The sequence below is a fragment of the Streptococcus gwangjuense genome, from assembly GCF_003627155.1.
GTDB lineage: Bacteria > Bacillota > Bacilli > Lactobacillales > Streptococcaceae > Streptococcus > Streptococcus gwangjuensis.
Genome location: NZ_CP032621.1, coordinates 1,036,424 through 1,094,094, shown reverse-complemented (window position 1 = coordinate 1,094,094; position 57,671 = coordinate 1,036,424). Strand labels below are relative to the sequence as shown.

Here is a 57,671-nt window from a genome sequence, read left to right as displayed (position 1 = left end):
TCAGGAGATGTTGGCTCAGAATTTTAATATCGATACGCCCCTATCGACTGTCTACACAGCGACTTTGGCGACTATCGACTATATGAATGACTTGGGTCTTGAAAAGACCGTCTATGTCATCGGAGAAGCAGGGCTCAAGGAAGCCATCAAGGCGGCTGGTTATGTGGAAGACAAGGAAAATCCTGCCTATGTAGTAGTAGGTCTGGACTGGCAAGTTGACTATGAAAAATTTGCGACAGCAACTCTTGCTATCCAAAAGGGAGCTCACTTTATCGGAACCAATCCTGACCTAAACATCCCGACTGAACGCGGTCTTTTGCCAGGTGCTGGTTCACTGATTACCCTTCTTGAAGTGGCAACACGAGTAAAACCTGTTTATATTGGAAAACCAAATGCCATCATTATGGACAAGGCGGTTGAGCACTTAGGTTTGGAACGTGAAGAATTAATCATGGTTGGAGATAACTATTTGACGGATATTCGAGCAGGGATTGACAATGGCATTCCAACGCTCTTGGTGACAACAGGTTTTACCAAGGCAGAAGAAGTGGCAGACTTGCCAATCGCACCGACTCATGTGGTTTCTAGTCTTGCGGAGTGGGATTTTGATGAAAACTAAACTGACCTTTTGGAGCTCTATGCTCTTTCTCCTCTCCCTCTCAATCCTTTTGACCATTTATTTGGCTTGGATTTTTTATCCTCTGGAAATTCAGTGGCTTAACTTAACAGATAGGGTCTATTTAAAACCAGAAACTATTCAGTACAACTTTCATATCTTGATGAATTACCTGACCAATCCTTTTAGTCAGGACTTGCAGATGCCTGATTTTCGTTCGTCAGCATCTGGGCTACATCACTTTGCGGTGGTGAAGAATCTCTTTCACTTGGTGCAGCTAGTTGCTCTAGTGACACTACCAAGTTTCTATTTCTTTGTCAAAGGGATTGTGAAAAAGGACTTCTTGTCTCTATTTAGTAAAGGGCTTTTGGCTCTAGTGGTTTTGCCTTTACTGATTGGGCTTGGGGGAGTGTTGATTGGTTTCGACCAATTCTTTACCCTTTTCCATCAAATTCTCTTTGTGGGAGATGATACTTGGCTTTTTGACCCAGCCAAGGATCCAGTTATTTTAATTTTACCAGAGACCTTCTTCCTTTATGCCTTCCTTCTCTTTTTCGCCCTTTATGAAAGCTTCTTTGGTTTTCTGTACCTGAAAAGTCGTAGGAAGTGAAAGAAAGATGTTTTTAATTTGTATATATAATTGTATATAATTTAAAATCATCGTTAAGAATGAATTAACTAAATCCAAAATCTATCAATCGTTCGCAAACAGTCTATTTTTATTGAAAAAATAGGCTTTTTTTTCTAAAAATCTCTAGTCAAGCGCTTTATTTTTTTGTATAATAGAATTAGCAAAGTATAGATAAGAAGAGAAAAGCATGATTACACTATTTCTATCACCGAGCTGTACTTCATGTCGTAAGGCGAAGGCCTGGTTAGAAAAACATAAGGTGCCCTTTGAGGAACACAATATTATGACCAGTCCTTTAACAAGAAAAGAATTGCAACATATCCTTTCCTTGACCGAAAATGGTACTGATGACATCATTTCAACTCGTTCAAAAATTTTTCAAAAATTAGATATCGATGTAGAGAGCATCTCGGTATCGGAATTGCTTCATTTGATTGAGCAGCATCCTAGTCTTTTGCGTCGTCCAATTATTATCGATGCCAAACGCATGCAAATCGGTTTTAATGAAGATGAGATTCGTGCTTTTCTCCCTCGTAGTTACCGTAAGCAAGAACTAAAAGAAGCAAGAATGAGAGCTGGTATTAGTTAATGAACAAACAGTATAGTTACCCACTAGATTTGTCGTGGAGCACTGAAGAACTTGCTTCAGTGCTTTCTTTTTTTAATGATGTTGAAGCTGCCTATGAAAGCAAGGTAGAGGCTAAAAAGTTACTGGACTCCTACAAGGGATTCAAGGCGGTCGTGCCAAGTAAGAGCGAAGAAAAACGTTTGGGACGAGAATTTGAAACAGTTAGTGGCTATTCGCTTTACCGAGCAGTTCAGGCTGCCAAGGAAAAAGTGGAAGGAAAGATTTCTCTTGGAAAGTAAATTTGAATTTGCCAAGGAGCTTGTCAAGAAGGCGGGGCAGTACATTCTTGACCATATGAAGGAAGACTTGTATGTTGAGACTAAGTCCTCTCCAACGGATTTGGTGACCAGACTGGATAAGGAAGTTCAAGAACTTTTGGTTGGTGAAATTCTATCCCGTTATCCTAAGGATAAGATTTGTGCTGAAGAAGGTTGTCTACGAGCCTCGGTTCAAGAGGGCAAGGTTTGGGTTATTGATCCCATTGATGGTACCAATAATTTTGTGGCCCAGCAGGAAGATTTTGCTGTTATGATGGCTTATTTTGAAAATGGTCATGGCCAGTTTGGTCTGATTTATGATGTGGTCAAAGGGGATTGTTATCACGGTGGTGGTAAGTTTCCAGTTTGCCGAAATAATCAGCTCCTAGCTCCCTTTAAAGCAAAACCCCTTGGAGATTTTCTCATTGCAGGAAATAGTGGCATGCTAGAAACAAATGAATGGGGCTTGGCTGATTTGAGTCGAGCGGTTCTTGGTGTTCGTGTCTATGGGAGTGCGGCCATTAGTTTTGCCAAGATTTTATCAGGGCGTTTGTTGACCTATGTCACCTATCTGCAACCATGGGATTATGCTGCAGCTAGTATTTTAGGAGGAAGTCTGGGCTATCGGGTTGTGACCCTATCTGGTGAAGCTCCTGATTTTCAAACCAGACAGCCGGTCATGATGCTACCTCTTGAGATGCAGGACGAAATTCAGTCCTATATTTACGAAAGGAAAAAAACTTAAATGCAATTTCCAGAAGGATTTGTTGAAAAATATGAAGAGATACTAGGAGATGAGGCAAGGGATTTTCTTGCCTCTTTTGAGGAGGAAACGGTTTCGGCCTTTCGGGTCAATCCTTTAAAAGAAGCGCCAGTTTCCTTTCCTGATGCTATCCCTCAAACCCCTTGGGGCCACTATGGAAAGGTTTCAGGGAAATCGCCTGAGCATGCTACAGGTCTAGTTTATTCGCAAGAACCCGCTGCCCAGATGGTAGCGCAGGTAGCCCAGCCCAGTCCTGGAATGAAGGTCTTGGATCTTGCAGCAGCACCGGGTGGCAAATCAACTCAACTAGCAGCCTATTTAGCAGGAGAAGGTCTCCTGGTTTCCAATGAAATTTCAAGCAAACGGGCTAAGGTTTTAGTAGAAAACATGGAGCGCTTTGGAGCGACAAATGTCGTGGTGACCAATGAATCTGCTGATCGCTTGGCCAAGGTCTTTAAAGGCTATTTTGACTTGATTGTCCTTGATGCTCCTTGCTCTGGTGAAGGGATGTTTCGTAAGCAACCAGATGCTATGGACTATTGGAGCGTAGATTATCCGAGTCAATGTGCTAGTTTGCAAAGAGAAATTCTGGAAGATGCAGTGACCATGCTAGCAGAGGGAGGTCGTCTGGTTTATTCAACCTGTACCTGGGCACCTGAGGAAAACGAAGATATTGTCAACTGGCTGCTGGAAGAGTATGATTTTGATTTGCTACCAGTTGATTATATCAATGGAATGGTAGCTGGTATTGACTTGCCAGAAACGGCTCGGATGTATCCTCATCATTTTAAGGGAGAGGGTCAGTTTGTAGCTCATCTACAGTTTAAGGGTGAAAATCCAGCACCGAAATATAAGGCAAGTAAGAGTAATCTCAGCCGTGAACAAATTACCTTGTGGCAGGAATTTGCCCAAAAACACTTGAAGGTTAATCTACCGGGTATCTTGCAGACTTTTGGGGATCAACTCTATCTTTTGCCAGAACTCTTGCCAGATTTAGGGAAACTCAAGATTGCTCGCAATGGACTGCATCTGGGGACCTTTAAGAAGAAACGCTTTGAGCCTAGTTTTGCTCTTGGTCTAGCCTTGAAACCGATTCAGGTCAAGCAGTCGGTTGAAATTGACCAAGAAGCGTTTGTAAAGTATGTGGCTGGAGAAACCGTTCAGCTGGCGAAAAGTATGCCAAATGGTTGGTACCAAGTTTTGGTTCAAGGCAATGGGTTGGGCTTTGCTAAGGTGACGGGAAATGTTTTGAAAAATTATTTTCCAAAAGGCCTAAGATTCAAGTGAAAATGCTAGTCAAAGTAGCTTGTCTATGTTATAGTGGAAGTATGGATTTTTTCAAATTGTCTTTCATTTTAAGTCAAAATTGGTGGAGATGGTAACTAAGCAAATTTCTAGTTAAACCAAGCTAATACTCTTCGAAAATCAAATTCAAACCGCGTCAACGTCGCCTTGCCGTACTCAAGTACAGCCTGCGGCTAGTTTCCTAGTTTGCTCTTTGATTTTCATTGAGTATAAGAACTTTAGTTGGCTCCCAATTTTAAAAAAGAAAAACATAAATAAATAGTTGAAAAAATTCACAGCATTCACCATTATTTTCAAGGAGAAAAACAGTGAAAAAAAGGAAAAAACTCGCTCTATCCCTTGCAGCTCTCTTGCTAGCAGGTTCTTTGGCGGGATGTGCTAGCTGGATTGATCGTGGAGAATCCATGACAGCTGTTGGCTCAACGGCTCTTCAGCCCTTGGTCGAAGCAGCAGCAGATGAATTTGGCTCTCTGCACGTTGGGAAAACAGTCAACGTCCAAGGTGGAGGATCTGGTACAGGTCTGTCTCAGGTTCAGTCTGGAGCCGTTGATGTAGGAAATTCAGACGTATTTGCCGAGGAAAAAGACGGTATCAACGCATCCGCTCTTGTGGATCACAAGGTTGCAGTAGCGGGCTTAGCAGTGATTGTAAATAAGGAAGTTGACGTTGAAAATCTGACAACAGAACAACTCCGTAGCATCTTCACAGGTCAAGTGACCAACTGGAAAGAAGTCGGTGGGAAAGACCTAGCCATTTCCATTATCAACCGTGCGGCAAGTTCAGGTTCACGTGCAACCTTTGATAGTGTTGTCATGGATGGTCAATCTGCCGTGCAGAGTCAAGAACAGGATTCAAATGGGATGGTCAAAAACATTGTTTCCCAGACACCAGGAGCCATTTCTTACCTAGCCTTTGCCTATGTGGATGACTCGGTGAAACGCATGAAGTTGAATGGCTATGAGCCGATTGCAGAAAATGTTACAAGCAATAACTGGCCTTTGTGGTCTTATGAACACATGTACACCCTAGGTCAACCAAATGAATTGGTGGCAGAATTTCTCAACTTTGTCCTCTCAGATGAAGCGCAAAGTGGAATCGTTAAGGGGATGGGCTATATTTCTGTCAAGGAAATGAAGGTTGAAAAAGATGCCGTAGGAACGGTGACAGCACTAGAAGGGAGTCAATAATGAATCAAGAAGAATTAGCTAAAAAATTACTTTCTCCCTCAAAGAACTCTCGTCTAGAGAAACTAGGAAAAGGCTTGACCTTTGCCTGTCTGTCTTTGATTGTCATTATTGTGGCTATGATTTTGATTTTTGTAGCCCAAAAAGGCTTGTCGACCTTCTTTGTCAATGGGGTCAACATCTTTGATTTCCTTTTTGGCCAAACTTGGAATCCTTCAGGTAAGCAATTTGGTGCCCTTCCTATGATCTTGGGTTCCTTTATTGTCACAATCCTATCAGCCCTGATCGCAACTCCTTTTGCCATTGGTGCAGCAGTCTTTATGACGGAGGTTTCACCAAAAGGTGCTAGAATCTTGCAACCAGCCATTGAATTGCTGGTCGGGATTCCTTCAGTTGTGTATGGATTTATCGGTTTGCAGGTCGTAGTTCCTTTTGTCCGTAGTGTCTTTGGTGGAACTGGTTTTGGGATCTTGTCAGGGATTTTTGTTCTCTTTGTCATGATTTTACCAACGGTAACCTTTATGACAACGGATAGCTTGCGTGCGGTGCCTCGTCACTACCGCGAAGCTAGTTTGGCTATGGGAGCTACTCGTTGGCAAACCATCTGGCGTGTGACTTTGAAGGCAGCGCGTTCAGGTATTTTTACAGCAGTGGTCTTTGGGATGGCGCGTGCCTTTGGTGAGGCTCTGGCTATTCAGATGGTGGTCGGAAACTCAGCAGTTGTCCCAACTTCACTAACAACACCTGCTGCGACCTTGACCTCTGTGTTGACCATGGGTATTGGAAATACTGTTATGGGAACAGTTGATAATAACGTTCTCTGGTCACTGGCCTTAGTCTTGCTCTTGATGAGTTTGGCCTTCAACAGTGTGATTAAATTGATTACGAAAGAAAGAGGAAAGAAAAACTATGCACGCTAAGAAATTAGATAAAATTGCAACAGCTGTCCTCTACTCAATTGCAGGAATTATCGTTGCCATCTTGGCATCCTTGATTCTTTATATCTTGGTTCGTGGTTTGCCCCACATCTCTTGGTCTTTCTTGACTGGCAAATCCTCTTCTTACCAAGCAGGTGGAGGGATTGGAATTCAGCTTTATAATTCCTTCTTCCTTTTGGTCATTACCTTGATTATCTCTGTGCCTTTGTCTATGGGAGCTGGGATTTTCCTAGCTGAATACGCCAAAAAAGGTCCTGTGACCAACTTTGTCAGAACCTGTATTGAAATCTTGTCTTCACTGCCATCTGTGGTTGTAGGTCTCTTTGGTTACTTGATCTTTGTAGTTCAGTTTGAGTATGGATTTTCAATCATTTCAGGTGCCTTGGCCTTGACAGTCTTTAACTTGCCTCAGATGACTCGTAATGTTGAGGACAGTTTGAAACATGTTCACCATACGCAGCGTGAGGCTGGTCTGGCCCTTGGGATTTCTCGTTGGGAGACTGTGGTCCATGTGGTCATTCCAGAAGCCCTTCCAGGTATTGTGACTGGGGTCGTCTTAGCTTCTGGTCGTATTTTTGGTGAGGCTGCTGCCCTTATCTATACAGCAGGACAATCCGCTCCAGCCCTTGATTGGTCTAACTGGAATATTCTCAGTGTTACTAGCCCAATCTCTATCTTCCGTCAAGCAGAAACCTTGGCTGTCCACATTTGGAAAGTCAACAGTGAAGGTACTATTCCTGATGGGACCATTGTATCAGCAGGTTCTGCAGCTGTGCTCCTCATCTTTATCCTCATCTTTAACTTTGGAGCCCGTAAACTCGGAAGCTACCTACATAAGAAATTAACCGCTGCCTAAAGGAGAAGCCATGTCAAAATATAATTGGGATGAAAAGCATATCATCACCTTTCCTGAAGAGAAAGTGGCCCTCTCTACTAAGGATTTACATGTTTACTACGGTAAAAAAGAATCCATCAAGGGCATCGATATGCAATTTGAAAAAAATAAAATTACAGCCTTAATTGGCCCATCTGGATCTGGGAAATCAACCTACCTCCGCAGTCTCAACCGTATGAATGATACCATTGATATTGCCAAGGTCACAGGTCAAATCCTCTACCAAGGGATTGATGTAAACCGTCCAGAAATTAACGTCTATGAGATGCGTAAGCACATCGGAATGGTCTTCCAACGACCAAATCCTTTTGCCAAGTCTATCTACCGCAATATCACTTTTGCCCATGAACGTGCAGGGGTTAAGGACAAGCAAGTCTTGGATGAAATTGTGGAAACCTCTCTTCGTCAAGCTGCCCTTTGGGACCAGGTAAAAGATGACCTTCATAAGTCAGCCTTGACCCTATCAGGTGGTCAGCAGCAACGTCTCTGTATCGCTCGTGCCATCTCTGTTAAACCAGATATCCTCTTGATGGATGAACCGGCGTCTGCATTGGATCCGATTGCGACAGCCCAACTGGAAGAAACCATGTTAGAATTGAAGAAGGACTTTACCATCATCATCGTGACCCACAGTATGCAGCAGGCTGCGCGTGCTAGTGACTACACAGGATTTTTCTACTTGGGTGACTTGATCGAGTACGATAAGACCTCTAATATTTTCCAAAATGCCAAACTACAGTCAACCAATGACTACGTAACAGGACACTTTGGATAGAAAGGAAACAGTATGACAGAAGCGATTTTACAGGTGTCAGACCTGTCTGTTTACTACAATCAAAAAAAGGCCTTGAATAGTGTTTCCTTATCTTTCCAACCTAAGGAAATTACAGCCTTGATTGGTCCATCTGGATCAGGGAAATCAACTCTCCTCAAGGCTATCAACCGCATGGGGGATCTCAATCCAGAGGTGACCACAACAGGTTCGGTGGTTTACAACGGTCACAATATTTACAGCCCACGTACAGATACAGTTGAATTGCGGAAGGAAATTGGTATGGTTTTCCAACAACCAAACCCCTTCCCTATGTCTATCTACGAAAATGTTGTTTATGGGCTTCGTATCAATGGAGTTAAGGACAAGCAGGTTCTGGATGAAGCAGTGGAAAAAGCCTTGCAACGAGCTTCCATCTGGGATGAGGTCAAGGATCGCCTGCATGATTCAGCTATCGGGCTTTCAGGTGGACAACAGCAACGTGTCTGTGTTGCCCGTGTCTTGGCAACCAGTCCTAAAATCATTCTCTTGGATGAACCGACTTCAGCCTTGGACCCTATCTCGGCCGGTAAGATTGAGGAAACCTTGTATGGTCTAAAAGATAAATACACCATGCTCTTGGTTACGCGTTCCATGCAACAAGCCTCTCGTATCTCTGACAAGACAGGATTTTTCCTAGATGGAGATTTGATTGAGTTTAACGATACTAAGAAGATGTTCCTCAACCCACAACACAAGGAAACAGAAGATTATATTTCAGGAAAATTTGGATAAGGAGATAAATGATGTTACGTTCTCAATTTGAGGAAGATTTAGAGAAATTGCACAACCAGTTCTATGCTATGGGACAAGAAGTGCTATCCCAAATCAATCGTACAGTGCGTGCCTTTGTTACGCATGACCGTGATTTGGCCAAAGAAGTCATCGAAGACGATGCAGAAGTAAACGAATACGAAGTGAAATTGGAGAAGAAATCATTTGAAATGATTGCCCTCCAACAACCGGTTTCTCAGGACTTGCGTACCGTTTTAACAGTCTTAAAAGCCGTATCTGACTTGGAACGTATGGGGGACCATGCCGTTTCCATTGCAAGAGCAGCCATTCGTATGAAGGGAGAGCAACGCATCCCAGCTGTTGAAGAAGAAATTAAGAGAATGGGGCGTGATGTCAAGAACTTCGTTGAAGCAGCCCTTGAACTCTATCTCAATGGTTCAGTGGATCAGGCCTATGAAGTAGCAGCAATGGACGAAAAAATCAACCATTACTTTGATAGCATTCGTGACTTGGCTACAGAAGAAATCAAGAAAAATCCAGATGCCATCGTTACAGGTCGTGATTATTTCCAAGTGATTGCCTTCTTGGAACGTATTGGAGACTATGCCAAAAATATCTGTGAATGGGTTGTTTACTTTGAAACAGGTAAGATTGTCGAACTATAAAATAGTTTCATTCTGTATAAAAAGGAGCTTGAAATCAATTGATAGCTCCTTTTATTGAATTAAAAAAATGTTTTTAAGATAAAAATTCAAAAAACACTTGACAAGCAACTTGGATAGCGTTATAATTATACAAAATTAACAGAGAGGTTGTTTATTTATGAAATCAAAAAAATGGATATTTGTTTTATGTAGTTTTCTTGCAAGTTTCTTCTTAGTAGCTTGCCAGTCAGGTTCTAATGGTTCTCAGTCAGCTGTTGAGGCCATTAAGCAAAAGGGGAAATTAGTTGTGGCGACTAGTCCTGACTATGCACCTTTTGAATTCCAATCCTTAGTTGACGGAAAAAACCAGGTAGTCGGTGCGGATATTGATATGGCCCAAGCTATCGCTGATGAACTTGGGGTGAAGTTGGAAATTTCAAGCATGAGTTTTGATAATGTCTTAACCAGTCTTCAAACTGGTAAGGCTGATCTAGCGGTTGCGGGAATTAGCGCTACTGACGAGAGAAAAGAAGTCTTTGATTTTTCAATCCCTTACTATGAAAACAAGATTAGTTTCTTGGTTCGTAAGGCTGATGAAGAAAAATACAAGGATTTAACTAGCCTAGAAAGTGCTAATATTGCGGCCCAAAAAGGGACTGTTCCAGAATCTATGGTCAAGGAACAATTGCCAAAAGCTCAATTGACTTCCCTAGCTAATATGGGTGAAGCTGTTAATGAATTACAGGCTGGAAAAGTAGATGCTGTTCACATGGATGAGCCTGTTGCCCTTAGCTATGCTGCTAAAAATGCAGACTTAGCTGTCGCAACTGTCAGCTTGAAGATGAAGGACGGCGAAGCTAATGCAGTTGCCCTTAGAAAAAATAGTGCTGATTTGAAAGAAGTGGTGGACAAGGTCATCCAAAAACTCAAGGATGACGGCACCTACCAAAAATATCTTGAAAAAGCGGCAACCTTAACAGAAGTTGAAGAATAATACTCAATGAAAATCAAAGAGCAAACTAGGAAGCTAGCCGCAAGCTGTACTTGAGTACGGTAAGGCGACGCTGACGTGGTTTGAATTTGATTTTCGAAGAGTATAAGAAAAAAGCAGAGTTGGAAGTCAATCCAATTCTGCTTTTAAATAGTTTAAAACCTTTTCCAGATTTTCTAAGGATACCTTGGCAAATTGATAAGGGCAGGCATCCAAGTAAGCCTCCTCAAAGAAGTCCAATTTCAGCTGACTGTGTTTTAGGCTGGCGATTTTAGGATACTGTCTGAGATCGAGCAATAAACCATCGTGTAGGGGATAATGAGGAAGGGGACAAGGTGTTTTAGTTAAGATTTCCTCGATTTGTTTTTGGTAAGTTTCCTGATTGGACAAGCGAGCCAGACGATTTTTCTCAAATAATTGACTGTCAATATAGAGTGATAAGGCCTTTTGCATGATGAGGTTGCTGTCGTAGTCTAGGATATTTTTGTAGGCCACAAAGGCTTCTTTGATAGCATTTGGCAGAATGAGTGCCGTAATCCGCAGGGCTGGAAAGAGGCTGGTTGAGAAGGACTTGATATAAATGACGCGCTCCTCTGTATCTAGATAGTGGAAGGTCTGGCCCTTCTTGGAGTCCAAATCCCCCAAATAGTCGTCCTCTACGATATAGACACCATACTTGGCAGCTAAGTCAAGAATAGCTCGTTTGTCCTGCTCAGAATAGGAATGCCCCAGAGGATAGTGGAAGCGAGGAATGGTATAGAAAAACTTAATTTTTCCTGTTTTGAAGTGGCCTTCCAGTTCCTCCAAGTCAATCCCATCAATGCCTCGTTCAATCGTTTGATAGTCCAGACCTTGAGCAATCAAGAGACGATTCATCCGATGGTAGGTCGGCTGTTCCACCAAGATTGCCTTGGCTTGGCTAGGAAAAGATATTTGAGAAAGGATAAACAAGGCTTGCTGGGTTCCAGAAGTCAGTACAAGTTGATCAGCCTTGCAGTAGAGGGCTTGGTCAAAGAGCAGTTTATGAATGGATTGTCTTAAGTCTTCTAAACCTTCTTGGTTGTCATAGTAGTTGAAGAGGTAGTTTTCTCGGCCAATTAAGGTTTCATTGACACAGAGTCGGAAATCGTCATAGGCGCTGGCATGTTCGTCCGTAACCTCGATTTCTAGATCTTGATGTTGCCCTTGTTCTAGGACATAATAGCCACTCTGGGGCTTGGCATAGAGGTATTGTTCGTGTCGTAATTCCAGTAGGGCTCGTTGAATGGTATCCTTGCTACAGTGAAAGTCAAGGCTCAGTTGACGGATAGAAGGCAGGCGACTTCCCGTTGGAAAGCGCCCAGACTCGATACTATTTTTCAGATAGGAAACGACCTCTTGGTACTTGCTTTGTTTCTTCATTCCAGACCTCCCTTGATTTTGTTACATTGTACCTTTTTTTTTCCTTCTTGGCAATGTCTAGAGTGTTTCTATCGTTCACATCTAGGGGCAAATGTGGTATACTTAGGAGTAACATTTATAGAATAACAGACAAGAAAGTGAATGGATAAGAACGTGCAGGAACCAGTGAAATTATTTCAATACAATACCCTTGGAGCTTTGATGGCAGGCCTTTATGGTGGTACCATGACAGTAGGAGAATTGCTGGAGCATGGTGACCTTGGTTTGGGAACCTTGGATTCTATTGATGGGGAATTGATTGTCTTGGATGGCAAGGCTTATCAGGCCAAAGGATCAGGAGATCAGCCAGAAATTGTGGAAGTATCACCAGATGCCCTTATTCCTTATGCAGCAGTAGTACCACATCAGGCAGAAGTTATTTTCCGCCAGCGCTTTGAGATGACAGACAAGGAATTGGAAGAACGAATTGAGTCTTATTATGACGGGGAAAATCTTTTCCGTTCTATCAAGATTCGTGGGGAATTTTCGCATATGCATGTGCGTATGATTCCCAAGTCGACACCAGATACCAAGTTTGCTGAGGTCGCAACCCATCAACCTGAATATCGTCGAGACAATGTAGCAGGAACCATCGTTGGTTTCTGGACGCCAGAGATTTTCCATGGAGTCAGTGTGGCAGGCTATCATCTACACTTCATCTCAGATGATTTGACCTTCGGTGGGCATGTCATGGACTTTGTCATAAAAGAAGGAATCATCGAAGTGGGGGCAGTTGACCAATTAGACCAACGTTTCCCAGTTCAAGACCGTCAATACTTGTTTGCTAAGTTCAATGTTGACGAGATGAAAAAAGATATTGAAAAGGCGGAATAGGAGAAGAAAATGACCATTCATATCATTATTACCATGTTGCTGTTGCTGGCTTTCTTGATAGGAAGCATTTGGTATGCCAAAAAGAAACACCAGATTAATCTAGCTGTCTTGGGCTTGGGGGCTGTTGCCTTCTTTGTCTCTTCACAGATTTTAGAAAAACTGGTGCATATCTTGGTTTTACATCCTCAAAAAGACGGTAGTATTGCCCTCTTGCAAGACCATCCGCTTGTCTATATCATCTATGGCCTAGCCATGGCAGCATTTTTTGAGGAAACTGCTCGTCTTATTTTCTTCAAATGGTTGGAGAAAAAGAGAAGTTTGGAAAAGGCAGATGCCTTGGCTTATGGATTGGGGCATGGTGGCTTGGAGTTGGTTTTCCTAGGTCTTACTAGTTTGATTAATCTCTACATCGTTCTCTCAGCAGTTCAAACTCAGAATCCACAGGTCATGCAATTGCTGTCTGAAAATATGTTGAAAACTATTCAGTCGCTATCAGTCTGGCAGATTTATTTGCTTGGTTTTGAGAGAATCTTGGCCCTAGGTTTCCAATTACTCTTGACTGTTTGGGTTTACCAAGCTGTTCGCCAGAAGAAATGGATTTATCTCCTAGCAGCCTATGGACTACATGCCTTCTTTGACCTAGCTCCATCTCTAGCCCAAGTTGGTTGGTTAACCAATCCAGTCTTGGTGGAAGTTGTCCTAGCACTAGAGCTCGTTCTGGTTGCCTATGGAACCAAGGCAATCTTTTGCAAAAAATCATAAGAAAAGGGGGAAACCTCTTTTTTTGTTAAAAATAAGCCCAAGATTTTTTTAGGGTCGTCAAATGGTCTTAAAAATGGTATAATGGAATGAATTTTGTAAAAGGAAGAGTGTCATGTCAGTAAAAGAAAAAATGCTTGAAATCTTAGAAGGGATTGATGTCCGTTTCAAGGAACCCTTGCATAGCTATAGTTATACAAAAGTAGGTGGAGAGGCTGACTATCTGGTCTTTCCACGAAATCGTTTTGAGTTGGCTCGCGTTGTTAAATTTGCCAATCAAGAAAATATCCCTTGGATGGTTCTTGGGAATGCCAGCAACATCATCGTTCGTGATGGTGGGATTCGTGGATTTGTTATCTTGTGTGACAAGCTTAATAATGTTTCCGTTGATGGCTATACCATTGAAGCAGAAGCCGGTGCCAACTTGATTGAAACGACACGCATTGCCCTTCGTCATAGTTTGACTGGTTTTGAGTTTGCTTGTGGCATTCCAGGGAGCGTCGGCGGTGCTGTCTTTATGAATGCGGGTGCCTATGGTGGCGAAATTGCTCACATCTTGCAGTCTTGTAAGGTCTTGACCAAGGATGGAGAAATCGAGACCCTGTCTGTCAAGGACTTGGCTTTTGGTTACCGCCACTCAGCCATTCAAGAGTCTGGTGCAGTTGTCTTGTCAGCTAAATTTGCCCTTGCTCCAGGAAGCCATCAGATCATCAAGCAAGAAATGGACCGCTTGACGCATCTACGTGAACTCAAGCAACCTTTAGAATACCCATCTTGTGGTTCGGTCTTTAAGCGTCCAGTAGGGCATTTTGCAGGTCAATTAATTTCAGAAGCCGGCTTGAAAGGCTATCGTATTGGTGGAGTAGAAGTCTCAGAAAAGCACGCAGGATTTATGATCAATGTTGCAGACGGAACGGCCAAAGACTACGAGGACTTGATTGAGTCTGTGATCGAAAAAGTCAAGGAACACTCTGGCGTCACTCTTGAGAGAGAAGTCCGTATCTTGGGTGAAAGCAAGTAGGAAGCTTTAGCTAAAAAGCTGCTGCTATGTCATGGAAAGGGGGTGAAAGCCTATCGTCAGTGCAGAAGAATGTAGGCAGTTCAATCTCCTACACGAGGTAGTAGCGGCCTGACAGAGCCCGGATCTGTTAATCTATGAAAAAGAAGGAATAAATGACAATTGAAAAAACCAATTATTGAATTCAAAAACGTCTCTAAAGTTTTTGAAGACAGCAACACCAAGGTTCTCAAAGACATCAACTTTGAGTTGGAAGAAGGGAAATTCTACACCCTTTTAGGCGCATCTGGTTCAGGGAAATCAACTATCCTTAACATCATTGCAGGTTTATTGGATGCGACGACAGGAGATATTTTACTGGATGGTGTCCGTATCAATGATATCCCAACCAACAAGCGAGACGTCCATACGGTCTTCCAATCCTATGCCTTGTTTCCACATATGAATGTGTTTGAAAATGTTGCCTTTCCGCTCCGCTTGCGCAAGATTGACAAGAAAGAAATCGAGAAACGCGTAGCGGAAGTTCTCAAGATGGTTCAGTTGGAAGGTTATGAAAAACGTTCCATTCGTAAACTCTCAGGAGGACAACGCCAGCGTGTGGCTATTGCCCGTGCCATCATCAACCAACCCCGTGTGGTTTTGTTGGACGAGCCTTTATCAGCGCTAGACTTGAAATTAAGAACAGATATGCAGTATGAACTACGTGAACTGCAACAACGATTGGGTATTACCTTTGTCTTTGTCACTCACGATCAGGAAGAAGCCCTGGCCATGAGTGACTGGATTTTTGTCATGAATGATGGCGAGATTGTCCAGTCTGGAACACCAGTAGATATCTATGATGAGCCAATCAACCATTTTGTTGCGACCTTTATCGGTGAGTCAAATATCTTGCCAGGAACCATGATTGAGGACTACTTAGTTGAGTTTAACGGCAAACGCTTCGAAGCGGTTGATGGGGGGATGAAGCCCAATGAACCTGTTGAGGTCGTGATTCGTCCAGAGGACTTGCGTATTACTCTTCCTGAAGAAGGCAAGCTCCAAGTTAAGGTGGATACCCAGCTCTTCCGTGGGGTGCACTATGAAATTATCGCCTATGACGAACTTGGAAATGAATGGATGATCCACTCAACCCGTAAGGCCATCGTGGGTGAGGAAATTGGTCTGGACTTTGAACCAGAAGATATCCACATTATGCGTCTCAACGAAACCGAGGAAGAGTTCGATGCCCGTATCGAAGAATACGTAGAAATCGAAGAGCAAGAAGCAGGTCTGATCAATGCAATCGAGGAGGAAAGAGATGAAGAAAACAAGCTCTAAACTCTTTGTAGTGCCCTACATGCTTTGGATTGCCCTCTTTGTCCTGGCACCCTTGGTCTTGATTTTCGGTCAATCCTTTTTCAATATCGAAGGCCAGTTCAGTTTAGAAAATTATAAGTCCTACTTTGCGTCACAAAACTTGACCTACCTTAAAATGAGTTTCAACTCTGTACTCTATGCAGGAATTGTGACCTTTGTAACCCTGCTTATCAGCTATCCAACAGCCCTCTTTTTGACCCGTCTCAAACACCGTCAACTCTGGCTTATGCTGATTATCCTGCCGACTTGGATCAATTTGCTCCTTAAAGCCTATGCCTTTATCGGAATTTTTGGTCAAAATGGCTCTATTAACCAATTCTTGGAATTTATCGGAATCGGTTCACAACAGTTGCTCTTTACCGATTTCTCCTTTATTTTTGTCGCAAGCTACATCGAGCTTCCCTTTATGATATTGCCGATTTTCAATGTCTTGGACGATATGGATAACAACCTCATCAATGCCAGTTATGACCTCGGTGCGACCAAGTGGGAGACTTTCCGTCATGTCATCTTCCCTCTGTCTATGAACGGCGTGCGAAGTGGAGTTCAGTCGGTCTTTATTCCAAGCTTGAGTCTCTTCATGCTGACCCGTTTGATTGGTGGGAACCGTGTTATTACGCTGGGAACGGCTATTGAACAGAATTTCCTAACCAATGACAACTACGGTATGGGTTCAACCATCGGTGTGATTCTCATCCTGACCATGTTCATCACCATGTGGGTGACCAAGGAAAGGAGAGAACGATGAAAAAATTTGCCAACCTTTATCTGGGACTGGTCTTTCTTGTCCTCTACCTGCCGATTTTTTACTTGATTGGCTACGCCTTTAACGCAGGTAACGACATGAATAGCTTTACAGGCTTTAGTTTGAGCCATTTTAAAACCATGTTTGGCGATGGTCGTCTCATGTTGATTGTGACTCAGACCTTTTTCTTGGCTTTCCTGTCAGCCTTGATTGCGACCATTATCGGGACTTTTGGTGCCATTTATATTTACCAATCTCGTAAGAAATACCAAGAAGCCTTTCTTTCACTCAATAATATCCTCATGGTTGCGCCTGATGTTATGATTGGTGCCAGCTTCTTGATTCTTTTTACCCAACTCAAGTTTTCACTTGGCTTTTTGACCGTTCTATCTAGTCACGTGGCCTTCTCCATTCCTATCGTGGTCTTGATGGTCTTGCCTCGACTCAAGGAAATGAACGGTGACATGATTCATGCGGCCTATGACCTTGGTGCCAGTCAATTTCAGATGTTCAAGGAAATTATGCTTCCTTACCTGACTCCGTCTATCATTGCAGGTTACTTCATGGCCTTCACCTATTCGCTAGATGACTTTGCCGTGACCTTCTTCGTAACGGGAAATGGCTTTTCAACCCTATCAGTCGAGATCTACTCTCGAGCTCGTAAGGGGATTTCCTTAGAAATCAATGCCCTGTCTGCCCTCGTCTTTCTCTTTAGTATTATCCTGGTTGTTGGATATTACTTTATCTCACGTGAGAAGGAGGAGCAAGCATGAAAAAACTCTATTCATTTTTAGCAGGAATTGTAGCGATTATCCTGGTCTTGTGGGGAATTGCGACGCATTTAGATAGTAAAATCAATAGCCGAGATAGTCAAAAACTGGTTATCTACAACTGGGGTGACTATATCGATCCAGAACTCTTGGAGAAATTCACAGAAGAAACAGGAATCCAAGTACAGTACGAGACCTTTGACTCCAACGAAGCCATGTATACCAAGATCAAGCAGGGTGGAACGACTTATGATATTGCTATCCCAAGTGAATATATGATCAACAAGATGAAGGACGAAAACCTCTTGGTACCGCTTGACTATTCAAAACTTGAAGGTCTTGAAAATATCGGACCAGAGTTCCTCAACCAGTCCTTTGACCCAGGCAATAAATTCTCCATTCCTTACTTCTGGGGAACCTTAGGAATTGTCTACAATGAAACCATGGTAGATGAGGCGCCTGAGCATTGGGATGACCTCTGGAAACCAGAGTATAAGAACTCTATCATGCTCTTTGATGGGGCGCGTGAGGTACTGGGACTAGGACTCAATTCGCTAGGCTACAGCCTTAACTCCAAGGATTCCCAGCAGTTGGAAGAGACAGTGGATAAGCTCTATAAACTGACTCCAAATATCAAGGCTATTGTGGCGGACGAGATGAAGGGATACATGATTCAGAATAATGCTGCTATCGGCGTGACCTTCTCTGGGGAAGCCAGTCAAATGCTAGAAAAAAATGAAAATTTACGCTATGTGGTACCGACAGAAGCCAGCAACCTTTGGTTTGACAATATGGTTATTCCCAAAACAGTCAAAAACCAAGATGCAGCCTATGCCTTTATCAATTTTATGTTGAAACCTGAAAATGCTCTTAAAAATGCAGAGTATGTCGGATATTCAACACCAAACCTACCAGCTAAGGAATTACTCCCAGAGGAGAAAAAAGAAGACAAGGCCTTCTATCCAGATGCTGAAACCATGAAACATCTAGAAGTTTATGAGAAATTTGACCATAAATGGACAGGTAAATATAGCGACCTCTTCCTACAGTTTAAAATGTATCGGAAGTAGGAGTTAGAAGTCACAAAACGAATCAGTCAAGCTGGTTCGTTTTTTAAAAAATAAAAGGCAATCTTCGTAACGGTATCTTTTTCTATGATAGTTGCTTATTTTCTTTCCCAGTAGTATACTAAGTTTAACCTTACAGAAAGCGGTAACAAATAATGAAAATATCTACTTTTTTCAAAAAATTTTATTGGCCAACCTTTTTGATTGTTGACGAAACAATTATACTATTCCATTTAAAGGATGGTTTGGATCGACAATACCTAACAACTGATTCCATACATTTGGTGATAGGGTTCTTTATATTTGCAAATATTTTCGTAGCTATCTTTAACAATTCAAAACTTTGGGATAAAAGTTGGGATAAAAAGAGTGATAGCAGTAAGAAAAAATATATTCTGAAAAAGTAATCTGAGATGTAGGTAATGGGTTATTTAAATAGGAATCATTTCCAGTTGACGCAAGCTTAAAAAAACGTTATAATAAGAAAGTTGAGAATTGATTTTCAATCATCTTAGTCCAGAGAAATGGCGGTGCTGCGAGCCATCTAAGCTAGAAAGTCATGCTACTCAATCATACAATTGCATAAGAACAAGAGAATGACAAGTTCATTGAATGAAGGTGGTACCGCGGTTTTTCGCCCTTCGTGAAATGGCTTGTCTTTTGATTTTTGGAGGTGTTGATGAAAACATTTCTTGTCAAACAAAAGTTTCGTCTTGGAGGCGAACGCTTCGCTATCAAGGATGATAGGGGAGAAATCGCCTATCAGGTAGAGGGATCATTTTTTAAGATTCCCAAAACTTTTACCATCTATGATGTTAATGGTGAACAAGTCAGTCAGATCAGTAAAGAAATCTTGACCTTGCTTCCTCGTTTTGAGATTCAGCTTCGGGATGGCTCGAGTTTTGTCATTCGTAAGAAGTTGACCTTCTGGCGAGATAAGTATGAGTTTGATAATCTAGGGCTTCGTATCGAGGGTAATATATGGGATTTGAATTTCAAATTGCTGGATGATCGTGATCAGTTGATTGCGGAAATCAGGAAAGAACTCTTCCATCTGACCTCTACTTATAACGTAACAGTTCTTGAGGACGCTTATGCAGACCTAGTCATTTCCCTTTGTGTCGCGATTGACTATGTGGAAATGCTGGAAAGCCAATCACATTAAACAAGTAAATAAGGAGATAATATGAAACAACTATCTAGTGCACAAGTACGCCAAATGTGGCTTGACTTCTGGGCGACCAAAGGTCACTCTGTAGAACCATCAGTGAGCTTGGTTCCTGTAAATGACCCAACTCTTTTGTGGATCAACTCTGGGGTAGCAACCCTTAAGAAATACTTTGACGGAACTATTATCCCTGAAAATCCACGTATTACCAATGCCCAAAAGGCCATCCGTACCAACGACATCGAAAACGTAGGGAAGACTGCACGTCACCATACCATGTTTGAAATGTTGGGGAACTTCTCTATCGGGGATTACTTCCGTGACGAAGCCATCACTTGGGCTTATGAGCTTTTGACAAGCCCTGAGTGGTTTGATTTCCCTGCTGAAAAACTTTACATGACCTACTATCCAGATGATAAAGATTCTTACAACCGCTGGATTGAAGTGGGAGTGGATCCAAGTCACTTGATTCCTATTGAGGACAACTTCTGGGAAATCGGTGCGGGACCTTCTGGACCAGATACAGAGATTTTCTTTGACCGTGGAGAGGCTTTTGACCCAGAAAATATCGGTCTTCGCCTGCTTGCAGAAGATATTGAAAACGACCGTTATATTGAAATCTGGAACATCGTTTTGTCACAATTTAACGCAGACCCTGCTGTTCCTCGTAGCGAATATAAGGAATTGCCACACAAGAACATTGATACGGGCGCTGGTTTGGAGCGTTTGGTAGCCGTTATCCAAGGGGCTAAGACAAACTTTGAAACGGACCTCTTCATGCCGATTATTCGTGAAGTGGAGAAATTGTCTGGTAAGGTTTATGACCAAGATGGTGACAACATGAGCTTCAAGGTTATCGCTGACCACATCCGTTCACTTTCATTTGCAATCGGTGATGGTGCCCTTCCTGGAAATGAAGGTCGTGGTTACGTCCTTCGTCGTCTTCTCCGTCGTGCTTCTATGCATGGTCAAAAATTGGGAATCAACGAGCCTTTCCTTTACAAACTCGTTCCAACCGTTGGAAAAATCATGGAAAGCTACTACCCAGAAGTTCTTGAAAAACGTGACTTTATCGAAAAAATCGTTAAGAGCGAAGAAGAATCATTTGCTCGTACTCTTCACTCAGGTCAACACTTTGCCCAAGGCATCGTAGCAGACTTGAAAGAAAAAGGACAATCTGTCATTGCTGGTCAAGATGTATTCAAACTTTATGACACTTATGGATTCCCAGTTGAATTAACTGAAGAAATCGCCGAAGAAGCTGGTATGACTGTAGACCGTGAAGGTTTTGAAGCAGCCATGAAAGAACAGCAAGAACGCGCGCGTGCCTCAGCTGTCAAGGGTGGTTCAATGGGTATGCAGAATGAAACCCTCCAAAACATCACTGTAGAAAGTGTCTTCAACTACAATGCTAGCCAATTGTCTTCTAAATTGGTAGCTATCGTGGCTGATAATGCAGAAGTAGAAGCTGTGTCAGAAGGAACTGCCTCACTTATCTTTGCGGAAACGCCATTCTATGCTGAAATGGGTGGACAGGTCGCTGACCACGGACAAATCTTGGATGAGTCAGGTAAGGTCGTGGCTACTGTGACAAATGTTCAAAAAGCACCAAACGGACAAGCACTTCATACAGTTGAAGTCCTTGTACCGCTTGCCTTGAACCAAGAATATACTTTGGCAATTGATACAAATCGTCGTCACCGTGTTATGAAAAACCATACTGCGACTCACTTGCTTCACGCTGCCCTTCACAATATCCTTGGAAACCACGCAACACAAGCAGGATCTCTTAATGAAGTCGAATTCCTTCGCTTTGACTTTACCCACTTCCAAGCAGTGACTGCTGAAGAATTGCGTGCCATTGAACAGCAAGTCAACGAGAAAATCTGGGAAGCTCTTGAAGTGAAGACAGTTGAAACGGATATTGACACTGCTAAAGAAATGGGAGCTATGGCTCTCTTTGGTGAGAAATACGGCAAAGAAGTCCGTGTTGTTACTATCGGTGACTACTCTATCGAGCTTTGTGGTGGTACCCACGTTGGCAATACTTCTGAGATTGGACTCTTCAAGATTGTCAAAGAAGAAGGGATTGGATCAGGAACTCGCCGTATCTTGGCAGTGACTGGTAAGGAAGCCTTTGAAGCTTACCGTGAACAAGAGGATGCTCTTAAAGCTGTCGCAGCAACTCTTAAAGCACCTCAACTTAAAGAAGTACCTCACAAGGTAGAAGGACTTCAAGAACAACTTCGTCAACTTCAAAAAGAAAATGCTGAGTTGAAAGAAAAAGCCGCAGCTGCAGCCGCAGGCGATATCTTCAAGGATGTTAAGGAAGTCAACGGTCACCGTTACATTGCTAGCCAAGTTTCTGTATCAGATGCTGGTGCCCTTCGTACCTTTGCAGATAACTGGAAACAAAAAGACTACTCTGATCTTCTTGTCCTAGTTGCTGCTATCGGTGACAAAGTCAATGTTCTTGTAGCAAGCAAGACAAAAGACCTTCATGCAGGAAACCTTGTCAAAGAATTAGCACCAATCGTCGATGGACGTGGTGGTGGTAAACCAGACATGGCCATGGCAGGAGGAAGCAATCAAGCTAAAATCCAAGAATTGTTGGATGAAGTAGCAGGTAAATTGTAATCAAGTAAAGATCTATCCATTTGGGTAGGTCTTTTTGTGAATGCAAAAAAGCCAAATCCGATTGGACCTGGCTTGAATATTATGAACTATTAAATAGTATTGGCTGCCCAGACACTTACCGAAGCAGCTGAGACTGGGAATTGTCCATAACCTTCCTCATCAATTGTAATTTGACCTTGGTGGTTTTCAAGTAAATCTACAAAGGTTTGGTTAGCCCATTCTTGGCCGACAAACATTGATTTTCTGTTTTCTTGGTCATTTGAAATCAAGACTGCGATTGGGGATTGATTTTCAGCACCTGAACGTACCCAACCGATACAGTTAGCATCATCAAAGTAGTCATTTTGTTCTCCATAGGCCAAGTATTTTCTTATGGCTAGGAGGCGGTCAAGGACTTCTTTGAAATCTTGTTGAGCATACTGCCCTGAAATCCCATAGTAGTCTCCGTAAAAGACACATGGAAGGCCGTCTTGGCGTAATAGAATGAGGGCATGGGCTGCAGGTTTGAACCATTCTTCAACAGTAGACTCAAGAGCCTGACCACGTTGGGTATCGTGGTTGTCGACAAAGGTTACAGCCTTGTATGGTTTGAGTTCAACCAAGCTATCTGTGAAAATACCACGAAGGTCATAGTTTGCGCCAGCTTGACTGGCTTCAAAGAGATTCTGGTGTAGACGAACATCGACAAGGTCAAAGCGTTCTTCCGTTTTTTCAAGATAGTCCAGATTGGCTTCCTTGTCAGGATTCCAGAATTCACCAAAAACATAGAAATCGTCACCGTATCTTTCCTTCATATCTCGGATGAAATTGCGCATGAAGAAAGAGTCAATGTGCTTAACGGCATCCAAGCGGAAACCAGCTACACCAGTTGTCTCCATGAACCATTCAGCCCAGTCATAGATATTTTGAATGACTTCAGGATGTTTAAAGTCTAGGTCGGCATACATGAGGTAGTCATAGTTTCCGTTTTCGTTATCGACCAATTCCTCATTTGCCCAGCCTTTATTGTCACCTTGGATCAGATAAATCCCAGACTTACGGCGTTTGGCATCATAGTCTGTACCTGTGAAGTGGTACCAGTGCCAGTGGAAGTCATTGTAGGTATCTTGGCGACCATCGAAGGTAAAGCTAGTCCAGCCATTGATGGTGAAGGGTTCTCCAAGTTCAACCGTACGGTCTACAGGGTCTACTTCGATAACCTGAAAGGCTTCCATGTGATCGGCTGCAGCCTTGTGGTTGAGTACCACATCGGCCATAGGCTGGATTCCCTGTGCTTTTAGGGCTTGAATAGCTTGAAGATAGTCTTCTTTGAAACCATACTTGGTACGGACTGTCCCTTTTTGGTTGAACTCTCCAAGGTCAAATAGGTCATAGACACCATAGCCGACATCTTTTTCATTGGTTGCCTTAAAAGCTGGTGGCATCCAGACATGACTAATACCGAGATTAGCAAGGTGTTGAGCATCTTCAGCCAGACGCGTCCAGTGCTGGCCGTCATGGGGCAGATACCATTCAAAGTATTGCATGAGTGTTTGATTTTGCATGATTTTTCCTCTTACTTGTCAATCTTGTTCTTTATTCTATCATAAAGTATCGGTTAGCTCAAACGTTTGCGTAAAATAGAAGACATGTATTTCAACTATTCAAGATAAAGTGTTGATTTTTAAAATGAAAGCGCTATAATGATAGTGAATTACATAGATAAAGAGAGGAGATTTCTCATGATTGAATTTCAAAATGTTAGTAAGTTGTATGGTGATAAAGAGGCCTTGAGCAATCTCAATTTGCAGATTGAAAATGGAGAGATTATGGGCTTGATTGGCCATAATGGAGCTGGAAAATCGACCACCATAAAATCCTTAGTCAGTATTATTTCACCCAGCAGTGGTCGTATTTTGGTAGACGGTCAGGAGTTATCTGAAAATCGCTTGGCTATTAAACGAAAGATTGGCTACGTAGCAGACTCGCCTGACTTATTTTTACGCTTAACGGCCAATGAATTTTGGGAATTGATTGCCTCATCCTATGAGCTAACTAGCTCTGACTTGGAGGCTAGTCTAGCTAGGCTATTGAACGTTTTTGATTTTGCTGAAAACCGCTATCAGGTTATTGAAACCCTTTCTCACGGAATGCGTCAGAAAGTCTTTGTTATCGGAGCACTCTTGTCTGATCCTGATATTTGGGTCTTGGATGAACCCTTGACAGGTTTGGATCCCCAGGCTGCCTTTGATTTGAAGCAAATGATGAAGGAACATGCGCAAAAAGGTAAGACTGTCTTGTTTTCAACCCATGTCCTAGAGGTAGCCGAGCAAGTCTGTGATCGGATTGCTATTTTGAAAAAAGGGCATTTGATTTATTGTGGTAGCGTAGAGGACTTGAGAAAAGACCACCCAGACCAGTCTTTGGAAAGTATCTACCTTAGTCTTGCTGGTAGAAAAGAGGAGGTTGCGGATGCGTCTAAAGGTCATTAAAAAATTAGTTGATATCAATATCCTCTATTCATCTCAAGAAGCTAATCTGGCTAATCTACGAAAGAAGCAGGCTAAGAATCCTGGGAAAAAAGTAAATGTTTCCGCTAGAGTCCTAAGTTCTTACATTTTTTCTAGTCTCTTGATGCTTTTCATGTTTATAAATATAGCCTTTCGTTTTCCTTTTGAGGAAATGCCTGTTTATTTTAGCTTCATGGTTGCTATTTTACTAGTGATTGCCTTTTCAACTTCTTTAACAGCTTTTTACAATGTCTTTTATGAGAGTAAGGACCTAGTCTCCTATAGGCCCTATGCCTTTAAAGAATCAGAGATTATAATCGCTAAAGGACTGTCTGTCCTCTTGCCAGCTCTGCCTGGAATTGTACCAATCCTAGCTTATTTTCTAGTCCTCTATATTAGGCTAGCACCTTCTCTTTGGCTAGGCTTGCCTTTGATGCTACTGTCCTTGACCTTATTATTTGTCTCTGTTACTTTAGTGATGGTAGTGGCAGTACATTTCTTGGCTCAGACTAGGGTCTTCAGAAAGTATCAGTCTATTTTTTCGAATGTGATGATTGGGATAGGGGTTCTCATACCTTTAATATTTGTCTTCTTTCTACAGTCGACTTCTGGAGTTATAGTTGACAGAGTTAGAGACATTCCACCTCTTCTTTATCCTATTCATCTCTTTTACAAAATAGCAGTGGAGCCTTTTTCGAAAGAAGCCATCCTGGGTCTGCTCGCTTGGATAGGACTAACACTCTTCCTGCTTTACTTGAGCAAAAAGAAGGTTTTTCCTCGTTTTTATGACGTGATTCTGCTTAACAGTGAGGAGAAGGTCAAGAAAGAACGTCACAGTAAGGAGAGAATTTCAACTACTAAAAAGGGCTTTTTCCGTATGGTTTTACGCTACCACCTCACCCTCTTGGGACAGGGAACTGGCGTGATTACAGTGCTTTTTACAAGTGCTTTTCTTCCTTATCTCATGATGATCGGTCTGATTTCCAAAATTCGAGATTCTCAGATAGTTCCAGACATTCATCCTCCATACTGGTTACCCTTGTTTTTTATAGGATTGTTTATAGCAGTTGTCAATAACAATATCACCAGCCTGCCTTCAATTGCCTTGTCTTTAGAGAGGGAAAATGTTGATTTTCTGAAGAGTTTACCCTTTGACTTTGCTCGTTATGTGAAAGTGAAATTTTGGATTATCTTTGCTGTCCAGTCCTTTTTACCAATTCTGACTTTACTTGGTCTTTCTCTATATTTAGGTTTGCCCATCCTTTCGATGATTTACCTTCTTGTGGCATGGTTCCTTGCCAGTGTCATCCTTTCTTGCCACCATTACTTTAAGGACGTTAAAAATCTGTCAACCAATTGGAGTAACATTACGGACCTGGTGAATCGTTCAAATCGTATAGTAGCAATGGTTTTATTGTTTATTTATATTGCAATCCTAATGGCCCTTGTAATAGGGAGCTTATTCTTGGTTCAGTCTCTCTCTACTATCCTTGCCATTAGCTTGGGAGTAGGAGTTCTTATCCTTCTGCTTGCTCTTGCTATTTTTGTCTATCATTACTACCTGTCACGCATATTGGCAGAAATAGAAAAAAGATGAGATAGTTGGTCGCTTGATTGATAAATTTTATAAAAAGAAATGCTCCTCCAAGACGGAAGAGCATTTTTTATTGTGATTTTGATTCAGTTTCTGCAGACTCGGGGTGGAGTTCTTGGTAACTTGGAGCTTTGAAAAGGTCAGTACTGGTTTTACCTTGTCGTTGGCTAAAGAGGCTAGTTGACTGACTTCCCTTTTCCTGCTCAATCTTTTGCAGAATTGGTAAAGAATTGAGGTAAGAAATACTTTCTGTATCAACTTTTCCAAGATGATCTGCTTGGTAGAAACGTATCAAATCACCAGTTTGAATCTGGTCGCTGATTTTTAGCTGTTGACTAGCTGCTTGACGAACAATTTCTAGTTCAGTCTGAGCTTGTTCATCAAGATTGCTGATTTCAAGACCGCTCTCAGTGTAGTAGGTTCGTCCGTCATAACTGGTGTATTTTGGTGTGACGAAGGAATTGGCAGTTCGAAAGGCAATGATTTCTTGATGATCTGGAGACAGAAGGTCTTGGCCGACTTGAAGGAAGGAATTGGACTCAATACCAAGGAGGTGTTCGAGAGTCGGTAAGATATCGATTTGTCCACCGAAGGTATTGATGATTTGTCCCTTTTCATAGCCAGGCATGACCACCATAAAAGGCACTCGTTGCAACATGGCATTGTCGTAATTCGACCAGTTCTCAGAAGTCTTGCCAATCAAGGGAGCCAGGTCAGGATTGCGGGAATTGGAAATGCCATAATGGTCTCCGTAGATGACGATGATGGATTTTTCATAGAGGCCACTTTCTTTGAGATAGTCAAAGAAGGCCTTGATAGCACTATCCAGATAGTTAGCTGTTTGGAAGTAGCCGTTGATGGTTTCATCTTTGGTTTTAGCCAAGGGGAAACCAAGCTCATCGCCTGTCAGATTGCTAGCATAGGGATAGTGATTGGATACCGTGATATACTTAGCATAAAAAGGCTGCTGCAAGTGCTCTAGATATTGGATAGAATCTTTCATCATGATTTTATCATTTAAACCATATTGGAAAGAATTGCTACTGTCTTGCTTGGTAAAATAGGAAGCATCAAAGAAGTATTGGTAGCCCCATTGTTTGTAGGTTGTATTTCGGTTCCAGAAGGTCCCAATATTACCGTGAAAGACGGCACTAGATTGATAGCCGTTTTTTGATAGGATAAAAGGAGCTGCTTGCTGGGTATTGGTACCACCGTAATTGACCATAAAGGAACCTTGGTCAAGTCCAAACAAACCAGTCTCCAGCATGGTTTCCGCATCTGAGGTCTTACCAGCCTTGACTTGGTTAAAGATATTAGAAAAGGCTAGGGTTGATTGCGAATGGTAGAGGGAATTAAGGAAGGGAGTGACTTCATGCTCAGTTCCATCTATGTTGAGTTTATAGTCCAGTAGGAATTGCTGGAAACTTTCCAAGTGGAGATAAATCACATTTTTCCCTTTGGCCAAGCCAAAATAGTCTGGATTGGGCTTAGCAGAATGTTCTTGAATATAGTCTGTGATAGGTTGAAGGTCGGTCTCAGAGGCCTTGGCACGTTCTTTGTTGGCGCTATAGGACTGGTTGGCACTATAGCCTAAAAATGCTGGCAAACTAAGGGCACGAACAATATAATAATTAGAAAATCCTCGTGACAGGAGATCGGGACGCTCAATTTCAGCCAAGAAAAGGTTAGCTGAAAAGAGCAGGGCCGAGAGAGCAGTGATGGCAACACTGGATCGGAATTTGAAAGGTCTCCTATCCAACTGGATGAATTTTTTATAGAAAAGGAAAGCCAGCAGTGGGAAATCCATAAAATAGATGAAATCCCAAAAGCGCAGTAACTCTAGTTCCGCAGTACCAACAGATACCTTGCTGACCACTTTCATGGTATTGGCCGTGATAAAGTCGCTAAATTCTCGATAGTAAAAGACATTGGAATAGAGCCAAATGAATAAAAGGCTATAAATAGCTATACTCAGGCCATAAAAGATCTTGGTTGACCGAGCATAGAAGGCTAGAGCCAGCAGGAGGAGTCCCAAAGGAAGGGGATTGAAAAAAGCGATAAAGGCAAGGTAATTCCCTTGCAACTTGCCCAATTGAATATCTAAATTAAAGTCAACGGTATAGGCTAATAAGGTTTTGAGCCAATAGAGGATTGAAAGGGTTAGGACAAAACCCAGTCTGGTACCCATGGCTTTTTGGATTTTGCTAAAATTGATTCTCACACAATTACTTCCTAAGTTTTTATTAGTATTAGTATACCATTTTTTAAAACTAGAGTAAAAAAGCAAGGGTAGTTTCTTTTTTGAGAATTGTCACAAAATTTGCTATAATAGGGACTATGAATAGAATAAGAGTCAACAAACGGGTTGAAAAAAAGCTTTCCAAGGGGCTTGTTTTACTAGAAGCCAGCGATCTTGAGAATATCAGTCTCAAGGATCAGGAAGTAGAAGTTCATAGTCAAGATGGAAACTTTCTTGGTACTGCCTACCTTTCTCAGCAAAACAAGGGCTTGGGCTGGTTTGTGAGCACAGACAAGGTGACCTTCAATCAAGCTTTCTTTGAAGCACTGTTTAGACAAGCTAAAGAAAAGAGAAGTGCCTACTATCAAGATGATTTGACTACTGCCTTTCGTCTCTTTAACCAAGAGGGAGATGGCTTTGGCGGTCTGACAGTGGAGCTTTATGGCGACTATGCTGCTTTTTCTTGGTATAACTCTTATGTTTATCAGATTCGCAAGGTTATCTCAGAAGCTTTTAGACAGGTTTTTCCTGAGGTTTTAGGAGCATATGAGAAGATCCGTTTTAAGGGTTTGGACTATGAATCTGCCCATGTTTATGGTCAAGAAGCACCTGACTTCTTCACTGTTTTGGAAAATGGTGTTCTGTATCAAGTCTTTATGAACGATGGCTTGATGACAGGGATTTTCCTAGACCAGCATGAAGTTCGCGGTAGTTTAGTGGATGGGTTGGCTATGGGTAAATCCTTGCTCAACATGTTTTCCTACACAGCAGCCTTTTCAGTGGCTGCGGCCATGGGAGGAGCAAGCCAGACTACTTCGGTTGACCTAGCTAAACGTTCACGAGAATTGTCTCAAGCGCATTTTCAGGCTAATGGAATCAGCACAGACGACCATCGTTTTATAGTTATGGATGTTTTTGAGTATTTCAAGTATGCCAAGCGAAAAGGCTTGACCTATGATGTGATTGTCCTAGATCCGCCTAGCTTTGCTCGGAACAAAAAACAAACATTTTCTGTGGCCAAGGATTATCACAAGTTGATTTCCCAGAGTCTTGAGATTTTAAATCCGGGAGGGATTATCATTGCTAGTACCAATGCTGCCAATGTTTCCCGTCAGAAATTTACAGAACAAATTGATAAAGGCTTTGCAGGAAGAAGTTACCAGATTTTAAACAAATACGGTCTTCCAGCAGATTTTGCCTATAATAAAAAAGATGAAAGTAGTAATTACCTCAAGGTGATTAGTATGAAGGTTAGTAAATGAAATTAATCGTTTCAGTAATGCCAAGAAGTTTAGAGGAGGCTCAGGCTCTGGATGCCACGAAGTACCTAGATGCCGACATCATTGAATGGCGTGCCGACTATCTGCCTAAGGAAGCGATTTTGCAGGTAGCTCCAGCTATTTTTGAAAAATTCGCTGGCCGTGAGTTGGTTTTCACGCTGAGAACTCGCTATGAAGGGGGAGAAATCGACCTTTCTCCAGAAGAATATATCCATCTAATCAAGGAAGTGGCGCAACTCTATCAACCAGACTATATTGATTTTGAGTATTACAGCTACAAGGACGTTTTTGAGGAAATGTTGGACTTCCCAAATCTCGTTTTGAGTTACCATAATTTCCAAGAAACACCTGAAAATATGATGGAAATCTTGTCAGAGTTGACGAGCTTAAATCCAAAACTTGTTAAGGTTGCGGTGATGGCTCACACGGAGCAGGATGTTCTAGACTTGATGAACTATACACGAGGTTTTAAAACCCTCAATCCTGAGCAGGAATATGTGACCATTTCTATGGGCAAGGTGGGTAAGGTCTCTCGAATCACTGCAGATGTGACTGGTTCTAGTTGGTCTTTTGCTAGTCTAGATGAGGCCAGTGCACCAGGTCAGATTTCTCTAGCTAACATGAAAAAAATCAGGGAGATTTTGGATGAAGCTTGATGGCTATACACGTTTAGCTGCCGTTGTTGCCAATCCTATAAAACATTCTATTTCCCCCTTTATTCACAATAGGGCCTTTGAGGCGACAGCTACCAACGGTGCTTACGTGGCTTGGGAGATTGAAGAGCCTGACTTGGCAGAAACAGTAGCCAATATTCGTCGCTACCAGATGTTTGGTATCAACCTTTCCATGCCCTATAAGGAGCGGGTGATTCCTTATTTGGATGAGCTGAGCGATGAAGCGCGTTTGATCGGTGCGGTTAATACGGTTGTCAATGAGAATGGCAATTTAATTGGATATAATACAGATGGCAAGGGATTTTTTAAGAGCTTGCCTTCTTTTACAATTACAGGTAAAAAGATGACTCTGCTGGGTGCTGGTGGTGCGGCCAAGTCCATTCTGGCACAAGCTATTTTGGATGGCGTCAGCCAGATTTCGGTTTTTGTTCGTTCGGTTTCGATGGAAAAAACAAGACCTTACCTAGACAAGTTACAGGAGCAGACAGGCTTTAAGGTGGACTTGTATGCTTTAGAAGATGTTTCTGAACTGCAAGTAAGGATTGCTGAGTCGGACTTACTAGTCAATGCGACAAGTGTAGGGATGGATGGTCAATCATCTCCAGTTCCTGAAAACATTGTCCTATCAGAAACTCTTTTAGTAGCAGATATCATTTACCAACCCTTTGAAACACCATTTTTGAAATGGGCTAGAAGTCAGGGCAATCCAGCGTTCAATGGTCTGGGAATGTTGCTCTATCAAGCTGCAGAAGCTTTTCAACTGTGGACAGGAAAGGAGATGCCGACGGAAGAGATTTGGCAGTCCTTAACAGAAAAATACCAATAAAGAAAAGGAGATTCTCCTATGAAAATCAGAATCGATATTCCTCATCATCCTTATGATATTCAAATTGAAAAAGGCTGTCTGGCTCAGGCTGGTCAATGGTTGCGAGAACTCTGGCAACCACAAAAGGTAGTCATTGTGACAGATAACCATGTAGCCTCTCTTTATGCGGAGAAGGTCAAACTCAGCCTAGAAGATGCTGGTTTTCAGGTAGCCGTTTTTGACTTTTTAGAAGGTGAAGAACGGAAAAATTTGACAACTGTTCAGAAAGTCTATGAATTTTTAGTCAAGCAAGGTCTGACTCGTAGCGATGGAATCGTGGCTCTCGGAGGGGGTGTCGTTGGGGACTTGGCTGGTTTTGTAGCCTCCACCTATATGAGGGGAATCCACTTTGTTCAGATTCCGACTAGTTTGACAGCCCAGGTGGATTCGTCTATCGGCGGAAAGACAGGTGTCAACACTCCATTTGCTAAAAATATGGTGGGAACCTTTGCCCAACCAGATGGGGTTCTGATTGACCCGCTTGTCCTTGAAACGCTCGGTAAAAGAGAGTTGATTGAAGGGATGGGTGAGGTTATCAAGTATGGCTTGATTGAGGATCCAGAACTGTGGGCTCTCTTGACAGAGCTGGATGGTTCTGTAGAGAGTATTCTGGAACATGCTGAGACCTTGATTGAACATTCTTGCCAGGTCAAGCGTAAGATGGTAGTTGAGGATGAGTTGGACAATGGTGTTCGCCTTTACCTCAATTTTGGCCACACTATTGGCCATGCTATTGAAGCGACTGCCGGGTATGGAAAGGTCATGCATGGCGAGGCTGTGGCCATGGGAATGGTACAGATTGCCAAGGTTGCTGAGGAAAAAGGCCTCATGCCAGCTGGAATAACCCAGTCCATCACAGCTATGTGTCAGAAATTTGGCTTGCCTGTTGACTATGAAAACTGGAATGTTGACAAGCTTTATCAGGCTTTGACTCATGACAAGAAAGCGCGTGGCAATACCTTGAAATTGGTCTTAGTGCCAGAGCTTGGTTCAGCGACCATTCATCCAGTTTCTCTGGAAGAGATGAAAGACTACTTGGTAAAATAAGGAGAGTGTATGAGATATTTAACTGCAGGAGAATCACACGGACCCCGTCTGACGGCTATCATTGAAGGAATTCCAGCTGGACTTCCTTTGACAGCTGAGGACATCAATGAGGATTTGAAACGTCGTCAGGGTGGCTACGGCCGCGGTGGTCGTATGAAGATTGAGAGTGACCAAGTTATCTTTACTTCAGGTGTTCGCCATGGGAAGACGACAGGGGCTCCCATTACCATGGATGTCATCAATAAAGACCATCAAAAATGGCTGGATATCATGTCTGCAGAGGACATTGAAGACCGCCTTAAAAGCAAACGAAAAATCACTCATCCTCGTCCAGGTCACGCCGACTTGGTCGGGGGCATCAAGTATCGTTTTGATGATTTGCGTAATTCCTTGGAGCGTTCATCAGCTCGTGAAACCACCATGCGGGTGGCAGTTGGGGCAGTAGCCAAACGCCTCTTGGCTGAGCTGGATATGGAGATTGCCAACCATGTCGTAGTCTTTGGTGGTAAGGAAATTGATGTTCCTGAAAATCTGACAGTCGCTGAGATTAAGTCACGAGCTGCCCAGTCTGAAGTTTCTATTGTCAACCAAGAACGGGAACAGGAAATCAAGGATTATATTGACCAAATCAAACGTGACGGTGATACCATCGGTGGAGTTGTCGAGACAGTCGTTGGAGGTGTTCCAGTAGGACTTGGTTCCTATGTCCAATGGGACAGAAAATTGGATGCACGATTGGCCCAAGCTGTCGTCTCTATCAATGCCTTTAAAGGGGTGGAATTTGGTCTTGGATTTGAAGCTGGTTACCGCAAAGGTAGCCAAGTTATGGATGAAATTCTCTGGTCTAAAGAAGACGGTTATACCCGCCGTACCAATAATCTAGGTGGCTTTGAAGGTGGTATGACCAATGGGCAACCCATCGTTGTTCGTGGAGTTATGAAGCCTATTCCTACTCTTTATAAGCCTCTTATGAGTGTGGATATCGAAACCCATGAACCCTACAAGGCAACTGTGGAGAGAAGTGATCCGACTGCTCTTCCAGCAGCAGGTGTAGTTATGGAAGCCGTTGTGGCAACGGTTCTGGCACAAGAAATCCTCGAAAAATTCTCATCAGACAATCTAGAGGAATTAAGAGAAGCGGTAGCCAAACACCGAGACTATACAAAGAACTATTAAGGAGTTCCTATGGCAAAAACAGTCTATATCGCAGGTCTTGGATTGATTGGAGCCTCCATGGCCCTAGGTATCAAACGCGATCATCCAGATTATGAAATTTTAGGTTATAATCGCAGTCAAGCTTCGAGAGATATCGCCTTGAAAGAAGGCATGATTGACCGTGCAACGGATGATTTTGCTAGTTTTGCTCCTTTGGCGGATATTATTATTCTTAGCTTGCCAATCAAACAAACCATTGCTTTCATTAAGGAATTGGCCAACTTGGACTTGAAAGAAGGCGTGATTATCTCAGATGCTGGTTCGACCAAGTCAGCCATTGTGGATGCAGCGGAGCAGTATTTGACTGGCAAATCTGTTCGCTTTGTCGGGGCCCATCCCATGGCTGGTAGTCACAAGACAGGGGCTGCTTCTGCGGATGTCAATCTCTTTGAAAATGCCTATTATATCTTTACACCTTCGAGTCTGACAGGTCAGGACACGCTTGAGGAAATGAAGGATCTGCTTTCAGGTCTTCATGCTCGTTTTATCGAGATTGATGCCAAGGAGCATGATCGTGTCACTTCTCAGATTAGCCATTTTCCTCATATTCTGGCTTCTAGTCTCATGGAACAGACCGCGGTCTATGCTCAAGAACATGAGATGGCAAGGCGTTTTGCGGCCGGTGGTTTTCGAGATATGACCCGAATTGCGGAAAGCGAGCCAGGTATGTGGACCTCCATTCTCTTGTCCAATCGTGAGACTATTCTAGACCGTATTGAGGATTTCAAGGAACGTTTAGATGAGGTTGGACAAGCTATCAGTAAGGGAGATGAAGAGCGAATCTGGAATTTTTTCAATCAAGCGCGTGAGCAACGTCAGGCTATGGAAATCCATAAGCGTGGTGGTGTGGATAGCTCTTATGACCTCTATGTTGACGTTCCCGATGAAGAAAACGTCATCTTGAGGATTTTGGAACTACTACGTGGAACTTCCTTGGTTAATATTCACATCAATGAGGAAAACCGTGAAGATATTCACGGGATCCTACAAATTTCATTTAAAAACGCTCAAGACTTAGAAAGAGCTGAGCATCTCATAACAGAAAATACCGACTACACAGTCGTCATCAAGTAAGGAGAAAATTATGCCTAAAATAGAGCCTAGATTCATATTTGGTATTATCTTTATTTCTTTTATCTTACTTAGAGCTTACGCTGTTAAAAAAGATGTGAAAACTACTTCAGAAGCAAGTGTTGAGACAAAAAATGAACCATCCAAGAAAGAAATAAGTTAAGAGAAAAATAATTCAAAGTATGTAGACGATAGAATTATTAATGATTTTATTAATAGCTATAATCAAAATTCTAATAGCCCATTAGAAAATATTAAAAAAGGAAATATAAAAATAAAATATTTCGCATCAAGCTACGGATATTATTTGGAGCTTTTACATGCAAATGATACTGATAAAATCAATGTAACAATTAATCAGACAAATGAAAATAGTGAATCTGGTGTTACAGGAATGAAAGAAGTATTTCATGATATTGTTAAATCGATTGAATCATCCTTATCTGATGATGAGATAAATAACTATTTTGATAATCTTATGTCAAATGAAACTATAACAGATTCTAATTTAGGCTCTTTGAAGATAGAGTATATACCAGATAAGGAATTAAGCAATGGACATTCAAGAGGTCATATAAAAGTGATTGCACAATAATAAAGACCACAGAGTGACTAGTAATTTTAAAAGAAATGAAAAAGGAGAAAATCATGTCAAATATTTACGATAGTGCAAACGAACTTAGTCGCGGTCTTCGCGAATTACCAGAATACAAGGCTGTCAAAGCAGCTAAAGATGCGATTTCAGCAGATGCTGAGGCGAGCAAAATTTTTACAGAATATCTTGCCTTCCAAGAGGAAATTCAAAGATTCGCCCAGACAGGTCAAATGCCAGACGCTTCCTTCCAAGCGAAGATGGAAGGTTTTGGCAAGCAGATTCAGGGGAACAGCCTCTTGTCAGAATTCTTTACCAAGCAACAACAATTGGCAATTTACCTTTCTGACATTGAAAAAATTGTTTTTGAACCAGTTTCAGAATTGCTAAAATAAGAAAATAACTATCATAAAGTCAGAAATTTTTAAGGAATTTCTGGCTTTTTATGATAAAATAAGTAAAAGTATTGCAAGTATGAGGTCCAGTATGAAACTAAAAACAAACATTAGCCACTTACACGGCAGTATCCGAGTTCCAGGTGACAAGTCTATTAGCCATCGTTCCATTATCTTTGGAAGTTTGGCTGAGGGTGAGACCAAGGTTTATGATATATTACGTGGCGAAGACGTCCTTTCGACCATGCAAGTCTTTCGTGACCTTGGTGTTGAGATTGAGGATAAAGACGATGTGATTACTATTCAAGGTGTAGGTATGGAAGGATTAAAAGTGCCCCAAAATGCTTTGGATATGGGAAATTCTGGAACCTCGATTCGCCTGATTTCAGGCGTTCTTGCTGGTGCAGACTTTGAAGTAGAAATGTTTGGAGATGACAGTCTTTCCAAACGTCCTATGGACCGTGTGACGATTCCATTGAAAAAAATGGGTGTCAGCATTTCAGGGCAAATTGAGCGAGACCTGCCTCCCCTTCATTTAAAAGGGACAAAAAACCTAAGACCTATTCAGTATGAATTGCCAATTGCCTCTGCTCAAGTCAAGTCAGCCTTGATTTTTGCAGCCTTGCAGGCCCAAGGGGAGTCTGTAATTATCGAAAAAGAGTGCACCCGTAATCATACTGAAGATATGCTGCAACAATTTGGTGGTCATTTAAGTGTGGATGGCAAGAAAATCACAGTCCAAGGACCGCAAAAATTGACAGGACAAAAGGTGGTTGTTCCAGGAGATATTTCCAGTGCAGCCTTTTGGTTAGTCGCAGGTTTGATTGTTCCAAATTCTCGTGTGGTGCTTAAGAATGTGGGCATCAACGAAACGCGTACAGGTATCATTGATGTCATTCGCGCCATGGGTGGAAAATTAGAAGTTACTGAAATTGACCCAGTCGCTAAATCTGCAACCTTGACTGTTGAGTCTTCTGACTTGAAAGGAATAGAAATTGGTGGCGCTTTGATTCCACGCTTGATTGATGAATTGCCCATTATTGCCCTACTTGCGACCCAAGCTCAAGGTGTAACAGTTATTAAGGATGCTGAGGAACTTAAGGTCAAGGAAACAGACCGCATTCAGGTTGTGGCAGACGCTTTAAATAGCATGGGTGCGGATATCACACCTACAGCAGATGGAATGATTATCAAAGGAAAATCAGCCCTTCACGGTGCTAGAGTCAATACTTTTGGAGACCATCGTATCGGCATGATGACGGCTATCGCAGCCCTCTTGGTTGCAGATGGTGAAGTGGAGCTTGATCGTGCAGAAGCCATCAATACCAGCTATCCTAGCTTCTTTGATGATTTGGAGAACTTGATTCATGGCTAAGGTATTACTAGGATTTATGGGAGCTGGCAAATCGACTATTGCAAGAGGATTGGACTCTAATTACCTTGATATGGATGCCTTGATTGAGAAACGCCTCGGTATGTCCATTGCGGAATTTTTTGCTGAAAAGGGAGAAAAATCTTTTCGTCAGATAGAGTCTGAAGTCCTAGCTGATTTACTACAAAGAGATCAAGTTGTGTCAACTGGTGGAGGCGTGGTTATTTCTCAGAGAAATCGCAACTTACTAAAGACCAATTCTGATAATATCTACCTAAAAGCTGATTTTGAAACCCTCTACCAACGCATAGCAGCTGATAAGGACAATCAGCGCCCGCTTTTTCTAAATAATAGCAAGGAAGAACTTGCAGCTATTTTCCAAGAAAGACAGGTTTGGTATGAGGAAGTTGCCAGTCGGGTTTTGGATGTGACCAAGCTAAGCCCAGAGGAAATTATAGAGGAACTGAGATGAAAATTGCTTATCTAGGTCCCAAGGGATCATTTTCACACCACGTTGTGCAGACAGCTTTTCCTCATGAGGAATTGCAGGCCTTTGCCAACATTACAGATGTCATCAAGGCCTATGAGCAAGGCTTGGTGGACTATTCTGTGGTGCCAGTTGAAAATTCTATCGAGGGTAGTGTTCATGAAACTTTGGACTACCTTTTTCATCAGGCTCGTATCCAAGCAGTAGCAGAAATCGTTCAGCCTATTCATCAGCAGTTGATGGTGGTTCCAGGTCACACTAAGATTGAAAAGATTTTTTCACATCCACAGGCCTTGGCTCAAGGAAAGAAATTCATCGATGAACAATATCCAGAGGCCCAAATCGAGGTAACAGCTAGTACAGCCTATGCGGCCCGTTTTATTTCCGAACATCCAGACCAGCCTTATGCAGCCATTGCACCAAGAAGTTCTGCTGAAGAATATGGTTTAGAACTGATTGCCGAGGATATTCAGGAAATGGAAGCCAATTTCACACGTTTCTGGGTTTTGGGAGCTGAAATGCCTTCTATTCCCTTGAAATCACAAACTGAGAAAATGAGTTTGGCCTTGACCTTACCGGACAACCTTCCAGGTGCACTTTACAAGGCACTTTCGACCTTTGCTTGGAGAGGGATTGACCTGACAAAAATTGAAAGTCGTCCACTCAAGACAGCACTGGGAGAATACTTTTTCATTATTGATGTGGACTATGCCGATAAGGCCTTGGTCCACTTTGCCCAAAAAGAATTAGAAGCGATTGGAATCCAGTATAAAGTACTGGGCGCCTATCCCATTTATCCAATATCAGACCATGGAAAGGAGAGAAGATGAGCAAAGAAAATCCTTTAAGCCATCACGAGCAGTTGCGTTATGACTATCTCTTTAAGAACATTCATTACCTCAATGAGCGAGAGAAAAAAGAGTTTGCTTACTTGCAAGGTAAGTTAAATATGGCTAGTGGTAGTGAAGTTTCTCCAGAAATTTATAATGAAAATCACGATTTGGAAGAGTCCTTCATGGAACCAATCAATCAGTCTCCTCTTCCATCCTATGGTAGCCGTAGTCGTGCAAAAAAATATCAGAAAAGTCATTCTCTTCCAAAGGTTAAGTCCAAAAAACGCAAGATTCGTTGGGGGCGCATTTTTGCTGGACTGCTTGCCCTTCTAGCCTGTGTCGGTTTTGGCATGATTTTTATGTTCCTAAAAGGCTATTCAAATGCGGATCCAAATAAACCTGCCAATGCTAAGGCGGCTCAAGTAGAAGTTTTTCATGGTCAAGATACCAAGGATGGAGTTAATATTTTGATTATGGGGACGGATGGACGGATCGGCCAAAATAGTGCTGAGACGAGAACAGACTCTATTATGGTATTAAATGTTGGAGGCTCAGATAAGAAAATTAAGCTGGTCAGCTTTATGCGTGACAATTTGGTTTATATAGATGGTTATAGCCAAGTCATTAACGGTAGAAAGCAGTCTGATAATAAGTTAAATGTGGCCTATGAACTAGGGGAACAAGAAGGCCAAAAAGGGGCTGAAATGGTCCGAAAAGTCCTAAAAGACAATTTTGACTTGGATATTAAGTATTATGCCTTGGTTGATTTCCAGGCCTTCGCAACCGCTATTGATACTCTCTTCCCTGATGGGGTGACGATTGATGCCAAATTCTCAACCTTAGAAGGTCAACCTTTAACCGAAGCTACGGTGGGAGATGACTTGCATGCTACAGAGACAGAGTCTCCAACCCAGACGATCAAAGTTGGGAAACAGCAGATGAACGGTTCAACCTTGCTAAATTATGCTCGCTTCCGTGATGATGATGAAGGGGATTATGGTCGTACCAAGAGACAACAGCAAGTATTGACAGCTGTTCTGCAACAACTCAAGGATCCAACCAAACTCTTTACTGGATCAGAAGCACTTGGTAAGGTCTTTGGGATGACCTCTACGAATGTTCCTTATAGTTTCCTACTGACCAATGGTTTATCCTTCCTAGATGGAGCGCAAAATGGCATTGAGAGATTAACAGTTCCAGAACTAGGTGATTGGGTCGATGCCTATGATGTCTATGGAGGACAGGCACTCTTAGTAGACCAAAATAAATATCAAACTAAACTATCTCAGATGAGGATGAGATAAACTAATACAGGAAAAATCAAGGTTTGAAGGCTATTTATCCAGCAGTCAAGCTTTGATTTTTTTACAGTCTGCAATAGATTTTCATCCCTTATTTGTGGTATAATGGAACGATACGATAGAAAGAATAATGAACAATATGACTGATTTAAAAGCAATTCAGGCTCGAAGTCTGGAGATGGCTGAATATTTTGTGGCTTTTTGTAAAGAACATGATTTGCTTTGTTATCTTTGTGGTGGAGGTGCTATTGGTGCCCTTCGAAACAAGGGTTTTATTCCTTGGGATGATGATTTAGATTTTTTTATGCCCCGTAAGGATTATGAAAAATTGGCAGAATTATGGCCTCGTTATGCAGATGAACGTTATTTCTTGTCAAAGAGTAACAAGGATTTTGTCGACCGCAATCTTTTTATTACCATTCGTGACAAGGAAACCACCTGTATCAAACCTTATCAGCAGGATTTGGATTTGCCACATGGTCTGGCGTTGGATGTTTTGCCTTTGGATTATTATCCTAAAAATCCAGCTGAGCGGAAAAAGCAGGTTCACTGGGCCTTGATGTATTCTCTTTTTTGTGCGCAAACTATTCCAGAAAAGCATGGTGCCATCATGAAATGGGGAAGTCGCATCTTACTCGGCCTGACTCCAAAATCTCTACGTTATCGCATTTGGAAAAAAGCTGAAAAAGAAATGACCAAGTATAGTCTAGCTGAGAGCGATGGAATCACGGAATTATGCTCGGGTCCTGGTTACATGAGAAACAAGTACCTAATCGAATCTTTTGAGGATAATCTTTTCTTGCCATTTGAAGAGACAGAGATGCCCATTCCAATCGGCTATGATGCCTATCTCAGCACTGCTTTTGGAGACTACATGACACCTCCACCAGCGGACAAGCAAGTACCGCATCATGACGCCATTATAGCAGATATGGACAAGAGCTACACAGAGTACAAGGGAGAATATGGTGGCTAAGAAAAAAATATTATTTTTTATGTGGTCTTTTTCTCTCGGGGGTGGAGCAGAGAAGATTCTGTCGACAATTGTTTCAAATCTGGATCCAGAAAAGTATGATATTGATATTCTTGAAATGGAGCATTTTGACAAGGGGTACGAATCTGTGCCCAAGCATATAGGCATTTTAAAATCCTTTCAAGATTATCGCCAAGCCAGATGGCTACGAGCACTTTTGTGGAGAATGAGAATTTATTTTCCAAGACTGACTCGTCGCTTGCTTGTAAAAGATGACTATGACGTTGAAGTTTCTTTTACCATTATGAATCCTCCACTTTTGTTTTCTAAAAGAAAAGAAGTCAAGAAAATCTCTTGGATTCATGGAAGTATCGAAGAATTTCTTAAGGATAGCTCCAAAAGAGAATCACATAGACGCCAGTTGGATGCTGCGGATACCATTGTAGGAATTTCGAATAAAACCAGCAATTCTATCAAGGAAGTCTATCCAGACTATGCTTCGAAATTACAGACGGTCTACAATGGATATGATTTTCAGAGTATTCTAGAAAAATCTCAAGAGAAGATAAATATCGAGATTGCGCCTCAAAGTATCTGTACTATTGGACGGATTGAGGAAAATAAGGGTTCTGACCGCGTGGTGGAAGTGATGAGGTTATTACACCAAGAGGGAAAAAACTATCATCTCTATTTTATCGGGGCTGGTGATATGGAAGAGGAACTGAAAAAACGCGTCAAAGAATATGAGCTTGAAGACTATGTACATTTCCTTGGTTATCAAAAAAATCCATACCAGTATTTGTCTCAGATGAAAGTTCTCTTGTCTATGTCTAAACAAGAAGGTTTTCCTGGAGTGTATGTGGAAGCCTTGAGTCTGGGACTTCCTTTTGTCTCTACCGATGTCGGAGGGGCTGAGGAATTATCCCAAGAAGGACGATTTGGACAAATCATTGAGAGCAATCAAAAGGCAGCTCAGGCAATTACGAACTACATGACCTCTGCCTCAAACTTCGATGTTAATGAGGCTAGCCAATTCATTCAACAATTCACAATTGCCAAACAAATCGAACAAGTAGAAAAACTATTAGAGGAGTAGCATGGAAACTGCATTAATTAGTGTCATTGTGCCAGTCTATAATGTGGCGCAGTACCTAGAAAAATCGATAGCTTCCATTCAGAAGCAGACCTATCAAAATCTGGAAATTATTCTTGTTGATGATGGTGCAACAGATGAAAGTGGTCGCTTGTGTGATGCAATCGCTGAACAAGATGATAGGGTGTCAGTACTTCATAAAAAGAACGAAGGCTTGTCGCAAGCACGAAATGATGGAATGAAGCAGGCTCACGGAGATTATCTGATTTTTATTGACTCGGATGATTATATCCATCCAGAAATGATTCAGAGTTTATATGAGCAATTAATTCAAGAAGATGCGGATGTTTCGAGCTGTGGTGTCATGAATGTCTATGCTAATGATGAGAGCCCGCAGTCAGCTAATCAGGATGACTATTTTGTCTGTGATTCCCAAACATTTTTAAGGGAATACCTCATAGGTGAAAAAATTCCTGGAACGATTTGCAATAAGCTAATCAAGAAAGAAATTGCAACTGCCCTATCCTTTCCTAAGGGATTAATATACGAAGATGCCTATTATCATTTTGATTTAATCAAGTTGGCTAAGAAGTATGTGGTTAATACTAAACCCTATTATTACTATTTCCATAGAGGGGATAGTATTACAACTAAGCCTTATGCAGAGAAGGATTTAGCCTATATTGATATCTATCAAAAGTTTTATAATGAAGTTATGAAAAACTATCCTGACTTGAAAGAGGTTGCTTTCTTTAGACTGGCTTATGCCCACTTCTTTATTCTGGATAAGATGTTGCTAGATGATCAGTATAAACAGTTTGAAGCCTATTCCCAGATTCATCGTTTTTTAAAAGGCCATGCCATTGCTATTGCTAGGAATCCTATTTTCCGTAAGGGCAGAAGAATTAGTGCTTTGGCTCTATTCCTAAATATTTCCTTATACCGATTCTTATTGCTGAAAAATATTGAAAAATCTAAAAAATTACATTAGAACGGGGGTGAGCGAGTGATTGATGGAAAACGATTGTTATTTAGTTTGACCATAGTCAGCTACGCCTTGACGCTAGTAAGTGGAATTGTGTATTTGTTTAATAATAACAATGTTAGCTTGCTTTCTACTTTATTGTTCTTACTGGTTAGTAGCTTAATTGCTTGTTGGAACGATATCAAGTATTATATCATTCATTTTATTTTCTTTTTAACCATTTTTGTCTTTTTGGTATCAAGGCCAACCATTGATTATTTTAGAGATGGTGCTTTGGATACCTATCATCCGATAGCCTATCGTTTTGCCTTTATAGTTGTCATGGTTTCGATTCTGGGCTTGACGACAGGAGGCATCCTGGCTCGTTATTTTATAGCTAGGAAGCAAATTAAAGTACCCAAGATAGGAAGTTCTCTAAAAGAGGTTTATATCAAGCGGTTGCGCTTTGTATCGCTAGGAGTTTTTCTTCTAACCTATCCTTTCTATTTCATTCGGTTATTTGAACGGCTCCTGTATCGCTTGCAGACTTCCTACTATGCCTACTATGCAAATTTTGAAAGTAAACTGCCCTATTTTACCTACATTTTGTCTACCTTTACGGTCTATGCAATGTGTATGTATCTGGCAACCAAGCCTAAGAAATTGCAGGCTACAGCAGTGCTTGTCTCCTTTATTGCAGCTAATACCATTCATTTGGCAATCGGGACACGAAATCCCTTTATTTTAAGTATTTTATTTGCTTTTGTTTATTACTTTATGCGGGAGCAAACTGAAAAAGGAAAATGGATTGGGTTTAAAGAAAAGTTGGCGATTTTTGTAGGTTCTCCTATTCTCATGTTGGCGATGGGAGTGCTCAATTATGTACGGGATAATGTCCAAGTTTCCCATACAGGATTTTGGGATATCCTGCTTGATTTTATCTATAAACAAGGGACTAGTTTTGGTGTTCTGGCACGAGGTTTTCTATTTAACAGTAGCCTACCTTACCGAGATTTACGCAATTTTACTTTTGGGCCTGTTATTGATTATTTTGCAAGGGGGAGTTTGGGAGCCATTTTCGGAGGAAAAGCCTTTGAACATACAACCAATAGTGTGGAACTAGCTATTGATAGTAATAGTTATGCCCATAATCTATCCTATCTTGTCTTGAACAAGGAATACTTGAAAGGACATGGTATCGGAAGTAGCTATATTATGGAGTTGTATACCGACTATGGTATGATAGGAGTCTTTCTACTTAGTCTCTTACTTGGTGTATTGTTTATAGCCATGTTGCAAGCAGCCTATCGCTCAAGAACAATCCTATTTGCCTTGTCTTTACTCATCTTGAATAATCTATTCTTTATGCCAAGAAGTAGCTTTTCAGAAAGTTTCTTCAGTTTATTTACAATGCAATTCTGGGGAATTGTTCTTGTGATTATATTCGTAGCAAAAATGCTTACAAAAGAAAACCAGTATCTACTAAACAAAGGAGAAAAAAATCATGTTTGAACATTATTCAGTAGCTGATTTATTTGCGAATCTTTACAAAAAACGAAAAGCAAATATTCTAGCTCTTATCACTTTATTTGCTATCATTGCTGTACCATTTACAATTAAAGCAGTTAAGAATAAAAACACTGTCAAAGACACAACAAGTTATTCAACTTATATCAGCTATAAAATTACACCTCCGGAAGATTCAGCCAAAACGATTTTGAATCATCAAATTGGTGGGTATAGTGATTTTTATGGGAAATTAATTGAAGGGAATTTAAATGGAGCTTATCTTTTCAATGATGTAGAACCGAGTGAGTTGAAAAAAATTGCCAGTGAATTGGATACGACAGAGTCAACCTTGAAAAATTCTACAAGCGACTATTGGTGGAAAAAATTGACCGTCTATTATATGATTGACGATGCAGGGGTTGGTGTGAAAATTTTGACACCAAGTAAAGACGCCAATGACTTGTTAGAGAAAAAGATTGATGCACTGGTTGATAAATTTAAAAATACCTATGCAAACGTGAAAATTGAAAAATTGGAAACCATCAACTCTAAAGAATTGAACGCAAACGGTGAGACAGCGCTTGGATTAAATGTGAAGAATCTGATTCTTCGTTTAGCAATTATTGGAGTTGTCTGTGTGATTTTGGTTGTGATGGGAAATGTATTGGTTTATCTCTTTAACCCAACAATCAATAGAGCAAGTGATTTTTCTCAATATCAAATTGATTTTGTGACAGAGATTACAACAATGGCTAATCTAGCAGATGTCTTGTCATACAAAAACTCTGGTCAAGAGTTGACTATCGTTAGCTCAAATAAAGCTATCCTAGATAAATTGAAACAAAATCAAGAGGTTTTAAAAGGAATTCATTTTGTAGATTTACAGGACGTACCATCTCTTTTAGAAAGAGATACAGTCCTTCTTGTTGAAGAATACGGAGTAACTCGTTATAAGAAATTTGAGCAAAGTCTTCAAATTCTTCGAAACTTAAATCGTTCTATCCTCGGTGTAGCAACCTTTAAATTATAAGCATTCTGATATATTATGTATTAAAAGTTGGACAAGAGGTTTGCTTTTGAGGCCCTATAATGTTTGTAGCGGGTAAATCCCCTATATATATTATGGAGCCTATTTTGTTGTCTTGCTTGAAAATCGGGTAGTCACTAAGACTTCTTTAGTAAAGAAAAATTAACAAATCCGATATATTTTTAACCAAAAGAATGGTAAGAAGCTAATTGAAAAGACTTCTATGATAGATATCAATCATTAACATTCAATTTTTTTACAACAATCATACTGCAACTAAATAATTAAGTCTCTGACAATTTTGTATTGTCAATCCCAACTGGAGTTATTTGTTTTTTATGATATAGTTTGCCTTGATTCAAGTCCAATAAATTTTATTTGAAACGCTCAAAAAGTTAGTTTTTAATCTTAAATATTGAGGGATTTGAGTTCTAAAAATGGTCAAGAATAAGTAAAAACTAGTTGTTAAAAACAAAAGGCTTATTTTAGCTAACTTTATGATATAATGAAAAACGAGGTAAATTGAATGAAAAGTATAAAATTAAATGCTCTATCTTATATGGGAATTCGTGTCTTAAATATTATTTTTCCCATCCTAACTGGAACCTATGTCGCGCGTGTCTTGGACCGTACTGACTATGGTTACTTCAACTCTGTCGACACAATTTTGTCATTTTTCTTACCCTTTGCGACTTATGGGGTCTATAACTACGGTTTACGGGCCATCAGTAATGTCAAGGATAACAAAAAAGATCTGAATAGAACCTTCTCTAGTCTTTTTTATTTGTGCATAGCTTGTACGATTTTGACCACCGCTGTCTATATCCTAGCCTATCCTCTCTTCTTTACAGATAATCCAATCGTCAAAAAAGTCTACCTTGTTATGGGGATTCAACTCATTGCCCAGATTTTTTCAATCGAGTGGGTCAATGAAGCTCTGGAAAATTACAGTTTTCTCTTTTACAAGACTGCCTTCATCCGTATCCTGATGCTGGTCTCTATTTTCCTGTTTGTCAAAAATGAACACGATATTGTTGTCTATACACTTGTAATGAGTTTATCGACATTGATTAACTATCTGATTAGTTATTTTTGGATTAAAAGAGACATTAAGCTTGTTAAGATTCACATAAGTGATTTTAAACCGCTCTTTCTCCCTCTAACAGCCATGTTAGTCTTTGCCAATGCCAATATGCTCTTTACTTTTTTGGATCGTCTCTTCCTCGTTAAAACAGGGATTGATGTCAACGTTAGTTACTATACCATGGCTCAGCGAATTGTGACCGTTATAGCTGGGGTTGTAACAGGAGCTATCGGAGTGAGTGTACCTCGTCTCAGTTACTATTTGGGTAAAGGAGACAAAGAAGCCTATGTTTCTCTGGTTAACAGAGGAAGTCGAATCTTTAACTTCTTTATCATTCCACTCAGTTTCGGACTCATGGTTTTAGGACCAAATGCTATCCTACTTTATGGTAGTGAAAAATATATCGGAGGCGGTATCTTAACCTCTCTCTTCGCTTTTCGTACGATTATCCTGGCACTGGATACCATTCTTGGTTCTCAAATTCTCTTTACAAATGGCTATGAAAAACGAATCACAGTCTATACAGTCTTTGCAGGATTACTCAATTTGGGCTTAAATAGTCTCCTCTTTTTTAACCACATCGTGGCTCCTGAATACTACTTACTGACAACTATGCTATCAGAGGCCTCTCTACTTGTTTTCTATATCATTTTCATCCATAGAAAACAGCTCATCCACTTAGGACATATCTTTAGCTATACCGTTCGATACTCGCTCTTTTCACTTTCCTTTGTAGGAATCTACTTCCTTATTAATTTCTTGTATCCTGTGGATATGGTCATTAATTTGCCATTTTTGATTAATACTGGTTTGATTGTCTTGCTATCAGCCATCTCTTATATTGGACTACTTGTCTTCACCAAAGATAGCATTTTCTATGAATTTTTAAACCATGTCCTAGCCTTAAAAAATAAATTCAAAAAATCTTAGGAGTTTAAAATGAAACAACTTAGCATTGAAGATGCCAAACAAATTGAATTAGAAATTTTGGATTATATTGATACTCTCTGCAAAAAGCACAATATCAACTATATTATTAACTACGGTACTCTGATTGGGGCGGTTCGACATGAGGGCTTTATTCCTTGGGACGACGATATTGATCTGTCCATGCCTCGAGAAGACTACCAACGATTTATAAACATTTTTCAAAAGGAAAAAAGCAAATATAAGCTCCTTTCCTTAGAAACTGATAAGAACTACTTTAACAACTTTATCAAAATAACCGACAGTACGACTAAAATAATCGATACTCGAAATACAAAAACCTATGATTCTGGTGTTTTTATCGATATTTTCCCTATGGATCGCTTTGATGATCCTAAGGTCATTGATACTTGTTATAAACTAGAAAGCTTCAAACTTCTGTCTTTCAGTAAACAGAAAAATATTGTCTATAAAGATAGCATTATAAAAGATTGGATACGAACAGCCTTTTGGTTGCTCCTTCGCCCTGTTTCTCCTCGTTATTTCGCACATAAAATCGAGAAAGAAATTCAAAAATATAGTCGTAAGAATGGGCAGTACATGGCTTTTATCCCTTCTAAATTTAAGGAAAAGGAAGTCTTTCCAAGTGCTACCTTTGATAAAACAATTGATTTACCCTTTGAAAATTTAAGCCTTCCAGCACCTGAAAAATTTGATACTATTTTGACACAATTTTATGGAGATTATATGACACTACCACCAGAAGAAAAACGCTTCTACAGTCATGAATTTCACGCTTATAAATTGGAGGATTAGGATGCAATATTTAGAAAAAGAAGAAATTAAAGAAATTCAACTAGCCCTGCTAGACTATATTGATGAAACTTGTAAGAAACATGATATTCCTTATTTTCTAAGTTATGGAACCATGCTTGGAGCTATCCGCCACAAAGGTATGATTCCATGGGATGATGATATTGATATTTCTCTCTATCGTGAAGATTATGAGCGTTTACTGAAGATTATTGAGGAAGAAGATCATCCTCGCTATAAGGTTCTTTCTTATGACACCTCTTCTTGGTACTTCCATAATTTTGCATCGATTTTAGATACTTCTACCGTTATCGAAGACCATGTTAAGTACAAACGTCATGACACCAGTCTCTTTATCGACGTCTTTCCAATTGATCGATTTACAGATTTGAGCATTGTCGACAAGAGTTATAAGTATGTGGCCCTTCGTCAACTAGCTTATATCAAAAAATCACGCGCAGTTCACGGTGACAGCAAATTAAAAGATTTTCTTAGATTATGTAGCTGGTACGCTCTCCGATTTGTCAATCCGAGATACTTCTATAAGAAAATAGATAAGTTAGTTAAGAATAGTGTTGTAGAACAGCCGAAATATGAGGGAATGGTTGGAGTTGATAAAGAGGGAATGAAGGGTGTTTTCCAAATAAATACTTTCAAAGAGTTAATCTTAACAGAGTTTGAGGGAAGAATGTTACCAATTCCTAAAAATTATGATGTCTTTTTAACCCAGATGTATGGGGATTATATGACACCACCATCAAAGGAAATGCAAGAATGGTATAGTCATAGTATTAGAGCTTATCGCAAGATAGAGAAGTAGCACAGGCTTATAAGAGAGCGAATCTTTTGGTTGTTTATTTTGGAAAATCAGGACAGTACAATTCATATACAAAGCTTGATATGAAAATGGGTTAAAATTATGTTTTATAGAAATGATAAAGGAACGTGTGACATACAATGAAGAATTTAAAGAAAAGAAAATTAATATTATTTATCTTTCTCATATGTACTTTAATTATAGCTACCAAATTATCATCAGTCGATGCGGATACCATTTCCGCAGGGGGTGGTAATCGAATCCATTTTATTAATTTAAAATCTAAGTCAGGGAGTGATGCTATTCTCTTAGAAAGCAGAGGACACTTTGCTTTAATTGATATGGGTGAGGATTATGATTTCCCAGATGGAAGTAACCCACGTTATCCAGATAGGTGGGGAATAACCATGGACAATGACCAAGTTTTAGAGGATCGATTGTTCCGTCATTTGAAACAAGTTGGTGTTAAAAAGCTAGATTTTATCTTGGGCACTCATGTCCATAGTGATCACATTGGTTCTGCAGATGAAGTTCTTAAACGTTTTCCTGTTGATAGATTTTACTTAAAACGATATGCTGATGAACGTATTACAACAAAATGGAGATTGTGGGATAATCTTTTTAATTATGATAATGCGGTTAATACTGCTAGAGAACGAGGAGTAAAATTGATACAAGATATCTCAGATACAGATAGTCATTTTACTTTGGGTTCCATGGATATTCAGCTATATAACTATAAAAATGAGTATGATAGCAATGGAAATCTAAAAAGGGTATTTGATGATAATTCCAACTCAATTGTAGCAGTTGTGAAAGTGGCAGGTAAGAGAATCTATTTGGGTGGTGACTTGGATAATGCTGAGGGAGCAGAAGATAAGTTAGGTCCTGTAATTGGTAAAGTAGATATGATGAAATGGAATCATCACTATGATGCTAACATTTCTAATACAGTTAACTTTATTAATAATTTATTACCAAGTATTGTTGTTCAGACAAGTGGATCAGATATTAATCGTGAATCTACTAGGACTCTACTACGAGAAAAGAATATAAAAATAGTAAAAGCTTTTAGTCATACAAAAGATGCGACTGTTTTTGATATAGATGAAGAAGGGTTTACTGATGTTTCGAAAGTTTTCCCCGATATACCGACGGTTAGAGAAAAATGGTATAAAGAAGAAGGTTACTGGAAATATCGCTTGTTCGATGGAGAAATGACGATTGGTTGGCGAAAAATAGACGGTGTTTATTATTTCTTTAATGGAAAAGGACAAATGCAAGCTGGCAAATGGTTGCATTTGAAAGATTCTAGAGAAAAGCTTGATGGAAATTGGTATTACCTAAACAACAATGGAGGCATGCAAGAAGCCGGTTGGTTTAAGAAAGACGGTTTTTGGTACTATATTACCTCTACAGGGGCTCGGAAATATAATGAATTAGTGGAGATTTCTGGACAAAAATATTTATTTGATAAAGAAGGAAAAATGTTAACAGGATTGCACGAGTTTAACGGCAAAAAAATGTTCTTTGCTACTAATGGTGCCCTTCAATCTAATGGGAAACCTTCTAGTTGGAAAAAAGTGTTAGGAAAATGGTATTATTACGATGAGAATGGAGTCCCTTCACTTGGTAAAAAAATTATAAATGGAACAACTTATTTCTTTAATCAAGAAGGTGTTATGCAAACTGGCTGGGTGTTGGTAGATAGTCACTGGAACTATTATGAAGCATCTGGAGCGATGCAAACTGGCTGGATTAAAGATAAAGATATATGGTATTATTTAGACAAAGATGGTATCATGTTAACCGGAAAACAAGAAATCAGTGGAATTCGTTACTATCTAAACACAAGTGGAGCGATGCAAATTGGTTGGAAATTAATGGATAAGAACTGGTATTACTATTCAAGTTCTGGTGCGATGAAGATTGGCTGGGTTAAGGATAATGAAAAATGGTACTATTTGGACAAAGAAGGTATCATGCAGACTGGTGCCCATACGATTAGTGGATTGCGTTATTTTTTGAGTACAAGTGGAGCCATGCAGACTGGTTGGCAGAAACTTGAGGAGAACTGGTATTTTTATTCTGATTCAGGAATTGGTCAAACAGGTTGGCTAAAAGATCATGATAAGTGGTATTATCTTGAAGCTAAGGAAGGCACTATGTTGGTTGGCCTCAATCAAGTAGATGGCAAGCAATATTACTTTAGTGCGTCTGGAGCCATGCAGACTGGCTGGAAATGGTTTGATAATCATTACCGTTACTTTGAATCAAATGGAGCCATGAAAACTGGTTGGATAAAAGACAAAGGCGTCTGGTATTATCTAAATCCTGAAGATGGCATTATGTTGGTTGACCTCAATCAAGTAGATGGCAAGCAATATTACTTTAGTGCGTCTGGAGCCATGCAGACTGGCTGGAAATGGTTTGATAATCATTACCGTTACTTTGAATCAAATGGAGCCATGAAAACTGGTTGGATAAAAGACAAAGGCGTCTGGTATTATCTAAATCCTGAAGATGGCATTATGTTGGTTGGCCTTCATAAAGTCAATGGTAATCAATATTACTTTGAAGAATCAGGAGCTATGCAAATAGGTTGGAAACAGGTTGATGGTAATTGGTACTATTTCCAAGCTGATGGTTCTTTATTGAAGAATGCAACAACACCTGATGGTTATAAAGTTAATGAAGAAGGTGTATGGAAACAAGTAGTTACTGTTGATAAGAATCCAAATCAATCTAGAAACAAACAGGAAACGTCTACTTTGACTGATAAATCAGAAAATATGAATAAGGAAGATAAACAAGAAAAACAAAAAGAAATGAACTCTTCTAATTCAGAAAAACAAAAAGAGGACTCAATTGTAGATCAAAGTATTTCCAACAAGAAATCAAAGGAATAATGAGAAAATCCCCTGCTAGTAGAATAGTCTATTAGCAGGGGATTATTTTAATTTCTTTTAATATTAGCAAGTGCAAGATTGAGTTCATAGTGGAGTGTTTTATCTTTGGTAAGAAATAGCGTCAAGAGATAATAAATACCGCAAGTCGCAACAGTCGCGAGAACCATGAGTACCATATTGAAGTTGACTGTATAAGAGTTGATTTGGAAAAGGAATTTAAACGCTAAGTAGATTGGAATAAATCCGAGCGATACAATAGTATAGCGTGTTAAGGTAATAAAGATTTCTTTTAAATCAAGCAACTTATGTTTCTTGATAAAGTAAATTTCCAGTAGAACAACTACAGTTTCTGCAATAATAGTAGTAGCAATGTAGTACTCTGGTGCAAAAATATTATTGAAATACAAGAGACTGTTGAATAGGATATTAGCTCCATCACCAAGGAAGTAAAAGGCTGTTAAACGATTTTCGTGGTCGTTGATGAAGATAATTTGTTTACCAAGGATTAATTCAATGGCCCAAATGATAGTACGAAAAGCGAAGACACTAGTCACAATACCTGCTTCGAGGTATTTTTCAGGAGAGTAGATGACTGCTGCGTAGTTTCCTAATACCATAATCCCAATACTGGTTGGAATGATAAGGAAATAAAAGAGGGAAGCACCTTGATTCAGAAGATTTTTATAAGATTCGTAGTCTTTCTTACCGAGATAGTAGCCGAGACGTGGAATACTGATGTTGATAGTTCCACTCAAGACACTGGCAATCAACATAACGATGCTGGAAGCAATGGTGTAATAAGAAATGTAGTTTTCATCAATAGTTTGTTCGTACTGTTTTTGAGCTTGTTTAGCTAGGTATAAAATCTTCTTATAGCCACAATTCTGTCTTCTTTTAGGGAAACCGTTACAGATAAAGGGAGCTTTGTCGAGTAGAGGACAAGGAAGGTTATCGCATGTAGACTCTCGGACTGTCTGTTTCGTTTGACTTCTTTGGAAACAGTAGTTTTGTCTTTTAGAATGGATTGTCAGGTAGCTTTGAAGGTTTCCCCGCGCTCTAAGCTTAATTGGATATCGTTACGGTCTGAAAGGGTAAGATGTTTATATTTTGTCATAGTGAGCCTTATTTCTAACTCAAACGTCTCACACTGAATTCCACCATAAAAATCCGTTTTAGACTAATTTCCACTTCGGTCAGGCAAGTGGAAGTTACTTTGAGAAGTTACCCTAGGGAAAATCTATCCCGACAGAGGAGCCTTCTTTTGATAAAATCGTAAAAATCTAGTATAATAGATAGAACTGAAAGTATGAGGTTACTAGCAATGAAAATGAAACAAATCAGTGATACAACTTTAAAAATCACGATGTCTTTAGAGGATTTGATGGATCGAGGAATGGAGATTGCTGACTTTCTCGTTCCTCAAGAAAAAACAGAAGAGTTCTTTTATGCTATCTTGGATGAGTTAGAGATGCCTGATAGCTTTCTAGATACAGGTATGTTGAGCTTTCGTGTGACTCCAAAACCTGATAAGGTAGATGTCTTTGTAACCAAATCAAAGATTGACCAAAATCTAGATTTTGAAGACTTATCGGATTTACCAGATATGGAAGAATTGGCTCAAATGTCGCCTGATGAATTTATCAAAACCTTGGAAAAAAGCATCGCAGACAAAACCAAGGATGATATTGAAGCCATTCAATCTCTAGAGCAAGTAGAAGCCAAGGAAGAAGAGCAGGAGCAGGTTGAACAAGAAGCTGAAAGCAAGAAAGAGCCTTACATCTACTACATCCTTTCTTTTGCTAAGTTGGCTGACTTGGTGTCTTTTGCCAAAACAGTGACTTTTGAGATGGAAACTTCTGAACTCTACAAGATGAACGAGCGCTATTATTTGACCATTTTAGTAGATATTGAAAATCATCCAAGTCCATATCCAGCTTGGCTGTTGGCTCGTATGCGCGAGTTTGCGGACGATAGTGACATCAGTCGCTCAGTCTTGCAAGAGTATGGCCAAGTCTTGATGAATCACGATGCAGTGCTTAATCTGCAAAAAATCGGATAATCATTTCTGGAAAGCTATTTCTAGATTATAAGAAGAACGAATCGTTTGATTCGTTTTTTCTTTTCTATACTGAAATAGTGAATTACTATGATAGGAATTTTCACAAAATTCTGTTATAATGGCTATAATAGAAAATTTCGAGGAGACAAACATGACAGTTAAAATTGCTTTACTAGGATTTGGTACCGTTGCAAGTGGTGTGCCTTTCCTCCTAAAGGAAAATGGAGAAAAAATCAATCAATCGGCACATTCAGATATTGAAGTTGCTAAGGTATTGGTCAAGGACGAAGATGAAAAGAACCGCTTGCTTGCAGCAGGGAATGACTTTAACTTTGTAACCAATGTGGATGACATTTTGTCAGATCAAGACATTACGATCGTAGTGGAATTGATGGGGCGTATCGAACCAGCTAAAACCTTTATCACTCGTGCCTTGGAGGCTGGCAAACACGTTGTGACTGCTAACAAGGACCTTTTGGCTGTCCATGGTGCAGAATTGTTAGAAATCGCTAAAGCTAATAAGGTAGCACTTTACTATGAAGCAGCAGTAGCTGGTGGGATTCCAATTCTTCGTACCTTGGCAAATTCCTTAGCTTCTGACAAAATCACTCGTGTGCTTGGTGTAGTCAACGGAACTTCCAACTTCATGATGACCAAGATGGTGGAAGAAGGCTGGTCTTACGATGATGCTCTTGCGGAAGCACAAAGACTAGGTTTTGCAGAAAGTGACCCTACAAATGACGTAGATGGGATTGATGCAGCCTACAAGATGGTGATTTTGAGCCAATTTGCCTTTGGCATGAAGGTTGCCTTTGACGATGTGGCTCACAAGGGAATCCGCAACATCACACCAGAAGATGTAGCTGTGGCTCAAGAGCTTGGTTATGTAGTGAAATTGGTTGGTTCTATCGAGGAAACTCCTTCAGGTATTGCTGCAGAAGTAACTCCAACCTTCCTTCCTAAAGCGCATCCACTTGCCAGTGTGAATGGCGTAATGAACGCTGTCTTTGTAGAATCTATCGGTATTGGTGAGTCTATGTACTACGGACCAGGTGCGGGTCAAAAACCAACTGCAACAAGTGTTGTAGCAGATATTGTCCGTATCGTTCGTCGCCTGAATGATGGAACCATCGGTAAAGACTTCAACGAATACAACCGTGCATTGGTCTTGGCAAATCCAGAAGATGTTAAAGCAAACTACTATTTCTCAATCTTAGCTCCAGATTCAAAAGGTCAGGTCTTGAAATTGGCTGAAATCTTCAATGCCCAAGATATTTCCTTCAAGCAAATCCTTCAAGATGGAAAAGAAGGTGACAAGGCGCGTGTCGTTATCATCACACACAAGATTAATAAAGCCCAACTTGAAAATGTCTCAGCTGAATTGAAGAAGGTTTCAGAATTCGACCTCTTGAATACCTTCAAGGTGCTAGGAGAATAAGATGAAGATTATTGTACCTGCAACCAGTGCCAATATCGGGCCAGGTTTTGACTCGGTCGGTGTAGCTGTAACCAAGTATCTTCAAATTGAGGTATGTGAAGAACGTGATGAGTGGTTGATTGAACACCAGATTGGCAAATGGATTCCTCATGACGAGCGTAATCTCTTGCTCAAAATCGCTTTGCAAATTGTACCGGACCTGCAACCAAAACGTTTGAAAATGACCAGTGATGTTCCCTTGGCGCGTGGTTTGGGTTCTTCCAGTTCAGTTATTGTAGCTGGGATTGAATTAGCTAACCAACTTGCAAATCTTAATTTAACTGATCACGAAAAACTGCAGTTAGCAACTAAGATTGAGGGACATCCTGACAATGTGGCACCCGCCATCTATGGTAATCTCGTTATTGCAAGTTCCGTTGAAGGGCAAGTTTCAGCTATTGTAGCAGACTTCCCAGAGTGTGATTTCCTAGCCTACATTCCAAACTATGAATTGCGTACTCGAGACAGCCGTGGTGTCTTGCCTAAGAAATTGTCCTATAAGGAAGCTGTTGCAGCTAGTTCTATCGCCAATGTGGCGGTTGCGGCCTTGTTGGCAGGAGACATGGCGACTGCTGGGCAAGCAATCGAGGGAGACCTCTTCCACGAGCGCTATCGTCAGGACTTGGTGAGAGAATTTGCGACGATTAAGCAAGTAGCCAAAGAAAATGGTGCCTATGCAACCTACCTTTCTGGTGCTGGGCCGACAGTTATGGTTTTGGCTTCTCATGACAAGATGCCAACGATTAAGGCTGAATTGGAAAAGCAACCCTTCAAAGGAAAACTGCATGACTTGAAGGTTGATACCCAAGGTGTTCGTGTCGAAGCAAAATAAAGAATAGAAGATAGGATGGGGAAACTCTCGACCAGAGGGCTTCCTATCCTTTTTTTGAAAAGAAGTCTAGTTAAAAACTTGATAAAGGAGAAATAAAGATGGCAGAAATTTATCTAGCAGGTGGTTGTTTTTGGGGTTTAGAGGAGTATTTTTCACGCATTTCTGGAGTGCTAGCAACCAGTGTTGGCTACGCTAATGGAAAAGTCGAAACGACCAATTACCAGTTGCTCAAGGAAACAGACCATGCAGAAACGGTTCAAGTGATTTACGATGAGAAAGCAGTGTCACTCAGAGAAATTTTGCTTTATTATTTCCGTGTTATTGATCCATTATCAGTCAATCAACAAGGGAATGACCGTGGTCGCCAATATCGAACTGGGATCTATTATCAGGATGAATCAGACCTACCTGCTATCTATACAGTGGTGCAGGAGCAGGAGCGCATGCTTGGGCGAAAGATTGCAGTGGAAGTGGAGAAACTACGCCATTACATTCTGGCTGAAGACTACCATCAAGACTATCTTAAGAAGAATCCTTCAGGTTACTGTCATATCGATGTGACGGATGCTGAGAAGCCCTTGATTGATGTGGCAAACTATGAAAAGCCTAGCCAAGAGGTGTTAAAGGAAAGCTTAACTGAAGAGTCCTATCGTGTCACCCAAGAAGCTGCTACAGAGGCTCCATTTACCAATGCCTATGACCAAACCTTTGAAGAAGGGATTTATGTAGACATCACGACAGGTGAGCCACTCTTTTTTGCCAAGGATAAGTTTGCCTCAGGTTGTGGTTGGCCAAGTTTTAGCCGTCCAATTTCCAAAGAGTTGATTCACTACTACAAGGACCTGAGTCATGGAATGGAGCGAATCGAGGTTCGTTCTCGGTCAGGAAATGCTCACTTGGGTCATGTTTTCACAGATGGACCGCGTGAGTTTGGTGGCCTCCGTTACTGTATCAATTCTGCTTCCTTGCGCTTTGTGGCCCAGGATGAGATGGAAGAAGCAGGATATGGCTATTTATTACCTTACTTAAACAAATAAAACAGAGAGGGTGGGTGCTTCCCACTTTCTTCATTTCCAGAATACGAATAGAAGGGATTTATGAAACACCTATTATCTTACTTTAAACCCTACATCAAGGAATCAATTTTAGCACCCTTGTTCAAGTTACTAGAAGCTGTGTTTGAGCTCTTGGTTCCCATGGTGATTGCTGGGATTGTTGACCAATCCTTGCCCCAGAAAAATCAAGGTCATCTCTGGATGCAGATTGGTTTGCTCCTTATCTTTGCAGTAATTGGTGTTGTAGTGGCCTTAATAGCCCAGTTCTACTCAGCTAAGGCTGCGGTGGGTTTTGCCAAGGAATTGACAAACGACCTCTATCGTCATATTCTTTCCTTGCCAAAGGACAGCAGAGACCGTTTGACAACTTCTAGCTTGGTGACTCGCTTGACTTCGGACACCTACCAGATTCAGACTGGGATTAATCAATTCCTGCGTCTCTTTTTGCGAGCGCCTATTATCGTTTTTGGTGCCATTTTTATG

General features: G+C 40.8%; 56 protein-coding genes and 1 pseudogene (2 of these 57 running past the window's edge). 52 read left to right on the top strand and 5 right to left on the bottom strand.

Going from position 1 to position 57,671, the window contains the following annotated elements:
- The 13 genes from D7D53_RS05440 to D7D53_RS05380 all read left to right on the top strand — a co-directional run.
- On the top strand, positions 1-619 hold the 3' portion of the coding sequence (locus tag D7D53_RS05440) for a TIGR01457 family HAD-type hydrolase (RefSeq protein ID WP_033681602.1). The gene continues 155 nt to the left of window position 1, outside the view; only the last 619 of its 774 coding nucleotides appear in the window; the start codon falls outside the window, past its left edge; its stop codon occupies positions 617-619.
- Positions 609-1,226, top strand: coding sequence for a TIGR01906 family membrane protein (locus tag D7D53_RS05435; protein ID WP_120770369.1), 618 nt, complete (start codon positions 609-611; stop codon positions 1,224-1,226). The genes D7D53_RS05440 and D7D53_RS05435 overlap by 11 nt, the downstream gene beginning before the upstream one ends.
- A gap of 208 nt (positions 1,227-1,434) precedes the next feature.
- On the top strand, positions 1,435-1,836 hold the full coding sequence (spx, locus tag D7D53_RS05430) for a transcriptional regulator Spx (RefSeq protein WP_033681604.1): 402 nt from the start codon (positions 1,435-1,437) through the stop codon (positions 1,834-1,836).
- Complete coding sequence (locus D7D53_RS05425) at positions 1,836-2,114, top strand: UPF0223 family protein (protein ID WP_120770368.1); 279 nt, start codon at positions 1,836-1,838, stop codon at positions 2,112-2,114. Before spx ends, D7D53_RS05425 begins: the two co-directional genes overlap by 1 nt.
- Positions 2,104-2,877, top strand: a complete 774-nt coding sequence (locus tag D7D53_RS05420) for an inositol monophosphatase family protein (RefSeq protein WP_120770367.1) — start codon at positions 2,104-2,106, stop codon at positions 2,875-2,877. Before D7D53_RS05425 ends, D7D53_RS05420 begins: the two co-directional genes overlap by 11 nt.
- Entirely contained in the window at positions 2,878-4,182 is a 1,305-nt protein-coding gene (locus tag D7D53_RS05415) for an RsmF rRNA methyltransferase first C-terminal domain-containing protein (RefSeq protein ID WP_120770366.1), read from the top strand.
- Positions 4,183-4,508: 326 nt separating this feature from the next.
- Positions 4,509-5,387, top strand: coding sequence for a phosphate ABC transporter substrate-binding protein PstS family protein (locus D7D53_RS05410; RefSeq protein ID WP_120770365.1), 879 nt, complete (start codon positions 4,509-4,511; stop codon positions 5,385-5,387).
- Positions 5,387-6,304: a phosphate ABC transporter permease subunit PstC gene (gene pstC / locus D7D53_RS05405; protein WP_001070903.1), complete on the top strand. Its 918-nt coding sequence runs from the start codon at positions 5,387-5,389 to the stop codon at positions 6,302-6,304. The genes D7D53_RS05410 and pstC overlap by 1 nt, the downstream gene beginning before the upstream one ends.
- Positions 6,294-7,178, top strand: coding sequence for a phosphate ABC transporter permease PstA (pstA, locus tag D7D53_RS05400; RefSeq protein ID WP_000543046.1), 885 nt, complete (start codon positions 6,294-6,296; stop codon positions 7,176-7,178). Before pstC ends, pstA begins: the two co-directional genes overlap by 11 nt.
- Before the next feature lie 10 nt (positions 7,179-7,188).
- Complete coding sequence (gene pstB / locus D7D53_RS05395) at positions 7,189-7,992, top strand: phosphate ABC transporter ATP-binding protein PstB (RefSeq protein ID WP_020900241.1); 804 nt, start codon at positions 7,189-7,191, stop codon at positions 7,990-7,992.
- Positions 7,993-8,004: 12 nt separating this feature from the next.
- Positions 8,005-8,763 carry a phosphate ABC transporter ATP-binding protein PstB gene (pstB, locus tag D7D53_RS05390; protein WP_000133484.1) on the top strand — a complete coding sequence of 253 codons (759 nt, stop codon included), beginning with the start codon at positions 8,005-8,007 and terminating at the stop codon, positions 8,761-8,763.
- An 11-nt stretch (positions 8,764-8,774) separates the two neighbouring features.
- On the top strand, positions 8,775-9,428 hold the full coding sequence (gene phoU / locus D7D53_RS05385; RefSeq protein ID WP_000946460.1) for a phosphate signaling complex protein PhoU: 654 nt from the start codon (positions 8,775-8,777) through the stop codon (positions 9,426-9,428).
- 157 nt (positions 9,429-9,585) lie between these two features.
- Complete coding sequence (locus tag D7D53_RS05380) at positions 9,586-10,401, top strand: ABC transporter substrate-binding protein (protein WP_120770364.1); 816 nt, start codon at positions 9,586-9,588, stop codon at positions 10,399-10,401.
- A gap of 126 nt (positions 10,402-10,527) precedes the next feature.
- Here D7D53_RS05380 and D7D53_RS05370 read toward each other — a convergent pair whose 3' ends face one another.
- Positions 10,528-11,799 carry an aminotransferase-like domain-containing protein gene (locus tag D7D53_RS05370; RefSeq protein ID WP_120770363.1) on the bottom strand — a complete coding sequence of 424 codons (1,272 nt, stop codon included), beginning with the start codon at positions 11,797-11,799 and terminating at the stop codon, positions 10,528-10,530.
- A 141-nt stretch (positions 11,800-11,940) separates the two neighbouring features.
- Between D7D53_RS05370 and budA the strand changes: the two genes are divergently transcribed.
- The 10 genes from budA to alaS all read left to right on the top strand — a co-directional run bounded on the left by budA (position 11,941) and on the right by alaS (position 22,195).
- Positions 11,941-12,672, top strand: a complete 732-nt coding sequence (budA, locus tag D7D53_RS05365; RefSeq protein WP_004259844.1) for an acetolactate decarboxylase — start codon at positions 11,941-11,943, stop codon at positions 12,670-12,672.
- Between the two features lie 9 nt (positions 12,673-12,681).
- Complete coding sequence (locus D7D53_RS05360; protein ID WP_120770362.1) at positions 12,682-13,434, top strand: YhfC family intramembrane metalloprotease; 753 nt, start codon at positions 12,682-12,684, stop codon at positions 13,432-13,434.
- 112 nt (positions 13,435-13,546) lie between these two features.
- Complete coding sequence (murB, locus tag D7D53_RS05355; protein ID WP_120770361.1) at positions 13,547-14,452, top strand: UDP-N-acetylmuramate dehydrogenase; 906 nt, start codon at positions 13,547-13,549, stop codon at positions 14,450-14,452.
- Between the two features lie 159 nt (positions 14,453-14,611).
- Entirely contained in the window at positions 14,612-15,769 is a 1,158-nt protein-coding gene (locus D7D53_RS05350) for an ABC transporter ATP-binding protein (protein ID WP_000742895.1), read from the top strand.
- The gene (locus D7D53_RS05345; RefSeq protein ID WP_000753801.1) at positions 15,750-16,556 is read left to right on the top strand and encodes an ABC transporter permease; all 807 of its coding nucleotides are present in this window, start codon (positions 15,750-15,752) and stop codon (positions 16,554-16,556) included. Before D7D53_RS05350 ends, D7D53_RS05345 begins: the two co-directional genes overlap by 20 nt.
- Positions 16,553-17,326 (top strand): ABC transporter permease, encoded by a 774-nt coding sequence (locus tag D7D53_RS05340; protein WP_000712740.1) that lies wholly within the window; start codon positions 16,553-16,555, stop codon positions 17,324-17,326. Before D7D53_RS05345 ends, D7D53_RS05340 begins: the two co-directional genes overlap by 4 nt.
- Positions 17,323-18,393: an ABC transporter substrate-binding protein gene (locus D7D53_RS05335; RefSeq protein ID WP_120770360.1), complete on the top strand. Its 1,071-nt coding sequence runs from the start codon at positions 17,323-17,325 to the stop codon at positions 18,391-18,393. The genes D7D53_RS05340 and D7D53_RS05335 overlap by 4 nt, the downstream gene beginning before the upstream one ends.
- 152 nt (positions 18,394-18,545) lie before the next feature.
- The gene (locus D7D53_RS10185) at positions 18,546-18,797 is read left to right on the top strand and encodes a hypothetical protein (protein ID WP_004259830.1); all 252 of its coding nucleotides are present in this window, start codon (positions 18,546-18,548) and stop codon (positions 18,795-18,797) included.
- A 272-nt stretch (positions 18,798-19,069) separates the two neighbouring features.
- On the top strand, positions 19,070-19,555 hold the full coding sequence (locus D7D53_RS05325) for an LURP-one-related/scramblase family protein (protein ID WP_120770359.1): 486 nt from the start codon (positions 19,070-19,072) through the stop codon (positions 19,553-19,555).
- Between the two features lie 21 nt (positions 19,556-19,576).
- The gene (alaS, locus tag D7D53_RS05320) at positions 19,577-22,195 is read left to right on the top strand and encodes an alanine--tRNA ligase (RefSeq protein ID WP_120770358.1); all 2,619 of its coding nucleotides are present in this window, start codon (positions 19,577-19,579) and stop codon (positions 22,193-22,195) included.
- Positions 22,196-22,284: 89 nt separating this feature from the next.
- On the opposite strand, the gene D7D53_RS05315 is transcribed toward alaS, so the two are convergent.
- A complete protein-coding gene (locus D7D53_RS05315) occupies positions 22,285-23,739 on the bottom strand; it encodes an alpha-amylase (RefSeq protein WP_120770357.1) in 1,455 nt (484 codons plus the stop codon).
- Between the two features lie 177 nt (positions 23,740-23,916).
- Between D7D53_RS05315 and D7D53_RS05310 the strand changes: the two genes are divergently transcribed.
- Together D7D53_RS05310 and D7D53_RS05305 are read left to right on the top strand one after the other, a co-directional pair.
- The gene (locus D7D53_RS05310; RefSeq protein WP_049499668.1) at positions 23,917-24,666 is read left to right on the top strand and encodes an ABC transporter ATP-binding protein; all 750 of its coding nucleotides are present in this window, start codon (positions 23,917-23,919) and stop codon (positions 24,664-24,666) included.
- Positions 24,647-26,281 carry a hypothetical protein gene (locus tag D7D53_RS05305; protein ID WP_120770356.1) on the top strand — a complete coding sequence of 545 codons (1,635 nt, stop codon included), beginning with the start codon at positions 24,647-24,649 and terminating at the stop codon, positions 26,279-26,281. Before D7D53_RS05310 ends, D7D53_RS05305 begins: the two co-directional genes overlap by 20 nt.
- A gap of 67 nt (positions 26,282-26,348) precedes the next feature.
- Here the strand turns inward: D7D53_RS05305 and D7D53_RS05300 are convergent, their stop codons facing one another.
- A complete protein-coding gene (locus D7D53_RS05300) occupies positions 26,349-28,466 on the bottom strand; it encodes an LTA synthase family protein (protein WP_162927912.1) in 2,118 nt (705 codons plus the stop codon).
- Positions 28,467-28,615: 149 nt separating this feature from the next.
- Between D7D53_RS05300 and D7D53_RS05295 the strand changes: the two genes are divergently transcribed.
- The 22 genes from D7D53_RS05295 to D7D53_RS05195 all read left to right on the top strand — a co-directional run bounded on the left by D7D53_RS05295 (position 28,616) and on the right by D7D53_RS05195 (position 51,765).
- Positions 28,616-29,779: a class I SAM-dependent rRNA methyltransferase gene (locus D7D53_RS05295; RefSeq protein WP_162927875.1), complete on the top strand. Its 1,164-nt coding sequence runs from the start codon at positions 28,616-28,618 to the stop codon at positions 29,777-29,779.
- A complete protein-coding gene (gene aroD / locus D7D53_RS05290) occupies positions 29,776-30,453 on the top strand; it encodes a type I 3-dehydroquinate dehydratase (protein ID WP_120770354.1) in 678 nt (225 codons plus the stop codon). Before D7D53_RS05295 ends, aroD begins: the two co-directional genes overlap by 4 nt.
- Positions 30,443-31,297 (top strand): shikimate dehydrogenase, encoded by an 855-nt coding sequence (locus tag D7D53_RS05285; protein WP_120770353.1) that lies wholly within the window; start codon positions 30,443-30,445, stop codon positions 31,295-31,297. The genes aroD and D7D53_RS05285 overlap by 11 nt, the downstream gene beginning before the upstream one ends.
- 18 nt (positions 31,298-31,315) lie before the next feature.
- The gene (gene aroB, locus D7D53_RS05280) at positions 31,316-32,383 is read left to right on the top strand and encodes a 3-dehydroquinate synthase (protein ID WP_120770352.1); all 1,068 of its coding nucleotides are present in this window, start codon (positions 31,316-31,318) and stop codon (positions 32,381-32,383) included.
- Positions 32,384-32,392: 9 nt separating this feature from the next.
- Positions 32,393-33,559, top strand: coding sequence for a chorismate synthase (gene aroC / locus D7D53_RS05275; RefSeq protein ID WP_120770351.1), 1,167 nt, complete (start codon positions 32,393-32,395; stop codon positions 33,557-33,559).
- Positions 33,560-33,568: 9 nt separating this feature from the next.
- Positions 33,569-34,672, top strand: coding sequence for a prephenate dehydrogenase (locus tag D7D53_RS05270; RefSeq protein ID WP_120770350.1), 1,104 nt, complete (start codon positions 33,569-33,571; stop codon positions 34,670-34,672).
- Positions 34,673-34,682: 10 nt separating this feature from the next.
- Complete coding sequence (locus tag D7D53_RS10005) at positions 34,683-34,832, top strand: hypothetical protein (RefSeq protein ID WP_001124153.1); 150 nt, start codon at positions 34,683-34,685, stop codon at positions 34,830-34,832.
- A 144-nt stretch (positions 34,833-34,976) separates the two neighbouring features.
- Positions 34,977-35,264: a hypothetical protein gene (locus tag D7D53_RS05265; protein WP_120770349.1), complete on the top strand. Its 288-nt coding sequence runs from the start codon at positions 34,977-34,979 to the stop codon at positions 35,262-35,264.
- A gap of 53 nt (positions 35,265-35,317) precedes the next feature.
- Positions 35,318-35,656, top strand: coding sequence for a YlbF/YmcA family competence regulator (locus D7D53_RS05260; RefSeq protein ID WP_120770348.1), 339 nt, complete (start codon positions 35,318-35,320; stop codon positions 35,654-35,656).
- 91 nt (positions 35,657-35,747) lie between these two features.
- Positions 35,748-37,031 carry a 3-phosphoshikimate 1-carboxyvinyltransferase gene (gene aroA / locus D7D53_RS05255; RefSeq protein ID WP_120770347.1) on the top strand — a complete coding sequence of 428 codons (1,284 nt, stop codon included), beginning with the start codon at positions 35,748-35,750 and terminating at the stop codon, positions 37,029-37,031.
- Positions 37,024-37,500 carry a shikimate kinase gene (locus D7D53_RS05250; protein WP_120770346.1) on the top strand — a complete coding sequence of 159 codons (477 nt, stop codon included), beginning with the start codon at positions 37,024-37,026 and terminating at the stop codon, positions 37,498-37,500. The genes aroA and D7D53_RS05250 overlap by 8 nt, the downstream gene beginning before the upstream one ends.
- Positions 37,497-38,345: a prephenate dehydratase gene (gene pheA / locus D7D53_RS05245; RefSeq protein WP_120770345.1), complete on the top strand. Its 849-nt coding sequence runs from the start codon at positions 37,497-37,499 to the stop codon at positions 38,343-38,345. Before D7D53_RS05250 ends, pheA begins: the two co-directional genes overlap by 4 nt.
- The gene (locus D7D53_RS05240) at positions 38,342-39,652 is read left to right on the top strand and encodes an LCP family protein (protein ID WP_120770344.1); all 1,311 of its coding nucleotides are present in this window, start codon (positions 38,342-38,344) and stop codon (positions 39,650-39,652) included. The genes pheA and D7D53_RS05240 overlap by 4 nt, the downstream gene beginning before the upstream one ends.
- Positions 39,653-39,779: 127 nt before the next feature.
- Positions 39,780-40,625: a LicD family protein gene (locus D7D53_RS05235; protein ID WP_120770343.1), complete on the top strand. Its 846-nt coding sequence runs from the start codon at positions 39,780-39,782 to the stop codon at positions 40,623-40,625.
- The gene (locus D7D53_RS05230; RefSeq protein WP_120770342.1) at positions 40,615-41,718 is read left to right on the top strand and encodes a glycosyltransferase; all 1,104 of its coding nucleotides are present in this window, start codon (positions 40,615-40,617) and stop codon (positions 41,716-41,718) included. The genes D7D53_RS05235 and D7D53_RS05230 overlap by 11 nt, the downstream gene beginning before the upstream one ends.
- A gap of 1 nt (position 41,719) precedes the next feature.
- Entirely contained in the window at positions 41,720-42,706 is a 987-nt protein-coding gene (locus D7D53_RS05225; RefSeq protein ID WP_120770341.1) for a glycosyltransferase family 2 protein, read from the top strand.
- A 15-nt stretch (positions 42,707-42,721) separates the two neighbouring features.
- Complete coding sequence (locus D7D53_RS05220; RefSeq protein WP_120770340.1) at positions 42,722-44,191, top strand: O-antigen polysaccharide polymerase Wzy family protein; 1,470 nt, start codon at positions 42,722-42,724, stop codon at positions 44,189-44,191.
- Entirely contained in the window at positions 44,184-45,218 is a 1,035-nt protein-coding gene (tarQ, locus tag D7D53_RS05215; protein WP_120770339.1) for a teichoic acid biosynthesis protein TarQ, read from the top strand. The genes D7D53_RS05220 and tarQ overlap by 8 nt, the downstream gene beginning before the upstream one ends.
- Positions 45,219-45,741: 523 nt before the next feature.
- Entirely contained in the window at positions 45,742-47,229 is a 1,488-nt protein-coding gene (gene tacF / locus D7D53_RS05210; RefSeq protein WP_120770338.1) for a type IV teichoic acid flippase TacF, read from the top strand.
- Positions 47,230-47,238: 9 nt separating this feature from the next.
- On the top strand, positions 47,239-48,042 hold the full coding sequence (locus D7D53_RS05205) for a LicD family protein (protein WP_120770337.1): 804 nt from the start codon (positions 47,239-47,241) through the stop codon (positions 48,040-48,042).
- A 1-nt stretch (position 48,043) separates the two neighbouring features.
- Positions 48,044-48,859, top strand: coding sequence for a LicD family protein (locus D7D53_RS05200; protein WP_120770336.1), 816 nt, complete (start codon positions 48,044-48,046; stop codon positions 48,857-48,859).
- Between the two features lie 137 nt (positions 48,860-48,996).
- A complete protein-coding gene (locus D7D53_RS05195) occupies positions 48,997-51,765 on the top strand; it encodes an MBL fold metallo-hydrolase (protein ID WP_162927873.1) in 2,769 nt (922 codons plus the stop codon).
- 47 nt (positions 51,766-51,812) lie between these two features.
- Here D7D53_RS05195 and D7D53_RS05190 read toward each other — a convergent pair whose 3' ends face one another.
- Positions 51,813-52,538 carry a polysaccharide biosynthesis protein gene (locus D7D53_RS05190; protein WP_120770856.1) on the bottom strand — a complete coding sequence of 242 codons (726 nt, stop codon included), beginning with the start codon at positions 52,536-52,538 and terminating at the stop codon, positions 51,813-51,815.
- 36 nt (positions 52,539-52,574) lie between these two features.
- Positions 52,575-52,879, bottom strand: a pseudogene (locus tag D7D53_RS05185) (helix-turn-helix domain-containing protein); the annotation flags it as partial.
- A 207-nt stretch (positions 52,880-53,086) separates the two neighbouring features.
- Between D7D53_RS05185 and mecA the strand changes: the two are divergent.
- The 5 genes from mecA to D7D53_RS05160 form a co-directional block, all read left to right on the top strand.
- Positions 53,087-53,824, top strand: coding sequence for an adaptor protein MecA (gene mecA / locus D7D53_RS05180; RefSeq protein WP_120770335.1), 738 nt, complete (start codon positions 53,087-53,089; stop codon positions 53,822-53,824).
- Positions 53,825-53,975: 151 nt separating this feature from the next.
- Positions 53,976-55,262 carry a homoserine dehydrogenase gene (locus D7D53_RS05175; protein ID WP_120770334.1) on the top strand — a complete coding sequence of 429 codons (1,287 nt, stop codon included), beginning with the start codon at positions 53,976-53,978 and terminating at the stop codon, positions 55,260-55,262.
- Between the two features lies 1 nt (position 55,263).
- Positions 55,264-56,133 carry a homoserine kinase gene (gene thrB, locus D7D53_RS05170; protein ID WP_120770333.1) on the top strand — a complete coding sequence of 290 codons (870 nt, stop codon included), beginning with the start codon at positions 55,264-55,266 and terminating at the stop codon, positions 56,131-56,133.
- 98 nt (positions 56,134-56,231) lie between these two features.
- On the top strand, positions 56,232-57,170 hold the full coding sequence (gene msrB / locus D7D53_RS05165) for a peptide-methionine (R)-S-oxide reductase MsrB (RefSeq protein WP_120770332.1): 939 nt from the start codon (positions 56,232-56,234) through the stop codon (positions 57,168-57,170).
- A gap of 60 nt (positions 57,171-57,230) precedes the next feature.
- Positions 57,231-57,671 carry the start of an ABC transporter ATP-binding protein gene (locus D7D53_RS05160; protein ID WP_120770331.1) on the top strand. 1,284 nt of this gene lie beyond the right edge of the window, so 441 of the gene's 1,725 nt are visible here — the first part of the coding sequence; it begins with the start codon at positions 57,231-57,233; the stop codon falls past the right edge of the window.

Coding starts and splice junctions, on each gene's coding strand:
- D7D53_RS05435 (WP_120770369.1), top strand. CDS start 609: ATGAAAACTAAACTGACCTTTTGGAGCTCTATGCTCTTTCTCCTCTCC.
- spx (WP_033681604.1), top strand. CDS start 1,435: ATGATTACACTATTTCTATCACCGAGCTGTACTTCATGTCGTAAGGCG.
- D7D53_RS05425 (WP_120770368.1), top strand. CDS start 1,836: ATGAACAAACAGTATAGTTACCCACTAGATTTGTCGTGGAGCACTGAA.
- D7D53_RS05415 (WP_120770366.1), top strand. CDS start 2,878: ATGCAATTTCCAGAAGGATTTGTTGAAAAATATGAAGAGATACTAGGA.
- pstC (WP_001070903.1), top strand. CDS start 5,387: ATGAATCAAGAAGAATTAGCTAAAAAATTACTTTCTCCCTCAAAGAAC.
- pstA (WP_000543046.1), top strand. CDS start 6,294: ATGCACGCTAAGAAATTAGATAAAATTGCAACAGCTGTCCTCTACTCA.
- pstB (WP_020900241.1), top strand. CDS start 7,189: ATGTCAAAATATAATTGGGATGAAAAGCATATCATCACCTTTCCTGAA.
- pstB (WP_000133484.1), top strand. CDS start 8,005: ATGACAGAAGCGATTTTACAGGTGTCAGACCTGTCTGTTTACTACAAT.
- phoU (WP_000946460.1), top strand. CDS start 8,775: ATGTTACGTTCTCAATTTGAGGAAGATTTAGAGAAATTGCACAACCAG.
- D7D53_RS05380 (WP_120770364.1), top strand. CDS start 9,586: ATGAAATCAAAAAAATGGATATTTGTTTTATGTAGTTTTCTTGCAAGT.
- D7D53_RS05370 (WP_120770363.1), bottom strand. CDS start 11,799: ATGAAGAAACAAAGCAAGTACCAAGAGGTCGTTTCCTATCTGAAAAAT.
- budA (WP_004259844.1), top strand. CDS start 11,941: ATGGATAAGAACGTGCAGGAACCAGTGAAATTATTTCAATACAATACC.
- D7D53_RS05360 (WP_120770362.1), top strand. CDS start 12,682: ATGACCATTCATATCATTATTACCATGTTGCTGTTGCTGGCTTTCTTG.
- murB (WP_120770361.1), top strand. CDS start 13,547: ATGTCAGTAAAAGAAAAAATGCTTGAAATCTTAGAAGGGATTGATGTC.
- D7D53_RS05345 (WP_000753801.1), top strand. CDS start 15,750: ATGAAGAAAACAAGCTCTAAACTCTTTGTAGTGCCCTACATGCTTTGG.
- D7D53_RS05340 (WP_000712740.1), top strand. CDS start 16,553: ATGAAAAAATTTGCCAACCTTTATCTGGGACTGGTCTTTCTTGTCCTC.
- D7D53_RS05335 (WP_120770360.1), top strand. CDS start 17,323: ATGAAAAAACTCTATTCATTTTTAGCAGGAATTGTAGCGATTATCCTG.
- D7D53_RS10185 (WP_004259830.1), top strand. CDS start 18,546: ATGAAAATATCTACTTTTTTCAAAAAATTTTATTGGCCAACCTTTTTG.
- D7D53_RS05325 (WP_120770359.1), top strand. CDS start 19,070: ATGAAAACATTTCTTGTCAAACAAAAGTTTCGTCTTGGAGGCGAACGC.
- alaS (WP_120770358.1), top strand. CDS start 19,577: ATGAAACAACTATCTAGTGCACAAGTACGCCAAATGTGGCTTGACTTC.
- D7D53_RS05315 (WP_120770357.1), bottom strand. CDS start 23,739: ATGCAAAATCAAACACTCATGCAATACTTTGAATGGTATCTGCCCCAT.
- D7D53_RS05310 (WP_049499668.1), top strand. CDS start 23,917: ATGATTGAATTTCAAAATGTTAGTAAGTTGTATGGTGATAAAGAGGCC.
- D7D53_RS05305 (WP_120770356.1), top strand. CDS start 24,647: ATGCGTCTAAAGGTCATTAAAAAATTAGTTGATATCAATATCCTCTAT.
- D7D53_RS05300 (WP_162927912.1), bottom strand. CDS start 28,466: ATGGGTACCAGACTGGGTTTTGTCCTAACCCTTTCAATCCTCTATTGG.
- D7D53_RS05295 (WP_162927875.1), top strand. CDS start 28,616: ATGAATAGAATAAGAGTCAACAAACGGGTTGAAAAAAAGCTTTCCAAG.
- aroD (WP_120770354.1), top strand. CDS start 29,776: ATGAAATTAATCGTTTCAGTAATGCCAAGAAGTTTAGAGGAGGCTCAG.
- D7D53_RS05285 (WP_120770353.1), top strand. CDS start 30,443: ATGAAGCTTGATGGCTATACACGTTTAGCTGCCGTTGTTGCCAATCCT.
- aroB (WP_120770352.1), top strand. CDS start 31,316: ATGAAAATCAGAATCGATATTCCTCATCATCCTTATGATATTCAAATT.
- aroC (WP_120770351.1), top strand. CDS start 32,393: ATGAGATATTTAACTGCAGGAGAATCACACGGACCCCGTCTGACGGCT.
- D7D53_RS05270 (WP_120770350.1), top strand. CDS start 33,569: ATGGCAAAAACAGTCTATATCGCAGGTCTTGGATTGATTGGAGCCTCC.
- D7D53_RS10005 (WP_001124153.1), top strand. CDS start 34,683: ATGCCTAAAATAGAGCCTAGATTCATATTTGGTATTATCTTTATTTCT.
- D7D53_RS05260 (WP_120770348.1), top strand. CDS start 35,318: ATGTCAAATATTTACGATAGTGCAAACGAACTTAGTCGCGGTCTTCGC.
- aroA (WP_120770347.1), top strand. CDS start 35,748: ATGAAACTAAAAACAAACATTAGCCACTTACACGGCAGTATCCGAGTT.
- D7D53_RS05250 (WP_120770346.1), top strand. CDS start 37,024: ATGGCTAAGGTATTACTAGGATTTATGGGAGCTGGCAAATCGACTATT.
- pheA (WP_120770345.1), top strand. CDS start 37,497: ATGAAAATTGCTTATCTAGGTCCCAAGGGATCATTTTCACACCACGTT.
- D7D53_RS05240 (WP_120770344.1), top strand. CDS start 38,342: ATGAGCAAAGAAAATCCTTTAAGCCATCACGAGCAGTTGCGTTATGAC.
- D7D53_RS05235 (WP_120770343.1), top strand. CDS start 39,780: ATGAACAATATGACTGATTTAAAAGCAATTCAGGCTCGAAGTCTGGAG.
- D7D53_RS05230 (WP_120770342.1), top strand. CDS start 40,615: ATGGTGGCTAAGAAAAAAATATTATTTTTTATGTGGTCTTTTTCTCTC.
- D7D53_RS05225 (WP_120770341.1), top strand. CDS start 41,720: ATGGAAACTGCATTAATTAGTGTCATTGTGCCAGTCTATAATGTGGCG.
- tarQ (WP_120770339.1), top strand. CDS start 44,184: ATGTTTGAACATTATTCAGTAGCTGATTTATTTGCGAATCTTTACAAA.
- tacF (WP_120770338.1), top strand. CDS start 45,742: ATGAAAAGTATAAAATTAAATGCTCTATCTTATATGGGAATTCGTGTC.
- D7D53_RS05205 (WP_120770337.1), top strand. CDS start 47,239: ATGAAACAACTTAGCATTGAAGATGCCAAACAAATTGAATTAGAAATT.
- D7D53_RS05200 (WP_120770336.1), top strand. CDS start 48,044: ATGCAATATTTAGAAAAAGAAGAAATTAAAGAAATTCAACTAGCCCTG.
- D7D53_RS05195 (WP_162927873.1), top strand. CDS start 48,997: ATGAAGAATTTAAAGAAAAGAAAATTAATATTATTTATCTTTCTCATA.
- D7D53_RS05190 (WP_120770856.1), bottom strand. CDS start 52,538: ATGTTGATTGCCAGTGTCTTGAGTGGAACTATCAACATCAGTATTCCA.
- mecA (WP_120770335.1), top strand. CDS start 53,087: ATGAAAATGAAACAAATCAGTGATACAACTTTAAAAATCACGATGTCT.
- D7D53_RS05175 (WP_120770334.1), top strand. CDS start 53,976: ATGACAGTTAAAATTGCTTTACTAGGATTTGGTACCGTTGCAAGTGGT.
- thrB (WP_120770333.1), top strand. CDS start 55,264: ATGAAGATTATTGTACCTGCAACCAGTGCCAATATCGGGCCAGGTTTT.
- msrB (WP_120770332.1), top strand. CDS start 56,232: ATGGCAGAAATTTATCTAGCAGGTGGTTGTTTTTGGGGTTTAGAGGAG.